This is a genomic window from Vibrio kyushuensis (genome assembly GCF_050337325.1).
Taxonomy (GTDB): Bacteria; Pseudomonadota; Gammaproteobacteria; order Enterobacterales; family Vibrionaceae; genus Vibrio; species Vibrio kyushuensis.
The window spans coordinates 403700-461370 of sequence record NZ_JAKJSV010000003.1; the positions used below are offsets into that span (position 1 = coordinate 403700).

42 protein-coding genes and 2 tRNA genes (2 of these 44 running past the window's edge) are annotated in these 57671 nt (G+C 43.2%); 22 read left to right on the forward strand and 22 right to left on the reverse strand.

Annotated features, from left to right (window positions below):
- From infB to rlmE, 10 genes are all read right to left on the reverse strand, one after another.
- On the reverse strand, window positions 1-2249 hold the 5' portion of the coding sequence (gene infB / locus L4D20_RS08265) for a translation initiation factor IF-2 (RefSeq protein ID WP_428801104.1). The gene continues 451 nt to the left of window position 1, outside the view; only the first 2249 of its 2700 coding nucleotides appear in the window; it begins with the start codon at window positions 2247-2249; its stop codon lies off the left edge, out of view.
- Window positions 2250-2270: 21 nt separating this feature from the next.
- Complete coding sequence (gene nusA, locus L4D20_RS08270) at window positions 2271-3758, reverse strand: transcription termination factor NusA (RefSeq protein WP_428801105.1); 1488 nt, start codon at window positions 3756-3758, stop codon at window positions 2271-2273.
- A 38-nt stretch (window positions 3759-3796) separates the two neighbouring features.
- Window positions 3797-4252 carry a ribosome maturation factor RimP gene (gene rimP, locus L4D20_RS08275; protein WP_428801106.1) on the reverse strand — a complete coding sequence of 152 codons (456 nt, stop codon included), beginning with the start codon at window positions 4250-4252 and terminating at the stop codon, window positions 3797-3799.
- Window positions 4253-4469: 217 nt separating this feature from the next.
- A tRNA-Met gene (locus L4D20_RS08280) sits at window positions 4470-4546 on the reverse strand.
- A gap of 54 nt (window positions 4547-4600) precedes the next feature.
- A tRNA-Leu gene (locus L4D20_RS08285) sits at window positions 4601-4685 on the reverse strand.
- 20 nt (window positions 4686-4705) lie between these two features.
- Window positions 4706-5041, reverse strand: a complete 336-nt coding sequence (gene secG, locus L4D20_RS08290) for a preprotein translocase subunit SecG (RefSeq protein ID WP_428801107.1) — start codon at window positions 5039-5041, stop codon at window positions 4706-4708.
- A gap of 254 nt (window positions 5042-5295) precedes the next feature.
- Window positions 5296-6636: a phosphoglucosamine mutase gene (gene glmM / locus L4D20_RS08295; RefSeq protein ID WP_428801108.1), complete on the reverse strand. Its 1341-nt coding sequence runs from the start codon at window positions 6634-6636 to the stop codon at window positions 5296-5298.
- Window positions 6637-6711: 75 nt separating this feature from the next.
- Window positions 6712-7542 (reverse strand): dihydropteroate synthase, encoded by an 831-nt coding sequence (gene folP / locus L4D20_RS08300; protein WP_428801109.1) that lies wholly within the window; start codon window positions 7540-7542, stop codon window positions 6712-6714.
- 71 nt (window positions 7543-7613) lie between these two features.
- Window positions 7614-9587 (reverse strand): ATP-dependent zinc metalloprotease FtsH, encoded by a 1974-nt coding sequence (ftsH, locus tag L4D20_RS08305; RefSeq protein WP_428801110.1) that lies wholly within the window; start codon window positions 9585-9587, stop codon window positions 7614-7616.
- A gap of 108 nt (window positions 9588-9695) precedes the next feature.
- The gene (gene rlmE / locus L4D20_RS08310) at window positions 9696-10325 is read right to left on the reverse strand and encodes a 23S rRNA (uridine(2552)-2'-O)-methyltransferase RlmE (RefSeq protein WP_428801111.1); all 630 of its coding nucleotides are present in this window, start codon (window positions 10323-10325) and stop codon (window positions 9696-9698) included.
- A 127-nt stretch (window positions 10326-10452) separates the two neighbouring features.
- Here rlmE and yhbY point away from each other — a divergent pair, with 127 nt between their 5' ends.
- Window positions 10453-10749, forward strand: coding sequence for a ribosome assembly RNA-binding protein YhbY (gene yhbY, locus L4D20_RS08315; RefSeq protein ID WP_428801112.1), 297 nt, complete (start codon window positions 10453-10455; stop codon window positions 10747-10749).
- A 97-nt stretch (window positions 10750-10846) separates the two neighbouring features.
- Here the strand turns inward: yhbY and greA are convergent, their stop codons facing one another.
- Entirely contained in the window at window positions 10847-11320 is a 474-nt protein-coding gene (greA, locus tag L4D20_RS08320; protein ID WP_428801113.1) for a transcription elongation factor GreA, read from the reverse strand.
- A gap of 556 nt (window positions 11321-11876) precedes the next feature.
- Here greA and L4D20_RS08325 point away from each other — a divergent pair.
- The 3 genes from L4D20_RS08325 (at window position 11877) to dacB (ending at window position 16041) form a co-directional block, all read left to right on the forward strand.
- The gene (locus L4D20_RS08325) at window positions 11877-12929 is read left to right on the forward strand and encodes a porin (protein ID WP_428801114.1); all 1053 of its coding nucleotides are present in this window, start codon (window positions 11877-11879) and stop codon (window positions 12927-12929) included.
- A gap of 528 nt (window positions 12930-13457) precedes the next feature.
- Entirely contained in the window at window positions 13458-14447 is a 990-nt protein-coding gene (locus L4D20_RS08330) for a porin (protein ID WP_428801115.1), read from the forward strand.
- Window positions 14448-14577: 130 nt separating this feature from the next.
- The gene (gene dacB, locus L4D20_RS08335) at window positions 14578-16041 is read left to right on the forward strand and encodes a serine-type D-Ala-D-Ala carboxypeptidase (RefSeq protein ID WP_428801116.1); all 1464 of its coding nucleotides are present in this window, start codon (window positions 14578-14580) and stop codon (window positions 16039-16041) included.
- Between the two features lie 47 nt (window positions 16042-16088).
- Here the strand turns inward: dacB and L4D20_RS08340 are convergent, their stop codons facing one another.
- Window positions 16089-16934: a magnesium transporter gene (locus tag L4D20_RS08340; RefSeq protein ID WP_428801117.1), complete on the reverse strand. Its 846-nt coding sequence runs from the start codon at window positions 16932-16934 to the stop codon at window positions 16089-16091.
- A 431-nt stretch (window positions 16935-17365) separates the two neighbouring features.
- Here L4D20_RS08340 and L4D20_RS08345 point away from each other — a divergent pair, with 431 nt between their 5' ends.
- Window positions 17366-17782: a YbaN family protein gene (locus L4D20_RS08345; protein ID WP_428801118.1), complete on the forward strand. Its 417-nt coding sequence runs from the start codon at window positions 17366-17368 to the stop codon at window positions 17780-17782.
- Between the two features lie 83 nt (window positions 17783-17865).
- On the opposite strand, the gene tyrS is transcribed toward L4D20_RS08345, so the two are convergent.
- Window positions 17866-19053: a tyrosine--tRNA ligase gene (gene tyrS / locus L4D20_RS08350; protein WP_428801119.1), complete on the reverse strand. Its 1188-nt coding sequence runs from the start codon at window positions 19051-19053 to the stop codon at window positions 17866-17868.
- Window positions 19054-19182: 129 nt separating this feature from the next.
- Between tyrS and shyC the strand changes: the two genes are divergently transcribed.
- A complete protein-coding gene (shyC, locus tag L4D20_RS08355; protein ID WP_428801120.1) occupies window positions 19183-20475 on the forward strand; it encodes a peptidoglycan DD-endopeptidase ShyC in 1293 nt (430 codons plus the stop codon).
- A gap of 116 nt (window positions 20476-20591) precedes the next feature.
- On the opposite strand, the gene L4D20_RS08360 is transcribed toward shyC, so the two are convergent.
- The 3 genes from L4D20_RS08360 to erpA all read right to left on the reverse strand — a co-directional run bounded on the left by L4D20_RS08360 (window position 20592) and on the right by erpA (window position 25266).
- The gene (locus tag L4D20_RS08360) at window positions 20592-23720 is read right to left on the reverse strand and encodes an efflux RND transporter permease subunit (RefSeq protein ID WP_428801121.1); all 3129 of its coding nucleotides are present in this window, start codon (window positions 23718-23720) and stop codon (window positions 20592-20594) included.
- Window positions 23721-23728: 8 nt separating this feature from the next.
- Complete coding sequence (locus L4D20_RS08365; RefSeq protein WP_428801122.1) at window positions 23729-24826, reverse strand: efflux RND transporter periplasmic adaptor subunit; 1098 nt, start codon at window positions 24824-24826, stop codon at window positions 23729-23731.
- Window positions 24827-24924: 98 nt separating this feature from the next.
- Window positions 24925-25266, reverse strand: a complete 342-nt coding sequence (gene erpA / locus L4D20_RS08370; protein WP_248007507.1) for an iron-sulfur cluster insertion protein ErpA — start codon at window positions 25264-25266, stop codon at window positions 24925-24927.
- Window positions 25267-25545: 279 nt separating this feature from the next.
- Between erpA and hemL the strand changes: the two genes are divergently transcribed.
- From hemL to L4D20_RS08450, 16 genes are all read left to right on the forward strand, one after another.
- The gene (gene hemL, locus L4D20_RS08375) at window positions 25546-26838 is read left to right on the forward strand and encodes a glutamate-1-semialdehyde 2,1-aminomutase (RefSeq protein ID WP_428801123.1); all 1293 of its coding nucleotides are present in this window, start codon (window positions 25546-25548) and stop codon (window positions 26836-26838) included.
- A 323-nt stretch (window positions 26839-27161) separates the two neighbouring features.
- Window positions 27162-28247, forward strand: a complete 1086-nt coding sequence (locus L4D20_RS08380; protein WP_428801124.1) for an AI-2E family transporter — start codon at window positions 27162-27164, stop codon at window positions 28245-28247.
- 98 nt (window positions 28248-28345) lie between these two features.
- Complete coding sequence (gene rsmC / locus L4D20_RS08385; protein ID WP_428801125.1) at window positions 28346-29371, forward strand: 16S rRNA (guanine(1207)-N(2))-methyltransferase RsmC; 1026 nt, start codon at window positions 28346-28348, stop codon at window positions 29369-29371.
- A gap of 212 nt (window positions 29372-29583) precedes the next feature.
- The gene (locus L4D20_RS08390) at window positions 29584-32970 is read left to right on the forward strand and encodes a response regulator (protein ID WP_428801126.1); all 3387 of its coding nucleotides are present in this window, start codon (window positions 29584-29586) and stop codon (window positions 32968-32970) included.
- A 929-nt stretch (window positions 32971-33899) separates the two neighbouring features.
- Window positions 33900-35582 carry an ABC transporter substrate-binding protein gene (locus L4D20_RS08395; RefSeq protein ID WP_428801127.1) on the forward strand — a complete coding sequence of 561 codons (1683 nt, stop codon included), beginning with the start codon at window positions 33900-33902 and terminating at the stop codon, window positions 35580-35582.
- A gap of 169 nt (window positions 35583-35751) precedes the next feature.
- Window positions 35752-36738, forward strand: coding sequence for an ABC transporter permease (locus L4D20_RS08400; RefSeq protein ID WP_428801128.1), 987 nt, complete (start codon window positions 35752-35754; stop codon window positions 36736-36738).
- Window positions 36739-36740: 2 nt separating this feature from the next.
- On the forward strand, window positions 36741-37766 hold the full coding sequence (locus L4D20_RS08405) for an ABC transporter permease (RefSeq protein WP_428801129.1): 1026 nt from the start codon (window positions 36741-36743) through the stop codon (window positions 37764-37766).
- 1 nt (window position 37767) lies between these two features.
- Window positions 37768-38751 carry an ABC transporter ATP-binding protein gene (locus tag L4D20_RS08410; RefSeq protein WP_428801130.1) on the forward strand — a complete coding sequence of 328 codons (984 nt, stop codon included), beginning with the start codon at window positions 37768-37770 and terminating at the stop codon, window positions 38749-38751.
- 42 nt (window positions 38752-38793) lie between these two features.
- Complete coding sequence (locus tag L4D20_RS08415) at window positions 38794-39789, forward strand: ABC transporter ATP-binding protein (protein WP_428801131.1); 996 nt, start codon at window positions 38794-38796, stop codon at window positions 39787-39789.
- A gap of 112 nt (window positions 39790-39901) precedes the next feature.
- Window positions 39902-41626, forward strand: a complete 1725-nt coding sequence (locus L4D20_RS08420) for a glycoside hydrolase family 9 protein (RefSeq protein WP_428801132.1) — start codon at window positions 39902-39904, stop codon at window positions 41624-41626.
- Between the two features lie 2 nt (window positions 41627-41628).
- Entirely contained in the window at window positions 41629-42504 is an 876-nt protein-coding gene (locus L4D20_RS08425) for a glucosamine kinase nucleotide-binding domain-containing protein (protein ID WP_428801133.1), read from the forward strand.
- A 10-nt stretch (window positions 42505-42514) separates the two neighbouring features.
- Window positions 42515-44428: a beta-N-acetylhexosaminidase gene (locus L4D20_RS08430; RefSeq protein ID WP_428801134.1), complete on the forward strand. Its 1914-nt coding sequence runs from the start codon at window positions 42515-42517 to the stop codon at window positions 44426-44428.
- A gap of 92 nt (window positions 44429-44520) precedes the next feature.
- Entirely contained in the window at window positions 44521-46926 is a 2406-nt protein-coding gene (locus L4D20_RS08435; RefSeq protein ID WP_428801135.1) for a glycoside hydrolase family 94 protein, read from the forward strand.
- An 87-nt stretch (window positions 46927-47013) separates the two neighbouring features.
- Complete coding sequence (locus L4D20_RS08440; RefSeq protein WP_428801136.1) at window positions 47014-48426, forward strand: phosphoglucomutase/phosphomannomutase family protein; 1413 nt, start codon at window positions 47014-47016, stop codon at window positions 48424-48426.
- Window positions 48427-48655: 229 nt separating this feature from the next.
- Window positions 48656-49216, forward strand: coding sequence for a DJ-1/PfpI family protein (locus tag L4D20_RS08445; RefSeq protein ID WP_428801137.1), 561 nt, complete (start codon window positions 48656-48658; stop codon window positions 49214-49216).
- A gap of 70 nt (window positions 49217-49286) precedes the next feature.
- Window positions 49287-49562, forward strand: a complete 276-nt coding sequence (locus L4D20_RS08450) for a ribbon-helix-helix domain-containing protein (RefSeq protein WP_428801138.1) — start codon at window positions 49287-49289, stop codon at window positions 49560-49562.
- A gap of 38 nt (window positions 49563-49600) precedes the next feature.
- On the opposite strand, the gene L4D20_RS08455 is transcribed toward L4D20_RS08450, so the two are convergent.
- From L4D20_RS08455 to L4D20_RS08480, 6 genes are all read right to left on the reverse strand, one after another.
- Window positions 49601-50629 (reverse strand): ABC transporter ATP-binding protein, encoded by a 1029-nt coding sequence (locus L4D20_RS08455; protein ID WP_428801139.1) that lies wholly within the window; start codon window positions 50627-50629, stop codon window positions 49601-49603.
- A complete protein-coding gene (locus tag L4D20_RS08460; protein ID WP_428801140.1) occupies window positions 50629-52254 on the reverse strand; it encodes an ABC transporter permease in 1626 nt (541 codons plus the stop codon). Before L4D20_RS08460 ends, L4D20_RS08455 begins: the two co-directional genes overlap by 1 nt.
- A gap of 98 nt (window positions 52255-52352) precedes the next feature.
- Window positions 52353-53369, reverse strand: coding sequence for a Fe(3+) ABC transporter substrate-binding protein (locus tag L4D20_RS08465; RefSeq protein ID WP_428801141.1), 1017 nt, complete (start codon window positions 53367-53369; stop codon window positions 52353-52355).
- A 284-nt stretch (window positions 53370-53653) separates the two neighbouring features.
- A complete protein-coding gene (locus L4D20_RS08470) occupies window positions 53654-54883 on the reverse strand; it encodes an ammonium transporter (protein ID WP_428801142.1) in 1230 nt (409 codons plus the stop codon).
- Window positions 54884-54910: 27 nt separating this feature from the next.
- Window positions 54911-55249, reverse strand: coding sequence for a P-II family nitrogen regulator (locus tag L4D20_RS08475; protein WP_428801143.1), 339 nt, complete (start codon window positions 55247-55249; stop codon window positions 54911-54913).
- A 229-nt stretch (window positions 55250-55478) separates the two neighbouring features.
- On the reverse strand, window positions 55479-57671 hold the 3' portion of the coding sequence (locus L4D20_RS08480; protein ID WP_428801144.1) for a TRAP transporter permease. It continues 411 nt past the right edge of the window; only the last 2193 of its 2604 coding nucleotides appear in the window; its start codon lies off the right edge, out of view; it ends in the stop codon at window positions 55479-55481.

The following is a 57671-nucleotide window of genomic DNA, read 5'->3' on the forward strand; positions in this document are numbered from 1 at the left end:
GCGTTTGAAGCTGCTGCAAGTGTTGCATCAGTCTCAGTAATACCACCAACACCAGAACCTACGATGTTCACTTTAACTTCGTCAGTAGACAGTTTAAGTAGTGAATCAGAAATCGCTTCAACCGAACCTTGAACGTCACCTTTCAGTACAACGTTAAGTTCTGCAACTTCACCAGCTTCCATGTTAGAGAACATGTTTTCTAGTTTAGATTTCTGTTGACGAGCAAGTTTCACATCACGGAATTTACCTTGACGGTAGTTTGCTACTTCACGAGCTTTACGCTCATCACGTACAACTGTCGCTTCGTCACCAGATGATGGAACACCAGATAGACCGATGATTTCAACAGGGATAGAAGGACCAGCTTCAAGGATCTCTTTACCATTCTCATCGCGCATTGCACGAACACGGCCGTATTCTTGACCACAAAGAAGGATGTCACCTTTGTTAAGCGTACCAGATTGAACAAGTACAGTTGCAACAGGACCGCGACCTTTATCAAGACGAGATTCAACTACAACACCAGACGCCATGCCTTCTCTAACAGCAGTAAGTTCAAGAACTTCAGACTGTAGAAGTATAGTTTCTAGTAGACCATCGATGTTAGTACCTTGCTTAGCAGAGATGTGAACGAACATGTTCTCACCGCCCCACTCTTCAGGGATAACGTCGTATTGAGCTAGCTCATTCTTAACGTTGTCTGGGTTAGCATCTTCTTTATCGATTTTGTTAACTGCGATAATTAGAGGTACGCCAGCTGCTTTTGCGTGTTGAATCGCTTCAACTGTCTGTGGCATAACACCATCATCTGCAGCTACAACTAGAACAACGATATCTGTCGCTTGAGCACCACGAGCACGCATAGCAGTAAACGCCGCGTGTCCAGGAGTATCAAGGAAAGTGATCATACCGTTGTCAGTTTCAACGTGGTATGCACCGATGTGTTGTGTAATGCCACCCGCTTCTGCGTCAGCAACGTGTGCTTTACGGATGTAATCCAGTGTAGATGTTTTACCGTGGTCAACGTGACCCATGATAGTAACAACTGGAGCACGACCTTCTACTGCTGCATCGTTATCACGATCAGATAGTACGGCTTCTTCAAGTTCATTCTCTTTACGTAGAATAACCTTGTGACCCATTTCTTCAGCAACAAGTGCTGCAGTTTCTTGGTCAATAACTTGGTTAATGGTCGCCATAGCGCCCATTTTCATCATCACTTTGATGACTTCTGTGCCTTTCACTGACATTTTGCTTGCCAGTTCAGATACTACGATAGTCTCGCCGATAGCAACGTCAGATTTAGCAACTGTTGCTGTCTTATCAAAGCCATGTTGCATTGAAGTTGGTTTAGCCAGCTTACCTTTATTACGACCACCGCGGCCGCCACGTTGGTTACGACCACCGTTGCGATCTTGAGTAGCAGCTGGTTTTTTCTTCTTCTTGCGACGGTTTGTACCAGCACCTTCTTCTTTACGGTCCGCAGCGTCTTCAGCTTCACGAGCGTAAGTAGAAGTAGTGATATGGTAATCAGCCGTTTTCTCTTGTTCTTTCTTCTTCTTCTCTTCTTCAGTCCAGCGGTCTTGGTTCTCTTCCGCTAGCTTACGAGCTTCTTCAACAAGCTTGGCAGCTTCTTGCTCAGCTTTACGTTGAGCTTCTTGCTCTTGACGAAGTTTCAGTTCATCAGATTCTTTCTTAGCTTGCGTATTAACGTCAGCATTTTTTGCATTCATGTCTTTTTTAGCCTTTTCAGCTTGTACACGCTGAGCCTTTTCTTCTGCACCACGTTTTGCATCCGCTTCACGTTTTGCTTTATCTTCGGCTTCGCGTTTTGCTTTATCTGCAGCATCACGTTTTGCTAGTTCATCCGCTTCGCGTTTCGCTAGCTCTTCCGCTTCACGTTTTGCTGCTTCCTCAGCCTCACGTTTCGCTTCGTCATCTACTGTGCTGCGCTTCACATAAGTACGCTTCTTACGCACTTCTACTTGAACATCTTTACTCTTACCACCACTTGCTGAAACACTTAGTGTACTGCGAGTTTTTCTCTGTAGTGTTAAGCGAGTAGGCTCAGTTTCGCCTGATGTATCACCGTGTTCTTTTTTCAGGTGAACAAGAAGCTTCTGCTTTTCGTCATCTGATACTTGATCGCCGCTTGCTTTAGTCATGCCTGCGTCAGCAAGTTGTTCAACTAAGCGGTCAACTGGCGTACCAATCTCTTCACTTAATGCTTTTACTGTTAGTTGCGTCATTCCGCTACCTCCTTGCTGAAATTAATCTTCGTCGCCGAACCAACAAATATTACGTGCAGCCATGATTAGCTCACCTGCGCGTTCTTCTGTTAATCCTTCAATATCTTCTAGCTCATCAGTACCTTGATCAGCTAAGTCTTCAAGTGTTACAACACCTTTTGCAGCCAGCTTGAATGCTAGTTCGCGTTCTAGCCCCTCTAGAGCAAGCAAATCTTCTGCAGGTTCAACACCGTCGAGTGTCTCTTCTTGAGCAAGAGCAAGAGTAGTCAGTGCGTCTTTTGCACGGCTACGTAACTCTTCAACCATGTCTTCGTCTAGGCCATCAACTTCTAACAGTTCATGAACTGGAACGTAAGCAATCTCTTCTAGCGTTGAGAAACCTTCTTCAGTCAGCATCTCGGCAAAATCTTGCTCGATATCTAAGTGCTTCATGAAGCTCTCAACAGCAGCTTGAGACTCTTCTTGGTGCTTCTTCTGTAGGTCTTCAACTGTCATTACGTTAAGTTCCCAACCCGTAAGTTGAGAAGCAAGGCGAACGTTTTGACCATTACGACCGATAGCTTGCGCTAAGTTGTCTGGTTCAACAGCGATGTCCATTGAGTGTGCATCTTCATCAACAATGATAGAAGCAACATCAGCAGGAGCCATTGCATTAATAGCAAACTGAGCAGGATTGTCGTCCCAAAGAACGATATCGATACGCTCACCGCCAAGTTCGCCAGAAACAGCTTGTACACGTGCGCCACGCATACCAACACACGCACCAACAGGGTCGATACGACGGTCGTTAGTCTTCACAGCAATTTTTGCACGTGAACCTGGATCGCGAGCACCCGCTTTCAGTTCAATTAGCTCTTCGCCAATTTCTGGCACTTCCACACGGAAAAGCTCAGCAAGCATTTCAGGCTTAGAACGAGTAATGAACAGTTGGAAACCACGTGCTTCAGGTTTAACTGCGTACAGCAAACCACGAACACGGTCGCCTGGGCGGAAGTTTTCACGAGGAAGTTGATCATCACGAAGAATAACCGCTTCAGCGTTGCTACCTAGATCTAGAATTACCGTTTCACGATTTACTTTTTTAACAACACCGGTAACTAGCTCACCTTCGTTATCAATAAACTGCTCTACGATTTGAGCGCGCTCAGCTTCACGTACTTTTTGTACGATAACTTGCTTCGCTGTTTGCGTAGTAATACGGTCAAACGTTACTGATGGAATATCGTCTTCAACGAAATCACCAATAACCATTGTTTCATCTTCGTATTGCGCTGCTTCTAAAGAGATCTCTTTAGTTGGGCTTTCGACTTCTTCAACCACTTCCCAGCGACGGAAAGTATCGAATTCACCTGTTTTACGATCAATTTCAACACGAACTTCAATTTCTAATGCGTGTTTTTTCTTAGTTGACGTAGCAAGCGCAGTTTCTAGCGCTTCAAAAATACGTTCACGAGGTACGGCTTTTTCATTCGAAACAGCCTCTACTACCGCTAAAATTTCTTTACTCATTCTATCTAGCCTCTTAAGCTCAAATTTTTCTAGGAGAACTAAAATTTAGGTATCAGGTTAGCTTTAGAAATATTGCTTAATGCAAAACTTTCTTGCTGACCTTCAACAACGACTGAAATAGTCTCACCATCGACAGAGTGAATATCACCCTTCCATTTACGACGGTTTCCTACGGCCATTTTCAAGACGATGTTGACCTCGTGACCAATAAACTGTTTGTAGTGTGCTGCTGTGAAAAGTGGTCGTTCTAGACCAGGAGAAGACACTTCTAGGTTATAAGCCACTGAAATTGGATCTTCTACATCTAAAACAGCACTAACTTGACGGCTCACTTCTGAGCAATCGTCAACAAATATGCCATTTTCATGATCGATATAGATACGTAGCGTTGAATGCTCGCCTGCACGAATAAATTCTAATCCAACTAACTCATAGCCTAACGCAGATACTGCACTGTCAAGCATTTCAGTAAGTTGTCTCTCTAAACCAGTCATTTAAACCACTCCAGAAACAAAAAAAGGGCAAAGAGCCCAATTTAAATCCCAAGCAACAACCTAGCTAAAATTAAAAAGCTAGATAACAAAAAACCCCGAAATAGTCGGGGTTTTTTATTGCTGGACCCTTGATTCGTTAGATACAAATTGTATCCAACTCACAATCACTTTAGCAAAAGCAACTGCGCAAACTTGTCCACGAATCCTAAAAAGGATTTGGTTGCGGGAGCCGGATTTGAACCGACGACCTTCGGGTTATGAGCCCGACGAGCTACCAAACTGCTCCATCCCGCGTCCGACTTGCTGTGCATTATACGCTCAACAAGGTGATTTACAAGTTTGTAAATATGGTGCCGAGAGAGGGACTTGAACCCTCACACCCTAAGGCACTAGCACCTCATGCTAGCGTGTCTACCAATTTCACCATCTCGGCAGCTAAATCATTGAATTAGCTTATTGAGGAATCTCGTCGCCAGTTTCGGCTGGAAGTTCACTCACTACATCTTCAGCTTGTTGGATAACTTGACCTTGAGTTGGGTCAAGCCATTGTGACTCAGTCGTACTAGTCGACATGTTGCCAAGCACTAAGCTAAGGATGAAAAATACTGTTGCAAAAATTGCAGTCATTCGGGTTAGGAAATTCCCTGAGCCACCAGCACCAAACACTGTGTTTGAAGCACCGGCACCGAATGAAGCTCCCATATCTGCGCCTTTACCTTGTTGAATCAACACAAGGCCAATTACACCGAGCGCTGCCAACAGGTAAGTCACAAGTAGAACTGAATACATGGTGTCCACCTATGTTCAAAATTGTCGAGCCAGCGCCGTCTAAAATTCGTTATGAAACAAGATTTTTAGAACAAAGCTAGCGACCTCCTAACTGAAGGCCGAGCAATACTAGCGAAAGCCGAGTACGCTGACAAGAAGATTTTAAGAAAAACTCCTTTAAGGAGCATCAATCGGTTAAAAAAAGGGCAAAAGCAAAGTTAAGCGAATTTACAGCTCATGAATAGGGGCTAATTTGCCCCTAAACGATCTTAGGATTAGCAGTTAGCTTTTACCGCATCCGCGATTTTAAGCGCTGAACGTTGTACCAGTTCTGCATCTTCACCTTCAACCATGACACGTAGTAAAGGCTCGGTTCCCGATTTACGTAGCAGCACTCTTCCTTTCTCACCCAATTCAGCTTCAACCTCTTGTACAGAATCTTTTACAGCTTGAGCATCCAATGGATTCGAATCACCACTAAATCGTACATTCTCGAGAACTTGAGGGTATAAGGTCATTCCTTGAGACAGCTCGTTCAACGTCATTTCGCTACCAACAATAGATGCAATCACCTGAAGTGCAGCAACAATCGCATCACCCGTTGTCACTTTATCCAGTAGGATAACGTGTCCAGAGTTTTCAGCACCAATTTTCCAATTGCGTTCAAGCAGCTTTTCCATCACATAACGGTCTCCAACTGAAGCACGAACAAATGGTATACCCAGCTGTTTCAATCCGTTTTCCATACCAAGGTTTGTCATTAATGTACCAACAACACCACCTTTTAATTCACCACGGCGAAGCGCATCACGAGCAATAATATAAGCAATTTGATCGCCATCGACCTTATTTCCAAATTCATCAACCATGATGATTCGGTCACCATCGCCGTCAAAAGCAACACCTAAATGCGCTTTCTCTTCAACAACTCGTTTTTGAAGTGCTCGAACATCCGTTGCACCCACTTCATGGTTGATGTTAGTACCGTTTGGCTCGACACCAATCGTCACAATCTCAGCACCTAATTCAGTGAAGACACTTGGCGCGATATGGTATGTCGCACCATGCGCACAATCGATAACAATTTTTAAACCCGCTAGGCTAAGCTCTGAAGGGAATGTGCTTTTACAAAATTCAATATAACGGCCAGCGGCGTCGTTTAGGCGCATCGCTTTACCAAGGTTTGCCGACTCAACACACTCGATATCTTTATCCATCTCAGCTTCAATCGCCAGTTCGATTTCATCTGAAAGCTTGGTTCCCTCTGACGAGAAGAACTTAATACCGTTATCGTAATACGGGTTATGAGAAGCAGAGATTACAATGCCCGCTTCAGCGCGAAACGTTTGTGTAAGATAAGCAACAGCAGGCGTTGGCATAGGGCCTGTTAATGTCGCTTTTAGGCCTGCAGCAGCAAGACCAGCCTCTAAAGCAGACTCCAGCATGTAACCTGAAATACGAGTATCTTTGCCGATGATCACTTTCTTAGTACCCTGCTTGGCAAGTACTCGGCCAGCAGCCCAACCTAGCTTTAATACAAAATCTGGAGTGATCGGGTATTGGCCTACTTTCCCTCGTACACCGTCAGTGCCGAAGTAACGTCTTTTATCTGACATTTTTATTCCTTGGTTTCTTATTTTTCGTTATACAGTTTTTGCGCTATACGTTTTCAGTTCTAAACCTAATTAGGACTATTTATTGCTGTTCATCGTGGTAATGATCTTCATTGCTTCCAATGTTTCATCGACATCATGAACTCGTATGATTTGTGCACCTTTTAATGCAGCAATTGTTGCACAGGTGACACTTGCCACCATGCATTCTGAAGGTTTTTTATCTATTAATTTAAATATCATCGACTTACGAGACATACCCGCTAATATTGGCATGCCTAATTGATGAAATTTATCTAAATGCGCAAGCAGATGGTAATTATGCTCTAAAGTTTTGCCAAAGCCAAAACCGGGATCAAGAATCAACTGAGATGAATCAATTCCAACGGATTTACACGCTTTAACACGCTCGGCGAGAAACAGACTGATATCTTCGATAATATCTTTGTAGTGCGGTTTATGCTGCATGGTGCGAGGTTGACCTTGCATGTGCATTAGACAAATAGGCACTTGCTCTTTTGCGGCGACTTCCAATGCACCGGGCTCTTGCAACGCTCGAACGTCATTGATGATATCAGCACCGGCTTCTATCGCCTTTTCCATCACTTTCGCTTTGCTAGTATCGATGGATATCCAGACATCATGTTTCTCACGGATCGCTTTAATCACTGGGATTACTCGATTCAACTCATCTTCTAGAGAGACATCTGGCGCACCCGGCCTCGTTGATTCGCCACCGATATCAATGATGCTGACACCCGCTGCTATCATTTTCTCAGCTTGCTCTAAAGCTGTCGCTAATGAAGAAAACTGGCCACCATCTGAAAATGAGTCAGGAGTGACATTAAGAATACCCATAACTTGTGGGGTCGATAAATCTAACTGCTTATTGTTTGCTGTAATTTTCATAGATCTAATATCTAGATAGCCTAAAACACAAAAACCCCGAGAGAGCTCGGGGTTTTATTAAAGGACAGTCGTTACTCTGCGTCTTTTTTATCTGCTTTTTCTGCAGATTCTACAGATGGCTCTTCAGCGCTATTACTTTCAGATGATGCTGCTTCTGCTTTATCTTCTGACGTTTTTTTAGCTGATTCTTTATCGCTATCCGTTTGAGGCTTGTCTTGATCATCACCCCAACCAGCTGGCTCACGAATTTCTGATTTGCGCTCCATTAGATCATCAATCTGTCCTGCATCAATGGTTTCGTACTTAACAAGTGCGTCTTTCATTGAGTGCATTAGATCCATGTTATCTTCTAGAATCTGCTTAGCGCGAGCATAGTTGCGATCGATAATCACACGAACTTCATCATCGATAAGCTTCGCAGTATCATTCGATACATGCTTAGTTTGCGTTACCGAACGCCCTAAGAACACTTCGCCTTCATCTTCTGCATACAGAAGAGGACCAAGTTTTTCAGAGAAGCCCCACTGTGTCACCATCTTACGAGCAATATCAGTTGCACGTTCGATATCGTTTGATGCACCAGTAGATACTTTATCCATACCGTAGATTAGCTCTTCAGCTAGACGACCACCGTACAGACTAGAGATCATAGATTCTAAATGCTGACGGTTCATACTTACGCGATCTTGCTCTGGTAAGTACATAGTGACACCAAGTGCTCGTCCACGTGGGATGATAGACACTTTGTATACCGGATCGTGCTCAGGAACCAAGCGACCAACAATAGCGTGACCCGCTTCGTGGTATGCCGTTGACTCTTTCGTCTCTTCAGATAGAACCATAGAACGGCGCTCTGCACCCATCATGATTTTATCTTTCGCTAATTCAAACTCAACCATAGTTACGCTACGTTTATTACCACGTGCAGCGAATAGAGCCGCTTCGTTAACTAGGTTAGCTAGGTCAGCACCAGAGAAACCAGGCGTACCACGAGCAATCAATGATGGTTCAACATCGCCACTTAGAGGTACTTTACGCATGTGAACTTTAAGAATCTGCTCACGACCACGGACATCTGGTAGACCAACGACTACTTGACGGTCAAAACGACCAGGACGAAGCAGTGCTGGATCCAATACGTCAGGACGGTTGGTTGCAGCGATAACGATGATACCTTCATTACCTTCAAAGCCATCCATCTCAACCAGCATTTGGTTTAGTGTTTGCTCACGCTCATCGTGACCACCACCAACACCTGCGCCACGTTGACGACCTACAGCATCGATTTCATCGATAAAGATAATACAAGGTGCTGCTTTCTTCGCTTGTTCGAACATGTCACGAACACGTGATGCACCAACACCAACGAACATTTCTACAAAATCTGAACCAGATATAGTGAAGAAAGGAACTTTAGCTTCGCCAGCGATAGCTTTAGCAAGAAGTGTTTTACCCGTACCAGGAGGACCAACCAACAAGATACCTGTTGGAATTTTACCGCCTAGTTTTTGGAATCGGCTTGGATCACGAAGGTAATCAACCAGCTCTTTCACATCTTCTTTAGCTTCATCACAACCTGCGACATCGCCGAACGTTGTTTTGATTTGTTCTTCGCTCATCATACGAGCTTTACTCTTACCAAACGACATAGCACCTTTGCCACCGCCGCCTTGCATTTGACGCATGAAGAATATCCATACACCAATGAGTAAGATCATAGGGAACCAAGAAATAAAGATAGTCCCTAGAAGGCTTTGCTCTTCTGGAGGTGTACCTTGAACTTTCACATTTTGGTTAATGAGGTCATCTAGAAGCTTTTGATCATATACCGGCATGTATGTGACAAAACGAGAGCCACCTCCACGACGAGTAAAGGCAATTTCTTGACCTTTAAATGTTGCTTCTTGAATCTGGCCTTGGCCAACTTCCTGTACAAACGTGGTGTAATCTACTGATCTACTGTTGCTTTCACCAGGGCCAAAGCTCTGGAACACAGACATCAATACGACAGCGATAACTAGCCACAGAATTAAATTTTTTGCCATGTCACTCAAGGTGCAAGCCTCTCGATAACTAATTGTAATTAAAGGTAGGGTACTACAGTTTGAAACCTGTAGCTATAGTGTTAACTTTCGCCTTTAGTGGCTAAATAGTTAACCTTTGTAACCAGTGGCTACAATGAATACTTCACGAGAACGAGCTCTAGAAGAATCAGGTTTTCTCACTTTGACGGTTTTGAACATTTCACGAACGTCTTTCACGTATTGATCAAAGCCTTCGCCTTGGAAAACTTTAACAACAAAGCTACCATTTGTGGCTAGAACTTGTCGACACATATCCAACGCTAATTCTACTAAATACATTGCTCTAGGTTGATCAACTGAATTATTGCCAGCGATATTGGGTGCCATATCTGACATCACAACATCAACCATATTCGGTTGAATTCTTTCAAGCAATGCTTCTAGAACTGACTCTTCACGAAAATCGCCCTGTAAAAAGCTTACGCCCGCAATTGGATCCATAGGCAATAAATCACAAGCAATTATTTGCCCATTGTCACCTACTATTTTAGCAGCATATTGAGACCACCCACCAGGAGCTGCGCCTAAATCGACGACGGTCATACCAGGTGTGAACAACTTATCTTTAAGATGGATCTCTTCCATTTTAAAGTAAGCACGAGAACGGTAGCCTTTCTTTCTAGCTTCGTTTGCATACTTATCGTCGAAGTGTTCCTTCAACCAACGACCAGAGCTGGCCGAATGTTTCTGTTTACTCATTAGATACCTAATTTAGTGGGTAAAACCCAATTGCTATATACATAAGACTAATAAATTATAGTCTTCAGCATTAGATGGCGTTAAAATGGTTTTTTTCAACCCTAATAGAAAATAAATTGGCCGCGAAATGAACCTAAGCAACAAACAAAAGCAGCATCTTAAAGGCCTAGCGCACAGTCTAAAACCTGTCGTGCTTATGGGCGCGAATGGACTCACCGAAGCTGTTCTAGCAGAAATCGAAATTGCACTTGATCACCATGAACTGATCAAAATTAAAGTCGCTTCTGAAGATCGTGATACTAAGCAACTGATTATTGATGCAATTATTCGTGAGACTAAAGCAGAGAAAGTACAAACCATTGGTAAAGTACTAGTACTGTTTCGTCCATCAGAGCAACGTAAAATCGAAATCCCACGCAAGTAATTACACTTTAGATTACTGCAGTGAGAAAAAAGGTCGCATGTGCGACCTTTTTTTTATCTTTAACATTTCAACCGACAAGAGCCAGCCTTTCTACTAGTTAAATATATTCTACTTTATCAATTTCGAAATCTTTGTCGCCGCCTGGAGTCGAGATCATCACCTCATCACCTTCAAGCTTACCAATCAGACCACGTGCAATCGGTGATTTCACTGAGATACGACCAGATTTAATATTCGCTTCATCTTCTGAAACGATTTGATACTTAACTTCTTCGTCAGTATCAACGTCGATCAATGTAACAGTAGTACCGAAAATAACTTTTCCAGTATTTTCCATCTGCGTCACATCAATAATTTGAGCAACAGAAAGCTTGTATTCGATATCGCGGATTTGAGCTTCGCAGATGCCCTGCTCTTCACGAGCGGCGTGATATTCTGCATTCTCTTTCAAATCGCCTAGCTCACGAGCTTCGCCAATCGCAGCTGAAATAATCGGGCGCTGCTTAAGTAGTTTTTCTAAGTCGTCACGTAGCTTTTTTTCGCCACGTACAGTCATTGGAACCTTTTCCATATATACCTCTATGCCAAAGGGGACTTTGGACAAAACAAAACTACCTGATCCAAACGGCCAGGTAGTTAATTTGTGCATTGATTTCTTTTAGTTTAAACAAACTTGGCAGGTAAATCATTAAAATTCCCCTGAGATAAATCCCAAAAAAGAAAATCCTCACAATTTTTACGCTAGCCAAACAATCCTAGCGAGTCTAAATAACCAACAGAAATAAAGAAAACTTATCAATATATGTAAACTCGCTCCATCAAGTAGACTCACCAACAAATACGCCACTATTAAAAAAACAACAACAAAACCAACCACTTAAAATCAACACCACTCCCCGCGTCTATTTTTTATAGTTAAAGTTCATTTTATATCACTAACGTTTTCAACCACTTAACGGTTAAAACGTAGTTGCGTCTGACTTCTTGCTTCATTTAGTAATAACAACTTCGTCTTAATCCATATATACGAAAAGTTAAAGCGAGAAGTCAGGCCAACACAATATAGTGTGAAGGCAACTTGCCTTTACTCATAAACACTATTTATGGACATAAAATAGGACAACAAAATGAACAAAACTCTGATCGCTTTAGCTGTATCAGCTGCTGCAGTGGCTACTGGCGTAAACGCAAACACAGTTCAATCTGACAACGTTGAAGGCTCTTCTGTATACAGCAGCAATGGTCAATCTCTAGAGATCGGTGGCCGTGCTGAAGCTCGTCTATCTATGAAAGATGGTAACGCTGCAGACGCTAGCCGCGCACGTTTAAACTTCCTAGGTAAAACTGAGATCACAGATGGCCTATATGGTAAAGGCTTCTGGGAAACTGAACTAACTACAGACGGTACAGAAACTCGTTACGTGTACGCTGCTATCGGCGGTCAATACGGTGAAGTTGCTTATGGTAAAACTGATGGCGCACTTGGCGTAATCACAGACTTCACTGACATCATGTCTTACCACGGCGCTACTGGTCTTTACAAACTAGACGTTGCTGACCGTGACTCACACATGATCGCATACAAAGGTTCATTTGCTGATCTAGATCTTAAAGCAAGCTACCGCTTTGCTGATCGCGTAAATACTGATGAAGACGGAACCATCAATAAAGAAGGTGACTTCTACTCAAACGATAGCACTGACGGTTACTCATTATCTGCTGTTTACACAATCGCAGACACTGGTGTAACTATCGGTGGCGGTTATGCTGATCAAAGTGGCGAGCGTAAAGTAGATGGCGAAACTATTTTTGCAGATAGCACTCAATTTGTTCTAGGTGCATCTTACAACACTGACAGCTACTACTTCGGTGCAGCCTTTGTTGATGGCCAAGATAAAGAACTATCAACTGGTGAAAAAATAGACATTACCGGTTACGAGTTCGCAGCGGCTTACAAGTTAAACAACATGGCATTCACCACAACTTACAGCTTCCAAGAAGACAAAATTGACGGTGATAAGCTAGACCTTGCAGACAATATTGCTATTGATGCAACATACTACTTTGCTAACAACGTACGTACTTACATCTCTTACAACTTTAACCTACTTGATTCAGACAAAGTTGGTAAAGCTGCAGCTGAAGACGAGCTAGCACTAGGTCTACGTTACGACTTCTAATTTTTCATTATTTGAATGAAAACATCTTTAAGCCTGCTTTGATAGCGGGCTTTTTTACCCTTAGCTCTTAAGCTTTTGGTTTCACTCGTTACTTTCTATCTACCATCTAAACTCTCACTCCACTGTATTAATAGTCATTCTCATCGCCATTTCTTCGCTGCATAAAATATCTTTATATGTTTCTGATGACATATAAATTCTTAAAATATATAAAAAACCATATAAACCTCACCACTCCATAGTTCGTTGAAAAACGCCTAATAAACAACAATTTAACCCAAACCCTATCGCAATAAAACACTATACGATTAATTCGTTCAGATCATTTTACTAACGCTGAAGGGAACTTTAGGAGTAAAACGTAATAACACCTTATGCAGTTGAAATACTTATCAATGTCATTATTGACATAAATCTTACATATGAAACTTGATTAAAGCTGGTGTAGGGTCGACGATACTAGCGTGAAGGTTTTATTTACCTCGCAAAATAATAACTATTTATGGACAATAAAATAGGACTAATAAAATGAAAAAGACTCTAATTGCTCTAGCGGTGGTAGCTGCAGCAGTATCAACAGGCGCAAGTGCAGCTAACGTATACAGTGAAGATGGTACTGATCTGAATGTTGGCGGTCGTGCTGAATTTCGTGGTGATTTCATTGGTAATGGCGGTGAAAAGATTGAAGGCACAATGGCAAATCAAAGTCGTTTCCGCTTAAATGTTGGCGGTACAACTCAGATTTCAGACACACTAAGCGGCTTTGGTTTCTACGAAGGTGAGCAAGGCTTGGAATCAAGCTCAGATAGTAGCCGTAATTCGAAATTTAAAGAGCGTTACATGTATGCGGGACTAAAAGGCAACTTTGGTGCAGTATCATTTGGTCGTCAAGATACTGCTGCTGTTCAAATATCTCAAATGTCAGACGTAACTACGTTCACTGGCGCTCAAAAAGAGTTCATCGATGCTAGTAACGAGCAGATCAACAACACCATCGCTTATGCAGGTAACTTTGATGCGCTTAGCCTAAAAGCAAGTTACGTTGCAGGTGAAGCAAAAGATACTGATGGCTACGGTATTTCTGCAATCTATACACTACCAATGGGCTTAGGCTTTGGCCTTGGTTATTCTGGTGGTGATAATGGTGACGGTGCAGGTTCTAGTGACGCTATCATTGCAGGCGTTAATTACACACTAGACTCTCTATACCTAGCTGGTACTTATACTACTGGTGATATCGATGATAAAACCAAAGAAGAGTTTGATGGTGTGGAACTTGCGGCAGTATACGGCTTCGGTAATGGTTTTGCTCTGAAAGGTGCATACCAGAAAACAGATACTAAACTTGCTAGCGTGAAAACTAAAGAAAGTGATTTCTTTGAAATCACTGGTGACTATGCATTCAACAAAAGCATCAATGCCTACGTTGCTTATCAGCTTAACAACTTAAGTGAAAGCGATGTTGGTACGGATATGGCTGAAGATACACTACGTCTAGGCCTGAAATACTCTTTCTAATTTCAAGCAACTGACAATCAAAGGTCTGGCTAATGCCGGACCTTTTTCATATCTAAGAGATAGTTATCTTTGCCTTATTCCATCCCCTCTTTATACTCAAACCATGCAATTTTATAGGACCGCCTCAGCGATGACTTTCTCTTCTCTTTTTCAACACAGAAAACTCTTGCTACACACACTATTAATTACTTTATTGGGTACTAGTTTTTCTACACTTAGTTATGAACACACATCAATACTCCCTGACGGCAGCCGAAACAGCTTAGTACTTGAAAGTCTAGAAAGCCCACGTGCGACTTCTCTGTCTGAAAACACTCAGCAGTTTTTTCCACCCGCGAGTACCTTAAAACTCGTCACAGCACTTGCTGCTAAGCTAGAGCTTGGCGATGAGTTTCACTATCAAACCTCACTGTTTCAGCACAGCGATGACCTTGTGATTGAATTCACCGGTGACCCAACCATCACCACTCAAAACCTAAAGAGCTTACTAAAAACCGCCAAAAACAAGGGTATCACAACGATCAAAGGCGATATCTGGTTAGATGACTCTAGCTTTACTGGCTACGAGCGAGCGGTAGGTTGGCCGTGGGATATTCTAGGTGTTTGCTACAGTGCGCCGGCAAGTGCCATCACACTGGATGAAAACTGCGTTCAAGCCAGTATCTATACGTTAGACAATGGGAAAACTCGTGTCTACGTGCCTGAACAATTCCCTATTCATGTATCCACCAAAGCTCAAACGGTCAGTAAAATAGAGCAAGAGAGCAGCCAGTGCGACCTTGAACTGACGACAGAGAACAACAACCAGTATCAACTTAATGGTTGCTTAGTTGAGCGAAGTAAACCTCTTCCGCTTAAGTTTGCCGTGCAAAATCCTACGCAATACACCACTCGTATGGTTTACACGCTGTTAAATCAGCTTGGCATTGATCTTCATGGTTCGGTTAAGGTCGGTCAGCCTAACTCTTCGTTTGATAGCTCAACGGCAATGCTTATCGCCAAGCATAACTCGCCAAAGCTACCTGAACTGCTCGATACTATGCTCAAAAAATCAGATAACCTCATTGCAGACAACTTAACCAAAACCATTGGCAGTACCTTCTACCTACAGCCGGGAAGTTTTAAAAACGGCACGTTAGCGATTAAACAGATCATCATAGCAAAGACAGGAATTGATCTTGAAAAGGCACAGCTTGTCGATGGTTCAGGTCTTTCGAGAAACAACCGAATAACCAGCCAAGATATGGCTGATGTATTGCGTTATATTTGGGATCACGAATCAGATCTTAAACTGATTTCGGTCATGCCAACCTCAGGCGAGACAGGCACGCTGCAATATCGAAGAAGTATGCGAAAAGCGCCAATTAAAGGCCAATTGATTGCTAAAAGTGGTTCTCTATACGGTAGTTATAATATGGCAGGGTATGGGCTTGATTCACAAGGTCAACCTACCTCGTTATTTGTTCAGTTCGTTTCAGATTACCACCCAATAAAAAGGAGCAACGACAAACCTGTCATTGCTCCTATTACTCACTTCGAAACACTCTTTTATCAAGATATCGTTTCATTTAGTCAGACTGTTTCTACTCAATAGCCAACGTTGCTCAATAACGATGGTTCTGCTTCCTACTACTCTGCTATTTAGCCGATGCCTAGGAAGTAGTTCACTACCGTGAAATAGATCCATATCCCTGAAATATCAACAATAGAAGCTAGAACCGGGCTAACAAGTACTGCTGGGTCTAGTTTCACCGCTCTTGCAATAATAGGTAAAATTCCGCCTAGCGTGGTTGAAATGGTTACCTGAATAAACAGAGCGATGGCGATTGCTAACGCTATGATATTAATATCAAAGCCGCCAGTGGATACGGAATCACTAAATAGCAAAATTCGCCCAATCATCACAATGGATATTGCCAAAGCAAGACAAACCGCTACTCGGCTCTCCTTCCATAAAACGGCTAACCACTGCCTCTTTTTCAGCTCACCAGTTGCTAACGCACGTATAACCAAAGTCGCCGCTTGTGTTCCCGTGTTACCACCAGCTGCCGCAATCACTGGCATATAAATAGCCAGTAAAATCAGCTGACTTAATGTATCTTCATACTGCGCAATAATAAGGCCTGAAACGATGCCTAATAGTGCAAGTGCGATGATCCAACCTATGCGCTGCTTTACGTGCTCAAGAACACTGGTTGTTAAGTAGCCCTCGGCTGTCTCAACTTCCGAGTGAATAATGCCTAGTTGGTGCGCATAGTGTCTGGCTCTTTTATCGTGCCCTTCCGCTTCTAACAAACTGATAAGTTGCTGAACATAACCGACAGAACAGTGGTGTAAAATCGCCACGGCTTCTTCAATTGGCATTACTGTTAATAGGTGTAATTGCTTCTCTTGGTCATATTGCAAAAAAGCGTTGCGCGCTGCACCGATCTCTTCTTGTGAAAAGTTTGGTGTGTTTTCAATGTAAGTATTGCTCATTACCGTCATGGCGAATCTCCCGATTGGCAAAGGTAACGACCATCACGCATAAGTGTTTTAAGTGGTTAAAGAATAGTGACTCAGAGAATCGTTATTAATTTAAACTCATAACAAACCCTACAACAATATTTCGTCGCAAGCTTATGGTGTCTAGAGGGAAATGGAGAAAAATAGAGGGGAATATGAAACATGCCCTACCGCAAGGCAGGCGCGAAGATCGACAATACCGAAGCGGTTACTTTTCTCCCTTCATACTAGGAGGATGGTCGGTATTGTTCATAGTTATCTCCGAATGAACTGCTGTAATAGCAGCGCGCGCATAATATCAAATCTCAAAGATCAGATCAGCTAAATATCGACTATTTTTGTTAATAATTTGCCAATTCAATTCAACTCAACCAATACTCTTATATAACAACAACAAACTAGCTAGGTGATGAATGAGTGATGGAAAAAATAACCGTCCACTTTCCAAAGAATACGTAAAACGTAAAGGGTATATGTGCGTGGGTTGGACCTGCGTGATTCTTGGCTCCATAGGTATCACCGTTCCTCTTCTACCAACGGTCCCATTTATCTTATTAGCACTCTACTGTTTTGGCTCAGCCTCTCCAAAATTCCAACAATGGTTACTCGATCACCCACGTCTTGGACCTCTCGCTCGGCGATTAAAAGAAAATCAAGGTTTAACCCCTATGGAGAAAACGCAGTCTCTAGTATTGATTTGGCTCTCTATGGGCAGCGTTTTGTACTTCATTGCCTACGGAACTCATTGGCAGTATGCCATTGCCGCTCTACTTATATTTGAAACATGGTTTATCCTGCGCTTTAAAACATGCATAAAAAAAGCGCCCTAAGGCGCTTTCTTGTGATTACATGTTTACCATCGAACTTAAGCTAATTCGTTCTTAAACAATTCAGCGTTAAAGTAAGTCAGTTCTTAAGCAATCGTAATACGTGCAAATTTACGTTTACCAACTTGGAATACGTAAGTACCCGCTTCTGGTGTGAATTTCGCGTCTGCTACTTTCTCACCTTCAATCTTAGCTGCGCCTTGCTTAACCATACGCATAGCGTCAGAAGTTGAACCACAAAGGCCTGCTTCTTTTAAGATGTTTGCAACAGGTAAACCGGCTTCAAAGGTAAACTCAGGCATCTCATCAGGAATTTGGTTTTTAGCAAAACGGTTAACGAATTCTTGCTCAGCTGCATCTGCATCTGCATCTGAGTGGAAACGCGCAATGATCTCTTTCGCTAGAAGCACTTTCACATCACGAGGGTTTTTACCCGCTTCAACGCCAGCTTTGAATTGTTCGATCTCTTCTAATGGGCGGAAAGATAGTAGCTCGTAATAGCTCCACATCAATACGTCAGAGATAGACATGATCTTACCAAACATATCGCTTGGTGCATCGCTAACACCAATGTAGTTGTGCGCAGACTTAGACATCTTCTTCACGCCATCAAGGCCAACTAGAAGAGGCATCGTCAATACAACTTGTGGTTTCTGACCGTGGCCTTTTTGCAGTTCACGCCCCATCAGAAGGTTAAACTTCTGATCAGTACCACCAAGCTCAACATCTGTTTCCATGGCTACAGAGTCATAACCTTGCAGTAGCGGGTACATAAACTCGTGAATCGCAATTGGCTGACCACCAGCATAACGCTTTTTAAAGTCATCACGCTCAAGCATACGTGCAACCGTTAGGTTTGAAGCCAGACGAATCATGCCTTCAGCACCTAATTCAGACAACCATTCAGAGTTAAACTGAATTTTAGTTTTCGCCGGGTCTAGGATCTTGAAAACTTGCTCTTTATAGGTTTCTGCATTGCGAAGTACATCTTCGCGAGTCAATGGTGGGCGAGTCGTATTCTTACCCGTTGGGTCGCCAACCATGCCAGTGAAGTCACCAATCAAAAAGGTAACGTCATGGCCTAGCTCTTGGAACGCTCGCAGTTTATTTAAAATAACTGTGTGGCCCAAGTGGATATCTGGCGCCGTTGGATCGGCACCTAATTTAATTCTTAGTGGACGGTTCTCTTTTAACTTCGCAATTAACTCTTCTTCTGGAATTAATTCGTCAACACCACGTTTTATTTCTGCCAATGCAGCTTCGATACTCGCCATTCTTGTTCACTCCCACAGATTTGGCAAAAATTTTATAGTTTGCCATCTTACTCGAATAGCGATGTGTTTTGAAACCAGTTAGACTAAACGGCTAGCTATTTTATTAACTTTTATAGAACGAACGCTAAAATGCTGTCTATTTTTAATCGTCTTCCATGGGTTCACCGTGCACTTATTGCCTTTTTTAGTGCGGTGATCACTATTGCTCTCTTCTTTCTTCCTGATCCAAAAGATTTACGACAGGAAAAAAGCACCTATGAAATAGGTCGTCATTACCCACTCACCATTAATGCCGAAGCTCTTTCACCGGGTACATCCATTTCACCTTTGGCTGGTTTACGTTGGGAAAAGCATAAGATTGGCTCTGGAGAAAGTGCCGCTATTCTGTTTCAACGGTTGGGGCTATCCTCTCGCCTGCTATATAACTTGACCACCACCAACGATGATATTAAGAATCAGCTGACTCGAATTAAACCCGGTGATGTTTTTCAATTTGGTTTTAATGAAAACAATGAGTTGATTCAACTGAAACGAAAACTGAGTGCTTACGAGACTTTCGTTGTATCTAAAACAGCAGATGGTTTTGATTCAACCTTTGATAAAAAAGAGCTTCAGTACCAATACAACTACGCTGAAGCGGATATCACCTCTAACTTCTGGAATGCAGGCGTCAATGCAGGTTTAACCGCAAACCAAATTATGGAGCTTGCAGGGATTTTTGGCTGGGATATCGATTTTGCTCTCGACATACGCAGTGGAGACCAATTTAAGATGCTCTATCAAGAACAGGTCGTAGAAGGTGAAGTCATTGGCCGAGGTAAAATTATCGCCGCCATATTCAGTAACCAAGGGGATACCTTCACGGCTGTTCTCGACGACAACACAGGTAACTACTACGATGAGAATGGTCGAGCAATGAAGAAAGCTTTCCTTCGCTCCCCCGTTGATTTTCGTCGTGTGACGTCAAACTTTAACCCAACTCGTCGACACCCTGTGACAGGTAAGGTTCGCGCGCACAGAGGCACCGATTACGCGGCACCTGTTGGTACGCCTATTTGGGCTGCGGGTGATGGTATTGTACAGAAATCGAGTTACAACCAATTCAATGGTAATTACGTCTTCATTCGCCACAGCAGCACTTATATCACTAAATACCTTCACCTAAGCAAACGACGAGTCAAAACCGGTGAACGCGTTAAACAAGGACAGACCATCGGTACACTTGGTGGGACGGGTCGTGTGACTGGTCCTCATTTGCACTATGAGTTCCTTGTTAATGGCGTACACAAGAATGCTAGAACAGTGAAGCTACCAGAGTCTAAGTCTCTAACAGGAAAAGCAAAAGCGACCTTTATTGCCAATTCTGAAATTCGTTTAGCGAGACTAGACCGTTACAGTGAGCTCTTGTATGCCAATAACTAGTCGCAGTATTAATTAGTAACGACTCAGCCGTGCGGAAAGTTAAATTACAGCGCGTTATCGATACAAAAATGCCCATCACGTGATGGGCATTTTTATCGCTAAATATGCTCTAAGCATTAGTTGCTAGCTTCAGTTACCTCAATCGGTTTTTGGTCATTTCCCTCAAGCTTATGCTTTTTACTTAACATCAATAGACAAGGTGTTAATACCAAGGTCAGTACCGTTGCAAATGCGAGTCCGCCCGCTATTGCTGTCGCCAGCTGTGACCACCATTGAGTACTTGGTGCACCAAACTCTACCTTCTGATTAATCAAGTCGACATTCATCTCTAAGACCATCGGCATCAGACCTAAGATCGTTGTTACCGTTGTCAGCATAACTGGACGTAGACGTTGTACACCCGTTCTTAGAATCGCTTCTTGACGGCTTAAACCGCGTCGAACAAGTTGATTAAAGGTGTCAATTAGTACGATGTTGTTGTTCACAACAATACCGGCAAGCGCAATCACACCAATTCCCGACATCACAATACCAAATGGTTTTTGGAAGATTAGCAGACCAGCAAAAACACCCACTGTTGAAAACAGCACGGCACTTAAGATTAAAAACGCTTGGTAAAAGCTATTAAACTGAGTCACTAAAATTAGCGCCATAACAGCTAATGCAACAAGAAAAGCATTTTGTAAGAATGCCGAGGAGTTCTCTTGCTCTTCATTCTGTCCGCGAATCTTAAACTCAACCCCACTTGGTAGCCCAAGTTCATTGATTGCCTGTTGGATTTTTGGCAACTCAAGCGCAAGGTTATATCCTTCACCAATGTCCGCCATTATGTTGATAACACGATTACCATCAATACGACGAATTGTATCTTGCTTATGGTCCGGAACAATTTGAGCAAAGTTAGTGATGGGAACAAGCCCAGCCGCTGTCTTAACCCGCAACTGATCGAATCGCCCAATATCACGTTTCTCTTCAGGATATCGAACCAGAATATCTACTTCTTCGTTTGCGTCATCCGGTAAGTAATCACCAATTTTAAGACCATTTGTCACAAACTGAACCGTATTACCGACTAATGTCGCGTCTGCCGCAAAGCGAGACGCATCATCACGTCTGATATCAATTCGCCAATCGATACCCTCTTTACTTGAGGTATCACTAATATTGGTAAAGGCTGGATTATTATCAGCCCAGTGACGAACAATTTTAGCGGCGTCATCAAGTTGATCCGGAATTCTAGCCGACATCTCTATTACTAGATCATGTGCTACGGGCGGCCCTGCGTCTGGGAATTTATATTCAATCTCAACACCTGCAAACTTATCAGTGGTGAGTTTGAGATCTTCAATAATATCTTTGACGCGGCGACGGTGCTGCCACTCAACAGGGGTAATTTGAATCTGACCAATCTCTTCTGTACCGCCTGTCTTGGTGTAGACACTTTCGAACTCATCATGACCCAGCATAACGGTTTCGATTTCACGCATGATGACATCTTTTTCATTAATCGAGAGATCACCAAATGAACGTACTTTTACAGTAAAGAATGGAGGATCAACTTCAGGGAAGAATTCAGCCCCTAGTCCAGCTTTAGAGTAAGTGAAGCCAACACTGATGGATAAAATAATCGCACCAAACAAGATTTTAAGTGGATGCTTTATCGCGATAGCTAATGTGTTGTAATAAAGCTTGGTAAACCCTTCGGCTTTATCAAAGTCACCATCATGCAGTGCCACCATTCGGCTACGGCTTGCCGTTGTGACATTTTGTGGCTTACCAATCAATCCACCAAGTACTGGTACAAACAGAAGCGCCATTACCAGTGAAGCAGATAATGTAGCGATTAGAGTTAGTGGAAGGTACTTCATAAACTCGCCTGTAATATCAGGCCAGAATAGTAGTGGTGCGAACGCGGCGAGTGTTGTGGCTGTCGATGCAATAATCGGCCATGACATTCGTTTTGCAGCGTCTCGGTAGGCTTGCCTTCTTGGTGTTCCCTCTTGCATTCGCCTATCAGCAAACTCGGTCACGACAATCGCGCCGTCCACCAGCATACCTACCGCCATGATCAACGAGAACAGCACAACAATGTTGATAGTTAACCCGAAGAGCGACAGAACCAACAAGCCAGTAAGGAATGAACCCGGGATGGATATACCCACCAATAAGGCGGTACGAACACCTAAAATTGCGATGATGACGATAACAACCAAGATGATGGCAGAAAGAATATTATTTTGCAGATCATTAAGCATCAACTTAACGTCTTTAGACTGATCCCAAGTGTATTTCACCAAGAGATTATTTGGCCACTCAGGACGTTTTTGCGCTTCAGCTAAGACCGTTTTTACTAATTCAACGGTATCAATAATGTTTTCACCAGCGCGCTTTTTAACGTCCATGACAACCGCTGATTTACCATCCAAACGGGCGTAGCTTTCTGGATCTCTAAACGCTCGTCTAACTGTCGCTACATCACCAAAGGTAATGACTTGTTTGCCATCTACTTTAACCGGTAGCTCTAGCACATCTTTCAGCGAATCAAAAACGGAAGGCACTTTGACCGAGAAACGGCCATAGCCAGTATCAACAAAGCCAGCCGCAACCACCTTATTATTCAAGGCAATCAGGTTATAGATATCACCTTGGTCAAGGCCATAGCTCTCCATTAGCAGTGGATCGACAATAATCTCGACAATGTCATCACGATCACCCGCGATATCAACTTCTAATACCTGTCGGTAGCTTTCGAGTTTGTCTCGTATCTGACGGCTAATTTGTACAATAGTGCGCTCAGGTACAGTGCCATAAAGCACCACAGACAGCGCAGGCTCTTCTGACGCCAAAGTCACCTCGTTGACCGTTGGCTCATCACTCTCAGCAGGTAACTTAGGCTTGGCAAGATCGACCGCATCACGAACGTCCGCCATTGCTTTGGTTAGATCAGCGCCAACATTAAACTCTAGAGTGACCGAACCGTGACCTTCAGAGGCAGTCGAGGTCATCTCTTTTACGCCTTCAATAGCACGTAGTTCTTGCTCAACAGGTCGAACTAATAGACGCTCAGCATCTGACGGAGAGATACCTTGGTGACCAATCGAAACATAGATAATCGGGATGGTAATATCAGGGCTCGACTCTTTAGGAATCGTAATGTAAGTACCAGCCCCGGCGATCAAAATGAGGATCAGCAAGCTGATCATTGTCCGTGTACGAGACAATGCAGCATCAATTAATGAGTACATAATCGCTCCTAAAGCTGCTGTTCTGTCGGTAAGAACTCGACAGCTTCAACTGAGTCACCATCTCGAACAAAGCCTTGTCCAACAGTAATGATCTTCACTTCATCACCAAGGCCAGATAGCCAAACCCCATCTTGCTCTGCTTTCACTAACTGAATCGGAACAAATTGAACAATGTCGTTAGCCAACGTTTTAACACCAAGGTTGCCAACTTCATCGAGTGCTAACATTGCTGGTGTCACTTTTATCGCTAGTTGCTCATCAAGTGTCAGCTCTACTTCAGCGCTAATACCTGCTGGGATTTTTTGATTAGGGTTAGCAATTTCAATTTCAATGGGAAAGGTGTTAGTCGACGTTGACGATACACGAGAGATATATCGAAGCTGACCTTCAACCGTTGCGCCATTGATAAAACGAATCTGAGCTGTCTGTTTCGCAATGAGTTTTTGAATATGACGCTCACTTACATCAGCTTCAATAACCAGACGATTAAGGTCGATAACTTTGGCAACAGGATCGCCAATTCCTACAAAGTCACCTTTTTCAATGAAGAGGTGCTCAACAATGCCAGAAAACGGCGCGGTAACCTGAGTATTATCAAGCGCCACTTTGACGTTACTAACCATTGCTTTCGCTTCAACTAAAGAGGCTTCGGCTGTCGCATAAGCAACCTCGCCTTGTAGACCTTTCTTTTTCAAAGACTGAGCAGCATCAAACTCTTTCTTACGTACTTTTAGCATCGCTTGAGCACGTTGAAGTTGAATGGCTAAGTCGCCTTTATCGATGGATGCGATTACCTGCCCTTTTTTAACGGAGCTGCCTTTGCGTACCACTAACTTGTCTATTTTTCCCGCTATCTCTGCACCAATTTGGGCTTGTTTATCCGGCGCAGTTCGACCGTAAAGATCAATTCTTCTTGGAGTTTGTTCGGCAATAAAGGTTTGATAGACCACTTTAGCTAAGGGAATAGCAGGCTTTGAATCAGTGGGTTTACTCTCTTCTGCGTTGAGAGAACCTAAACCAAGCCAAGTCGTTAATAGTAGAACTAGAATTAAAGATACGAGCCATGGGCGCTGCGAAAAGAATCGAGCGATGGGAAAGCTGGGCATATAACATCCTTTTTGTATTACCCGCAATACATCCTCATTCGCGGGTTGCAGTTAGATCAAATACCTAACTGCATCATCATGTTTTATTACGTAAATATCTAAACGCTAAACGATGCTCCACAACCACACGTTGTTGTTGCGTTCGGATTATCGATAAAGAAGCGAGCACCTTCTAGCCCCTCTGTATAATCCACAACACCACCAACTAAGTACTGTAAGCTCATAGGGTCAACCACCAAAGTTACACCACTATTTACAATCGTTGTATCACCATCATTTACATTTTCATCAAACGTAAAGCCATATTGGAAACCACTACAACCACCGCCGGTAATATAAACGCGCAGTTTAAGTGCTGGATTTTCTTCTTCTGAAATCAATGTCTGTACACGCGTTGCTGCTGCATCAGAAAAAGACAATGGTACATTTACTTCGCTCACGACGACCTCTCTTACTTCGTGTAATCCCCGCTCGCATCATTATGTGTTAATCAAATAACGAATGGGTGTATCTTTTTTAATAATGACTCGATTATCTAATACCTGACTTTTTCGTTCAAGTATTCCTAGCCTTGAATCGACTTTTCCATAAATTTATACCCGTAATTAACGATGAAGATGTGAAAAAGAGCAGAAAACGCAGCAAAAGATTTCTAGTTCCTAATCGGATCGGTACAATGCGAAGCAACTTGGTCCTAATAATCAAACGAGGATGTACCGATGACCAAATCAGCAGAACTCTATCAAAAAGCCCAGAAAACTATCCCAGGAGGAGTTAACTCTCCTGTTCGCGCTTTCAACGGTGTTGGTGGCTCTCCAATTTTTGTAGAAAGAGCAGATGGTCCTTTGATTTTTGATGCTGATGGCAAAGCGTACATTGATTATGTTGGCTCTTGGGGACCAATGATTCTAGGCCACAATCACGGCGTTATTCGTGAAGCAGTAATCGATGCAGCTCAACGCGGTTTAAGCTTTGGCGCACCAACTGAAACAGAAATCAACATGGCAGAGCTCGTCTCTGAGCTTGTCCCTTCAATGGAACAACTTCGCATGGTGAGCTCTGGTACTGAAGCAACCATGAGTGCAATTCGTCTTGCTCGTGGTTATACCAATCGAGATAAAATCCTTAAGTTTGAAGGCTGTTACCACGGCCACGCAGACAGCCTATTAGTTAAAGCAGGCTCTGGCGCTCTAACGCTTGGTCAACCAAGCTCTCCGGGTGTTCCTGAAGATTTTGCTAAGCACACGCTAACAGCAACCTTTAATAACCTTGAATCAGTCCGTGAACTGTTTGCAGCCAATAAAGGTGAGATCGCATGTATCATCGTTGAGCCTGTCGCTGGCAACATGAACTGTATTCCACCGATTGAAGGCTTTCACGAAGGTCTACGTGAGATTTGTGATCAAGAAGGCGCACTGCTTATTTTTGATGAAGTCATGACAGGATTTCGCGTCGCTTTAGGTGGTGCTCAAGCGCACTACAACATCAAACCAGATCTAACGACTCTTGGTAAAGTTATCGGTGGCGGAATGCCAGTCGGTGCTTTTGGTGGTTCTAAAGAAGTGATGCAACACATTGCTCCTACTGGTCCAGTGTATCAAGCAGGCACTCTATCAGGTAACCCAGTAGCAATGGCTGCAGGTCTTGCGTGTCTTAACTTGCTAAAAGAAGAAGGCAACGAAAAGCGTCTTGCAAACAAAACAAAATACATTGCGGATGGTTTCAAATCTTTGGCTGACAAACACGGCATTCCACTGGTGGTTAACCAAGTCGGCGGCATGTTTGGCTTCTTCTTTACAGAGCAAGAGACAGTAACTTGCTATGAAGATGTGACTAAGTGCGATGTAGAACGCTTTAAACGCTTCTTCCACCTGATGATTCAGCACGGTGTTTACCTTGCACCTTCAGCTTTTGAAGCTAGCTTTCTTTCATTGGCTCATGGCTCAAAAGAGCTTGAAGCAACACTAGAAGCAGCGGATCGCTGTTTTGCACTGATTGCTCAAGAAGCATAAATAGATAGCGTTATCGCCCATTCTAATATGGGTTGATACCTGTAGTTAAAGCGAGCTGAAATAGGCCCGCTTTTTTATTGCCAATTTACAACGACTAGCACGAGCAATATAAATAGTGTCAGTTTAAACCAGCTAATGGGAAGTCTCTTTTTCAGCGCTGATTTATGCTGGCCACATTGACCACTCTCATCTTTATTGCAGCATCCCATTAGTTTTTCCTCATTAATGACAGATGGCTTTGTAATATCTTACTTCGCTTCCGTTGATAACATTTTGTTTTACGGTCATTATGTTTCTATACACATATAGAGATAGGCTACCCTGTGAACGATAAAATCAAAATAAACTCCAGTCATTGGGTGTTAATCGCCGCGTTAATCGCATCCGCTTATGCCTGCTATTTACTTATTGAACCTTATGTTAACTCAATTGTAATGGCGTTTATTATTTCACTACTGATGTTTCCCATTCATGAGTGGCTTGAAAAGAAACTCCCTAAGCACAGAAATACCGTATCTCTGCTCTCTTGTGTCATCTTAACCTTTATTATTGTGCTGCCCCTGCTTGTCGTCTTTGCGGCTATTGTTCAGCAAGGATCGACTTTTTCCCAAAGTACTTATCAGTGGGTCACTCATGGCGGTATCAATACTTTACTTGAACATCCACTCGTTGTTAAAGCACTGGCGTTCGCTAATACCTACTTACCATTTGACGAAATAAAGCCTCAAGAGATTGCTTCTAAGGTCGGCCAACTTGCCACGTCTCTTGGCTCAAACCTTGTTGCGATTAGTGCCAAGATCTTAGGCGATGCTACGCATTTCTTAATGGATTTCTTCTTAATGCTGTTTGTGCTGTTCTTTTTGCTTCGTGACCACGACAAGATCATTGGCGCTGTTCGCCATATATTGCCACTCTCTCGTAGCCAAGAAGATCGCCTGTTAACTGAGATTGAGCAAGTATCAAAATCGGCAGTGATGGGGTCATTTCTTACGGCCATCGCACAAGGTTTTGCCGGTGGTATCGGTATGTGGTTAGCAGGATTCCCAGGTCTATTCTGGGGAACGATGATGGGGTTCGCTTCATTTATCCCTGTCGTCGGCACCGCATTAATCTGGATACCTGCCACAATCTACCTTTATTTAGTCGGTGAAGTGAACTGGGCGATCTTCCTAGCGATTTGGAGCATTGCTGTTGTAGGGTCAATTGACAATATTTTGCGACCACTATTAATGCAAGGTAGCGCGGGGATGAATACCTTAATGATCTTCTTCTCACTGCTAGGTGGTATTCAACTGTTTGGTTTAATTGGTCTTATTTACGGTCCACTTATATTCGCTATCACCATCGTTTTATTTACTATCTATGAAGAAGATTTTAAAGGCTTTCTGACCAAACAAGATAATAGTTAGTCGTAACACTAAATAGCGACGACACAGGATAAACACTTCTAGCTGAGGGCAGATTATGAGAAAATCAGCCCTCACTTGACCTACTACTGAATTCAACCATGTCTGCTTATACTGCCCCTAGTCAAATTGCCCAACGTCAACTCGCCTACTTTGAAGGAAAGCACGTTCTTGTTGCTGGTGAAGCTGAGGATCTTTTTCCTCTTGAATTGGTTGAACATTGTGAATCAGTATCGATTTACACCACTAACTATGGCTATTACAGACAAGTAAAACCTCATGCTCAAGTGAATTGCTATTTCGGTGCTGAGCTAACAGAGCAAACTCAAGCAGATATGATTTTGCTTTACTGGCCTAAAGCGAAAGCCGAAGCTGATTACCTACTTTCAATGCTCATGAGCAAGTTAGGTAAAGAGACAGAGATCATCGTGGTAGGTGAAAATCGTTCCGGGGTTAGAAGCATCGAAAAGATGTTTAAGCCTTACGGTCCAATCACTAAATTTGACTCAGCAAGACGCTGCTCTTTTTACTGGGGCCAATGCGTTGAGCAACCAGCACCGTTTGTCTTAAATGAATGGTTCAAAACTTACCAAGTCAGTTATAACGATCAAGACCTTATCATTAAGAGCCTACCCGGCGTGTTCAGTCATGGTGAGTTTGATATTGGCAGTAAGTTGTTGCTAGACACGTTGCCAACACTTAGAGGAAAAGTACTCGATTTTGGCTGCGGGGCTGGAGTTCTTGGCGCTGTAATGGCAAGCCTAAATCCTGATATTAATCTTGAGATGTGCGATATCAGCGCCTTAGCTGTTGCATCCACTCAGCAAACGCTCATTGCAAACGGGCTTTCGGGCCATGTGTTTGCGACCGATGTCTATTCTGACTGCGCCAACGATTATCAGTTTATTATCAGCAACCCTCCTTTTCACTCAGGGTTAGATACTAGCTATAGCGCGACAGAGACCTTACTCGCTGATGCACCAAAGAAGCTTAAACCTCGAGGACAACTGTTTATCGTTGCCAATAGTTTTCTCAAATATATCCCGATTATTCAGCAAGCATTTAGTAATTGCGAGACGCTAAATAAGACCAGCAAGTTCGCTATCTATTCAGCACATAAAGCATAGCTTTCGTTAAAACCGACAAAGCTCAGCCTGCAAACGGTTAAAACAACCTCAACTCAACGCATATTGGCGCTTTTATGCGCCTTTGAACACGAATTAGTAGTGACTTACTTGTCAAAGTAAAAAAACTCGTTAATTTTGTCATTTTAACGGTTTTACTTTGCTCGATGATTATTAGAATCATCACTCTGCCTCAGGGAAAGTCACCTTTTATTATGTTCAGGTTTTATCGTAAACAGAAATTCAAACGCCTACAGAATACGTTAATGTTGGCGTTTCTAGTCTTGAGTATTACTCCCTTAACAGTCGTTGCGCTGTTTTTTCTCCATTCCCACAGTAAAGACTTACAAGAACAGAGCACCTCTCACGTTACTTCTGTTCGTGATACAAAGCAGCAACAAGTTATCGACTATCTATACGCGAAAGAGTCTGAAGTTATGGGCTTTGTTCGTTCAGAGCTTGCCTACGCCAGTGGCGGCCGCTTTTATGGTCTGGTCAATGCATTCCAAAATTTAGGTCTCGATATAGAACAAGCCCGCGCACATGCCCAGCAACGTTACATTGAAGGATCTGGTGATCAGATTCGAACCTCCATTCTTCCTCAATCAAGCGCATATATTGGTAGCGAACGATATCGATTACTCCACAAGCGGTATCACTGGGCCTATCAAGAGCTATTAAAACGTTCCGACTTTGACGATATTTTATTAGTCGATAGAACCGGCAACGTAACCTATTCAATTTATAAAAATGATTACTACGGGACTAACTTGGTCAGTGGTAAATACAAAGATAAAAACTTAGGTGAGAGCTTTCAAAAGCTCAAAAGCCTTGTAAAAGAGAAACACTCAAAAAATCCAGATTTTACTCCGGTCATTATTTCCGATTTTTCTTCATCTGATGGAAAACCAGTTGCATGGCTAGGTGCTCCCATTATTCAGCAAGGCTATCTACATAGTTATGCGATGTTCCGCCTACCAAACAATGGCATCACAAAACTCATCGCTGATATCAATAAAACCTCTTCAATGAGAACACTGTTGGTCGGTGAAGATCATCAAAGTCGTTCAATGGCCTTTCAACAAGAAGAGATCGACACCAGCATTGAAGTCATTGATCTCGCGCTTAAAGGGCTTAGTGCTGTCGGTACCTATACCAACACTGAAGATGAGCAAAATATCGCCGCGTATGCACCTATTTCATTTAAGGGCATAAATTGGGCTATGGTTGTAGAGGTTCCAGAAAAAGAAGCCTTTGCACGTGTAAGACAGTTAGAGAAACTGTTTGTAATAGCTATGTTTACCGCGCTAGTTCTGGTTGTAATCGCCTCTCACTACTTGTCCAACTTCATCACGTCCCCTTTGTTAAAACTGACTTGGGCGGCTGAAAAGGTTTCTGCGGGAGATCTTGATGAGACGATGATCAATACCGAACGTAAGGATGAAATTGGGCGGTTGGCGGTCAGTTTTGAGCGAATGCAGCGTTCTATTCGTGAGAAAATGAAACTGATCAAGTCGCAGAATAAAGAGCTTGAAAGCAACCTGAATTTAATCCAGAAACAAAACGAAGAGCTTCACTTAGCCAATAAACTCAAAGATGAATTCCTAGCAACAACCTCTCACGAGCTTAGAACGCCATTGCACGGTATGGTCGGCATTGCTGAGTCTTTGGTCTCCGGTGCAAACGGCCCGATCACGGCCGATCATAAATATCAGTTAAATATCATTATTAGTAGTGGTCAGCGTCTTGCTACCTTGGTTGATGACTTACTTGACTACCATAAGATGCGTTACGGCAACCTTGATATTCAATGCTGCGCTGTCGACTTATCAAGCGCAACACGTTTAGTTCTAGAACTGTCTAATCACCTTCTTGGTAACAAGCCGATTCGGATCATTAATCAAGTCCCTGACGAAATGCTATGGGTATCAGCGGATCCTCAACGTTTAGAGCAGGTACTTTACAACCTTATTGGTAATGCAATTAAGTACACCTCAGAAGGCAAGATCGTTATTTCTGCCAATGTGGTCGATGACAACCTTCGCGTACAAGTGGTTGATACTGGCCAAGGGATCCCCGCCGATCAACTTGAACATATATTTGAACCACTCATTCAAGCAGGTAGTGACTCTAGTCGTTATCGTCAAGGTACAGGGCTTGGGTTATCAATTAGTCGCCAGCTGATAGAACTTATGCATGGTTCTCTATACGTAAGCAGCCAGCCAATGGTAGGAACAACCTTTAGCTTTACGCTTCCACTTGCCTTAGACAGTGAGATTGAGGCCGCCGGTTTTGGAGAGACAAACCACTTCCATGCACCTGATCTCAACGAAGTAGTACTTCCAGATCAAAGTAGTTTGCCAGAGAACCCACAAGGTCCGTTACTTCTTGTTGCTGACGATGAACCCGTTAATTTACGTATTCTCGACAGTTTCTTGCGTATGGAAGGCTACCGCGTAAGAACAGCTAAAGATGGTAATGATACTCTCGAGCAAGTAGAAAAAGAGAAACCGGAACTTCTACTTCTCGATATTATGATGCCCGGGCTTTCAGGCTACAGCGTTTGTGAAAAATTGCGCGAACAGTACGACCATTCAGCTCTGCCTATCATCATGTTAACTGCACTTAACCAAACAGATGACCGAGTTCGAGGCTTTGATGCTGGGGCAAATGACTACCTATCAAAACCATTCAACAAACAAGAGTTAGCCGCTCGAATTACCGCACACTTATCAGCAAGCCAAGCGGAAAAGCGTCGCATAGAGAACTCTCAACTTCAGATAGAGTTGAAACGACGCGCAATGGTCGAAGCCAGCTTACTTGAAACACAAGGGCGTTTGCTAGAGCAACTAGAATCAGCTCCTGAAGCAATCGTGTGTGTGCGTGATGATAATAAAGTCCGCTTTGCCAATGAAGCGGCATCAAAGCTATTTAGACGCAGCCCTGAACAGTTAAAGCGTTCTAATGCCGATGAGATGATTGCGCCAAAATACCTCACGGTAGAACTCGAACATTACTGCGGTAACATTGATATCTACGTTGAAGATATTCGCCAAAACATTTCAACAGACATCCTTAAATTACCTGAAGAATCAGGGCTAAAAGCGATGTACATCTTTAACGTAGGAGGAAGCGTCAACGCTGCTAGAATTGGCAACCTTGAAACAGCGATTGAAGCACTGTCTAGCTATGCGTTTGAAGGTGATAAGGAAAAACTTCAACAGCTAAAAGAGTTAGGTGGCGAATTTACCAGAATTGCCGACCGTGTTGGTGGCGAAAATAAATCGAAGCAAGAAGTAATGAGAGAAGTCTTAGTCGAAACGATGACCAATGCCATTGATTATTGGGAGCGAGTGACAGGACAAAGTAAGTTCGCATTTGCAGAGCAAAGTGGTTTGTGGCGTGTTTATCTCGACAGAAGTACCCTACAGACAAGAACTTTGGACAAATACCTGCGTAAAGAGACACTGCCTAAAACACCGAGGTGGCGAACTGTATTGAGTTCCATTGAATACATCCTTGAACACTGTCAAGAGCAAGGCCCTGAGCGAACTCACATCATCGCATTAAGAGATAAGCTTCAGCATCTACTTACAAGCTAATCACTAATCACCCAATGACTCTATCTAGGCCTGCATCTTTGCAGGTCTTTTTTTGAGTGTAAGAGCGCCGTGACTTCGATTTGGTCTCGATACCTACCCAGCGGCCTTTTCAAAGTCATCTAGGGTTATAAGCCCGCACAGAGAGTCGTTCTCCTACTACTAACAAGGTTTGTCTATTTGGCTTTTGGCTGGATTAATTGATATCTCAAACTAGTGGCAAATGGCTTACCCGTTTTAAGTAATGCAACGAAGCGCTAAGGCGATTTAATGAGGAGTAAAATTGGAACCATGATCATTTAATCTTTCATACCTCGTGACAAGCAACGCTCTTTCACTAGGCAGAAATCATACGCTCGCTATCGTTCTTTTACTGCATAAATTAAGCCACATATGCGAGGTAAATATCACCTACATCCACACGAAAACTTGTACAAATCCATGAAACTTTCACGCCAAAATTCAAATATCAATTCAGTTTGCGAACTTTATCACAACAAATCGTCAGAATAATTTTGCACGGAAAATTTGACGTGACAACACACTAGTGAACTTGATCTCACTATACCTTCAAAACCCCACAGGCCATAAAAATAGAAGACTACCAAGTTAGCAAACACTTACGAAAGACTAAGAACCACGTTAAAATGAGACATGACGCACTGAGCAAAAAACATGCTGTTATTGTTTTATTAGCACGCTTTTGACGTTTATAACGAGAACATAGGTGGTTTTAACGTTTTTGACGGGAATCGTAATTGCTAATTTTGTCGTTACGGTGTTTTCTTAGTGTGCCTAAGGCCTACAGGCCACTCCTATTTATTGATTCCTCCGATTAATAAATGATGAAAAGAGGTAGGTCTTAGAGAGTGTTAATCAATTGATAACATTCCTTCCATAAGTGAAACGAAAGCAAATAGTAAGGAACAGCTATGCTTGCCAATATAAAAAAAACAGTACTAGCAACTGCAATTATTGCAACTGCGACAACGGGTTTTGCATCAGTAGCAACTGCTGCTGAGCGTAGTGAACTAACAGTTCACCCAAAAGAGTTTACGACGTTTGTACGTAACTTTAACCCATACTTAGGTGCGACTAACCTACATACAACTACAGACTTCATGTACGAACCACTAGTTGTATTTAACGAAATGCACGGTAACACTCCTGTATTCCGTTTAGCGACAGGCTTTGAAATGTCTGACGACCTAATGAGCGTTACTTTTGACATCCGTAAAGGTGTTAAATGGTCTGATGGCGAAGCATTCAGCGCAGATGACGTTGTTTTCTCATTCAACCTAGTTAAAGAGAAACCTGAGCTTGACCAAAGTGGTATCAACGCTTGGATTACTGGTGTAGAAAAACTTTCTGACCATAAAGTTAAATTCCGTTTAAGCGAAGCGAACTCAAACGTACCTTACGAAATCGTTAAGGTTCCAGTTGTTCCTGAGCACGTATGGAAAGATGTTAAAGAGCCATCAACGTTCACTAACGAAAACCCTGTAGGTTCTGGTCCATTTACTGTTGTAGATACCTTTACTCCACAACTATACGTTCAGTGTGCAAACCCGAACTACTGGGATGCTGATAACCTAGATGTTGACTGTCTACGTGTTCCACAAATTGCGAATAACGACCAATTCCTTGGTAAAGTTATCAATAGTGAAATGGACTGGAGTTCATCATTCATTCCTGATATTGACCGCACATACGCAGCAGCAAGCGAAGAGCACCACTACTGGTACCCGCCAGCAGGTACTCAAGCGTTTGTAGTTAACTTTAAGAACCCAGATGCAGCGAAAAACGAAGCTCTAAACAACGTTGAGTTCCGTCGCGCATTCTCTATGGCACTTGACCGTCAAACAATCATTGATATCGCATTCTACGGCGGCGGTACTGTGAATGATTTCGCATCGGGTATGGGTTATACGTTCGAAGCTTGGTCTGATGAAAAGACACACAAAAAATACCAAGGTTTCAATACATACAACGCTGAAGGTGCTAAAGAGCTTCTAGCTAAAGCTGGCTTTAAAGATGTAAACAATGATGGTTTTGTTGACACTCCATCAGGTAAAAGCTTTGAGCTATCTATCCAATCGCCAAACGGTTGGACCGATTTTAACAACACAGTTCAACTTGCAGTAGAGCAGTTAACAGAAGTTGGTATCAAAGCACGTGCTCGTACACCTGATTTCTCAGTGTACAACCAAGCTATGCTTGAAGGTACTTACGATGTAGCTTACACAAACTACTTCCACGGTGCTGATCCATACCTGTACTGGAACAGTGCGTACAACTCAGCGTTGCAAGACGGTGAAGGTATGCCACGTTTCGCGATGCACTACTACAAAAACACTGAGCTAGATAACCTACTAAACAGCTTCTACAAAACAGCTGATAAGAACGAGCAGCTAGCTATCGCTCACGGTATCCAGCAAATCATTGCTGCTGACCAAGTAACGATTCCTGTACTGTCTGGTGCTTACATGTACCAATACAATACAACTCGCTTTACTGGCTGGTGGAACGAAGAAAACTCGAAAGGTCGTCCAAACATTTGGGCTGGCATCCCTGAGCGTCTACTACACGTACTGGACCTAAAACCAGTTAAGTAATAGAAGTTCATTTCTAGCGACGTACATCCAGTGCGTCGCCTATTAAAATCCCCACTCTGTATTAAACAGTATGGCGCTAGTCGTCAGGGGATTTTTCGCTCTAAATTTTCGCTAGGAGCGACCTGAATCCAGAAACAGGGAAACAATCTGGGTGAGTAAGGTGTGAGTTATGGGTTATTTTTTTAGACGTTTGTCATTTTATTTTATTGCGCTGTTAGTTGCAGCTACACTTAATTTCATCATCCCCCGCGCTATGCCGGGTGATCCCGTTACCATGATGTTCGCTAACGCTTCGGTTCAAGTAACACCAGAGCGTATTGAAGCGATGAAACAGCTATTAGGTTTTGTAGATGGTCCTATTTGGATGCAGTACTTTGCCTACATGAAAAACATTCTTAGCTGGGAACTTGGTACTTCAATTCAGTTCTACCCGTTATCAGTAAATACACTTCTAGGTGGTGCATTTGGTTGGTCACTGTTCCTAGCTGGTACTGCGGTTGTTTTATCTTTCTCATTAGGTTCAATTCTAGGCATCTTTGCAGCCTGGAAGCGTGGTAGTAAATACGACGCTTTTGTAACCCCGGGAATGCTAATTCTTCAAGCTGTTCCTCAGGTTGTTATTGCGATGATTGCACTGTTTACTTTCGCAATTGGACTCAAATGGTTCCCGACAGGCTACGCTTACACAGCAGGGACTCTTCCTGACTGGACAAGCTGGACCTTTATTAAAGATGTCGCTTATCACGCATTCTTGCCTCTACTTTGTGCCTCTGTCGTTCAAATTGGTGGCTTCCTTGTCAACATGCGTAACAACATGATCAACCTTCTTGCCGAAGACTACATCACCATGGCAAAAGGTAAGGGCCTAACCGAAAACCGCGTTGTCTTTAACTACGCAGCACGTAATGCACTACTACCAAGTGTCACGGCATTATCGATGTCTCTTGGTATGGCAATCGGTGGTCAGCTCATTATCGAAATCATATTCAACTATCCAGGCCTTGGTAGCGTGCTATTTAACGCAATTAACGCTCGTGACTACCAAGTACTTCAAGGTCAACTACTTATCATGACGCTATTTATGCTGTTCTTTAACTTAGTGGCCGACATGCTATACGTTGTTCTAGACCCTCGCCTACGTAAGGGTGGTAAATAATCATGAAAGAATTTGCAAAACTAATTTGGCGCAACCCAATGGCGCTAACAGGGGTCATTATCCTAAGTGTGTTTATATTCATCGCACTAGCGGCTCCTCTTATTACTAAGCATGCTCCAGATAAGCGTACTGGTAATCCACATGAATACCCTAGCTTTGTTGTAAAAGCTGCAAAAGCGAGCCCTGATGGTTGGGTTGCAGAAAACTTGGCAACAGACCGTCGTACCTTAATTATGTCGAAGAAAGCCGACCACGTATTAGGTACTTCACGCATGGGCCGTGATGTTTGGTCTCAAGTTGTATACGGAGCACGTGTTTCTCTAGCGGTAGGTTTTGGCGCGGGTATCACTGTATGTTTCTTAGCAACGGTTATCGGTGTTTCAGCCGGTTACTTTGGTGGACGGGTTGATGACATTCTGACCGCTGCCATGAACATCATGCTGGTTATTCCACAATACCCACTGCTCTTTGTAGTTGCGGCCTTTATCGGTGAAGCAGGACCATTAACCATAACCCTGGTAATCGGCTTTATGTCCTGGGCTTGGGGCGCAAGGGTTGTTCGCTCCCAAACATTAGCACTACGTGAAAAAGAGTTCGTCAAAGCGGCTGAAGTTTTAGGTGAGTCATCTTTCCGAATCATCTTTGTAGAGATTCTACCTAACCTAGTTTCAATTGTAGGTGCAAGCTTCATAGGCTCAGTTATGTACGCCATCATGATGGAAGCAACACTGTCATTCCTAGGTCTTGGCGATTCAAACACTATCAGCTGGGGCATCATGCTCTACAACGTTCAAACGTCATCATCAATGCTAATCGGCGCATGGTGGGAACTACTTGCTCCATGTATCGCGATAACGCTACTGGTAACAGGTCTGGCACTACTGAACTTCGCTGTTGATGAAATTGCTAACCCTCAGTTACGTTCACACAAAGGCATGAAGCGTTGGAAAAAACTTGCTAAGCAAGACCAAGAAGAGCGTAAACCAGAACTTCCACCACAAAACGCACTTTGGAGCGGAGATAAATAATATGACTGAACCACTAATTTCGGTCCGCAACCTTTGCGTAGACTACATTACAGAAGCCGGTGATGTCCGTGCTTGTAACAATGTTAGCTTTGACTTAGCGCCTGGAGAAGTCTTCGGTTTAGCAGGTGAATCTGGTTGTGGTAAATCAACCGTTGCATTCTCATTGATGCGCCTGCATAAGCCGCCAGCATTCATCACCGGTGGTGAAGTTATCTTCAACGGTGAAGACATCCTGAAATACAGCGATGAGCAAATGCAATCATTCCGTTGGAGCCAGATGTCGATGGTGTTCCAAAGTGCAATGAACGCGCTTAACCCTGTACTAACAATGGAAGAGCAGTTTTGCGATGTGATCATGCGTCATACCAATATGACTCGTGAACAAGCAAAGCTACGCGCTGAAGGTTTACTAGAAATCGTTGATATTCACCCAAGTCGTCTGAATGACTACCCTCACCAATTCTCTGGTGGCATGCGTCAACGTTTAGTTATTGCGATTGCACTAGCACTAAACCCGAAGATGATCATCATGGATGAACCAACAACGGCACTTGATGTTGTTGTTCAACGTGAAATTCTACAAAAGATTTATGCACTAAAAGATGAGTTTGGTTTCTCTATTTTGTTCATTACTCATGATATCTCGTTAATGGTCGAGTTCTCAGACCGTATCGGAATCATGTATTCAGGTGAACTTATTGAAGTTGCTCCTTCAAAAGAGATACTGACCAGCCCTTACCATCCTTACACTAAGGGGTTGTCTAGCTCGTTCCCTCCATTAATCGGCCCTAAAACAAAATTGACAGGTATTCCTGGTAGCCCATTGAACCTACTAGAAATCCCACAAGGTTGTCGCTTCCAAGCACGTTGTGACCGTGTCCATGAGGCATGCACGAAGATACCGACAACTTTACGTCAAATAGAGCCTAATCGTTTATCAAATTGTCACCTATACGGTGAGCCTATTGCTCAAGCCAAAGCTTAAGTAGTTAGAGATAAAACAATAAAAAAGATTCTGGAGACAATTATGAGCAAACAATACGGTGAATTACTAATTGAAGGGAAGAACGTCGTAAAAGACTTCCCTCTAAACAGTAACTCCATAAAACAGTCAAAGATGCGTGCGATTAACGACGTTTCTTTCAAAATGTACAAAGGTCGTGGATTGGCAGTTGTTGGTGAATCAGGTTCTGGTAAATCAACTACCGCAAAGATGATCGCAAAAATGTATGCACCGACAGATGGTGTGATCGAATACAAAGGTCGCGACATTCAAGATATCTCGTCTAGAAAAGATCTTATGCACTACCGCGAAGGTGTGCAGATGGTTTGGCAAGACCCGTTCGGTTCGTTAAATCCAACACACAATATTTTCCATCATATTGCTCGCCCGCTGCTTATCCATAAAAAAGTAACGCCGGGTAACAAGAAAGAGCTCGAAGAGCGAGTTCACAGCCTTCTTGAACAGGTAGGTTTGATTCCACCAAAAGAGACTGCAGCTAAATTCCCACATCAGCTTTCTGGTGGCCAGCGTCAGCGTGTCAACCTTGCACGTAATATCGCTGTAGGTGCTGAAGTTGTTCTAGCCGATGAGCCAACATCAATGCTTGATGTTTCTATTCGTGCTGGTGTTTTAAACCTTATGGAAGAGATGAAGTTTGAAAAGCAGATGTCACTTCTTTACATCACTCACGATATCGCAACAGCACGTTACATCGCTGAAGATATCTCCGTGATGTATGTCGGTCACATGGTTGAATGGGGCGACACAGATGAAGTCATCGCTAACCCACAGCACCCATACACTAAACTGCTTATTTCAGCTGTACCCGATCCAAGTAAGTCGATCCATACCAAGCTAGACGGCAACAAAGGCGAGATTCCATTATGGACTCCAGCTTCTGTTGGTTGTCCATTTTCAGGCCGCTGTACTCACGCGACATCAAAATGTACTGAGCGTCTACCGGATGTTACACAGCTTTCTGACAATCACTTTGTACGCTGTTACCTATTTGAATCGTAATCATTGAATCCTAGCTATTGATTGGATTTATAACGCACAACCTAGAGCCTAATGAGTTCATTGGGCTCTAATTTAAACCCCATAATAATCATAATTAATTCGGAGATTTTTGATGCAATTACTCACTAACCATATCGGTTATGAAGTACAGGGTGCTAAACAAGCAATCATCATGACGAAGGCTGAAACGCTCTCTTCGATGAGTGCCACTCTTGTACGTGCAGGTGATCATCAAGTTGTTCTATCTCTTACCGTAAGTGAAGGGCAAAGCTGTGCACAGTGGCATCAAGGCCATTTTTATACTGTCGACTTTTCTCAATTAGTTACTTCCGGGCACTACTACATTCAATTTGAAGATATCCGTTCTGAGACATTTGAAGTCTCTGAAGGTCTACTCATGCAGCGTACGTTCTCTGACGTATTGCATTACTTCAAATCTCAGCGTTGTGGTGGAATTTATGATCAACAAGACAAGCAAGTACCGCTGCTAGGCACAAATGTCACTGCCGACGTGCATGGCGGCTGGTACGATGCTTCTGGAGACGTAAGTAAATACTTAAGTCACCTCTCATATGCCAATTACTTAAACCCTCAACAGATACCGATGGTGGTATGGAACATGTTGAAAGGGTTAACACTTTTAGAGAATCACTCAGGTTTTGCTCCATTTTCTCGCACTCGCCTTAAGGAAGAGGCTTTGTTTGGTGCTGACTTTTTAGTTCGGATGCAAAACTCTGAGGGATTTTTTTACATGACGGTCTTTGACAAGTGGAGCAAAGACATCAAGCAGCGTGATATTTGTGCCTACGAAACTCAAGACGGGCACAAAAGTGAAGACTATCAGGCAGGCTTTCGCCAAGGCGGCGGAGTTTCAATTGCAGCACTGGCCTCTGCTGCTCGCTTAGAAGAGCATGGTGAATACACTCAAGCGGATTACCTAAAAGCAGCAGAAACAGGCTACTGGCATCTAAATGAATTGAATACTCAATACCTCAATGATGGTGAAGAGAATATTATTGATGAGTACTGCGCTCTGCTTGCCGCAATTGAGCTTTTCCGTACAACCAACAGTGAAAAGTATTTAATTGAGTCAAGAGTTTGGGCAAAACGCCTAATTGCTAGACAGCACTCAGACAACAACAATGAACACTTCTGGTCAGCAAATTCAGACGCATCAAGACCTTACTTTCACGCAGCAGAAGCCGGATTACCCGTTATTGCTTTGTGTGAGCATTTGCAAATCGAAACAGATAAAGATGTCATCAATCAGGTCAAACAAGTAATTGAAGCAGCTTGTCAGTTTGAGCTTTCAATTAGTACAAAAGTAGCCAACCCATTTGGCTATCCTCGCCAGTACGTTAAGTCTGTTGATGGTGATAAACGCGACGCCTTCTTCGTTGCTCAGAACAATGAATCTGGCTACTGGTGGCAGGGTGAGAATGCTCGATTAGGCTCACTCGCGAGCATGGCATTTATCGCTCAAGAACACCTTGACGATAGCGCTCTTAAACAACAACTTAATCACTATGCACAGAATTCTATTAACTGGATCTTAGGCCTGAATCCATACGACATGTGCATGCTTGATGGCCACGGCTACAACAACCCGGATTACCTGCCTAATCTAGGCTTTTTCAATGCCAAAGGGGGTGTCTGTAACGGCATTACCGCTGGCTTTGATAACGAACAAGACATCGCCTTCAACCCTGACGGCCAAAAGGATGACATGCTACAGAACTGGCGTTGGGGTGAACAATGGATCCCACACGGTGCGTGGTACTTGCTCGCCATCATTAACCAATACAAGCACTTTGTTTCGAACGCGGGAGAGAAATAATTATGACGCTTTATTACGTTGGTATTGATGGTGGTGGCACTTCGTGCAGAGCACGTATTCGCACTAAAGACGGCCAGTTTATTGGTGAAGCCAAAAGTGGTAGTGCCAATATCCTGTTAGGGGTTGATGTTGCGATGTCCTCTATTATGAACGCTATTGACTCGGCCGCTCAACAAGGAGGGCTAAGCAGCAGCGATTACACGTCAATGCATGTAGGGCTTGCTCTTGCAGGGGCTGAGCAAAAATCGGCATGGGTAGACTTCATGGCCCAGCCTCATCCATTTGCAAGCATGACACTCAATACCGACGCTTATGGCGCATGTGTGGGGGCTCATAATGGCAAAGACGGCGCAATCATGATCGGCGGAACCGGATCTTGCGGTATTTTGCTAAAAAACGGACAGCAGCATGTGGTTGGCGGCCGTGAATTCCCAATTTCAGATCAAGGTGGTGGCGCAGTCATGGGCTTAAGGCTCATTCAACAAGTGCTACTCACTCAAGATGGCATTCGCCCTGACTCTGCCTTATCTAAGCATGTTATGGAACACTTCAACAACGATGTCGATCAAATTGTTGAATGGTCTAAAACTGCTATTCCAAAAGATTATGGTCAATTTTCTCCGACCATCTTCCAGCTGGCCAATGAAGGTGACGATCTTGCTATTGAAATGCTCAAGCAGACTGCTGCCGATATAGAGATGTTTTTAGTTGCGTTGAATAAGAAAGGAGCAGACCGAATTTGCCTAATGGGCAGCATTGCACAACGTATCACCGCTTGGTTGTCTCCCCCTGTTCAACAGTGGATTGTCGAGCCTCAATTTGATGCGATTGAAGGCGCATTAATGTTTGCTGGCGACACCAAGCAAAATTTGTACTGAGGAATCTTAAATGAGCTATCGAGTAGATTTAGCAGTACTTTCCGAGCAAAAACAGTTTTGCCGATTTGGACTGACGTTACATAACCTAAGTGATCAAGACATCAATAATTGGTCATTTAATTTTATTATGGATCGGTTTATTCAGCCCGATAGCCTATCTAATGCTGTATTGCATCAAACGGGCAGTTACTGCGTTTTAACCTCTAATAACCAAACACTTAAAGCAAATGCACACTTTTACTGTGAATTTAGCATTAACACCGCGCCATTACGCTTCTACACCGATGGATTAAAAGATGCAGTTCTCATTAATACTACGACGGATCAACACCATACTGTTGCCATCACTCCGATAGCTCTTGCCTCGCCTCATCGACATAGAACAGAGCTTCCTGTGGTTGAAGCGGCTGATATCGCAATTATTCCTAAGCCTTTAAAGCTAGAGACTTCGCCTGGTTATTACGTATTGAGTGATAAAAGCCAAATAACACTGCAATCAAACCGTGCTGAAGGTGCAGCTAATTGGTTACAGTTAGAGCTCAATACCCTATTTAATATTGAGATGCACTCCATTGGCAAAGGGGACATTCGTTATCGTACTAGTCCAATACTCGATGAAAGTGAGTATCAACTAACCATTGATCAAAATGGTGTCTGCCTAGAAGCTAATTCCGCATCAGGTTTTGTCCACGCTAGTGCCTCTTTTATTCAACTTCTAAAACAGAGTGAAGATAAAAATCAGCTCAGAGCACCTTTTGTAAAAATTTCAGATGCGCCACGATATAAGTACCGCGGCATGATGCTTGACTGTTCGCGTCACTTTCACCCAGTGGAACGAGTTAAACGTCTGATCAATCAACTTGCTTACTACAAGTTCAATACCTTCCACTGGCATCTTACCGATGATGAAGGGTGGCGTATTGAAATTAAGGCATTCCCACAACTGACAACCGTTGGCTCTCATCGATCTATCGAATCAACTTTAGCACCACAATTTAGCCATATTGATCAACCCTATTCTGGTTTTTACAGCCAAGATGAGATCAAAGAGATCGTTGCATTTGCTGATCAACGTGGCATCACCATCATTCCAGAGATCGACGTTCCCGGTCACTGCAGAGCAGCAATTAAAGCTCTACCAGAATTACTGGTTGATCCTAACGATCACTCTGAGTATCGCAGTATTCAGAACTATACCGACAACGTGCTATCCCCTGCGTTAGAAGGCACTTATGAGTTTTTAGGCAAAGTGCTTGAAGAAGTTGCACAGCTATTCCCTGCTCCATGGGTTCATATTGGAGCCGATGAAGTCCCTAATGGCGTATGGGAAAAAAGCGCCAAATGCCAAGCGTTAATGAAAGAGCAAGGTTATAGCGATACTAAAGAGCTTCAGGGCCACCTACTTCGCTTTGCTGAGAAGAAGCTTCGCACTCTAGGAAAACGCATGGTGGGATGGGAAGAAGCTCAGCATGGTGACAAAGTCAGTAAAGATACCGTTATTTACTCGTGGCTTAGTGAAGATGCCGCACTGAAATGTGCTAAGCAGGGCTTTGATGTCATTTTACAACCCGGTCAATACACCTATCTGGACATGGCACAAGATTATGCTCCCGAAGAACCAGGCGTCGACTGGGCCAACGTACTGCCATTAGAGCAAGCATATCGCTATGAACCTCTAGCCGATATCTCTGATGGCGACCCGATAAAGAAACGAATTCTTGGTGTTCAATGTGCTTTATGGTGCGAAATTATTACCCATCAAGAGCGCATGGACTACATGGTTTTCCCTCGTATCACAGCGATGGCAGAAGCGTGTTGGACCAACAAACCCCAACGAGATTGGACAGACTATTTAACACGATTGAAAGGTCATTTACCCCTGCTAGATAAGCAGGATATTCAATACCGTTCACCGTGGAAATAAGACTAAAGCTAAGTGTTGCAGTAGCACTTAGCTAATTTCACTAGCATTAAGTTTAGCTGTTGAATTAGCAGCTTATATAAAAGGATAGAACCATGAAATACGGCTATTTCGATAATGAGAATCGTGAATACGTCATTACTCGCCCTGACGTTCCAGCACCTTGGACTAACTACCTAGGTACTGAAAAATTCTGTACAGTAATCTCCCATAATGCCGGTGGTTACTCATTCTACAACTCACCAGAATATAATCGCGTCACTAAATTCAGACCAAATGCATCGTTTGATCGCCCAGGACACTACGTTTATCTACGCGATGATGAGACGGGCGATTATTGGTCAATTTCATGGCAGCCAGTTGCTAAGAGCTTAGATGAAGCAAACTACGAAGTTCGACACGGTCTTTCTTACTCTAAGTTCAAGTGTGAATACAACGGTATTACTGCTGAAAAAACTCTGTTTGTTCCAAAAGGCGAAGATGCAGAAGTTTGGGATGTAGTCATTAAGAACACATCAGATAAACCACGTACTATCAGTGCCTTCTCATTTGTTGAGTTCTCTTTCAGCCATATTCAATCAGATAACCAAAACCACCAGATGTCACTTTACTCTGCTGGTACTGAGTACAAAGATGGCGTTCTTGAATACGACCTTTATTACAACACTGACGACTTTGAAGGCTTCTACTACCTAGCCTCTACGTTCGACCCAGATTCATATGATGGTCAACGTGACAGCTTCTTAGGTCTATACCGTGATGAAGCAAACCCGATTGCCGTTGAGAAAGGGCAATGTTCAAACAGCGCACAAACTTGTTATAACCACTGTGGTTCGCTGCATAAGCAATTTACTATTCAGCCAGGTGAAGAAGTTCGTTTTGCTTACATCTTAGGTATTGGTAAAGGCAACGGCGACCGTCTACGTACCAAGTACCAAGACTTAGCCAATGTTGATGCTGCATTTGCTGGCATTAAAGATCACTGGAATGAGCGTTGTGACAAATTCCAAGTTAAATCACCAAATGAAGGTCTAGATACCATGATCAATGCTTGGACTCTATACCAAGCAGAAACCTGTGTTGTCTGGTCGCGCTTTGCATCCTTCATTGAAGTGGGCGGTCGTACTGGCCTTGGCTACCGAGATACTGCGCAAGATGCGATCTCAGTACCGCATGCAAACCCAGAAATGACGCGCAAACGTCTTGTTGATCTTCTACGTGGTCAAGTAAAAGCGGGCTACGGTTTACACCTATTTGATCCTGATTGGTTTGATCCAGAAAAAGCGGATGTCGTGCCATCTAAATCTCCAACTGTCGTTCCGACTCCATCTGATGATGACAAGATCCACGGTATTGATGATACCTGTTCTGACGATCACCTTTGGATTGTCCCTACCATCTGTAAATATGTGATGGAAACTGGCGAGCACAGCTTCTTTGATGAAGTGATCCCATACGCAGATGGCGGCGAAGCAAGTGTTTACGAACACATGAAAGCTGCCCTAGATTTCTCTGCAGAATATGTTGGTCAAACGGGTATCTGTAAAGGTCTACGTGCCGATTGGAACGACTGTCTAAATCTGGGCGGTGGCGAATCATCAATGGTTTCATTCCTGCACTTCTGGGCACTTCAAGAGTTCCTTGATCTAGCCAAGTACCGCGGTAACGACGCTGATATTGCAAAATATACCGAAATGGCAGCTAACGTTCGTGAAGCGTGTGAAACACACCTTTGGGATGATGAAGGTGGTTGGTACATCCGTGGTCTAACTAAAGACGGCGACAAAATTGGTACGGCACAACAAACTGAAGGTCGTATCCACCTTGAATCAAACACATTGGCTGTTCTATCTGGCGCTGTATCTCAAGAGCGCGGTGAAAAAGCGATGGATGCGGTTGATGAAAACCTTTACTCAGAATATGGCTTGCACCTAAATGCACCGTCATTTGCAACGCCAAATGATGACATTGGTTTTGTAACACGCGTATATCAAGGCGTTAAAGAAAACGGCGCGATCTTCTCTCACCCTAACCCTTGGGCGTGGGTTGCAGAAGCAAAACTTGGCCGTGGTGACCGTGCAATGAAATTCTACGATGCACTTAACCCATACAACCAGAACGACATGATTGATAAGCGTATTGCTGAACCATACTCTTACGTTCAATTCATCATGGGTCGTGATCACCAAGATCATGGTCGTGCAAACCACCCTTGGTTAACAGGGACATCAGGTTGGGCTTACTTTGCGGTAACGAACTTTATTCTTGGCGTTCGAGTGGGTTATGAAGGTTTAACGGTTGATCCATGTATTCCAACTGACTGGCCTGGCTTTGAAGTGACGCGTCAATGGCGTGGTGCGACATACAACATTAAAGTTGAGAACCCAAGCTCTGTGAGCAAAGGGGTGAAGTCTATGACACTGAACGGCCAGCCTATTGAAGGTGCTCTTCCAATACAACAAAACGGCAGCGTTAACGAAGTTATTGTCACTCTAGGTTAATCAACAGACCAACTCTAGTTGCTACTTAAAGTCAGCCTCTAAACTCATTTAGGGGCTGATAGATCAAGTGGCTAAAAGGATTTAATTATGATCAAATTTGGTACCGGTGGCTGGCGCGCTTTTATTGGCGAAGAGTTTACCAAAGACAACGTTCGTCTTGTCGCTCAAGCACTTTCCAACATCATCAATAACGAAAACGTTGCTGAGAAAGGATTCATTGTCGGTTATGACCGCCGCTTTCTCTCTGATAAAGCGAGCCGTTGGTTTGCTGAAGTTTTAGCGGCCAACAATATTCCTGTTAGCTTTATCGATAAGTTTGTTCCTACCCCTATCGTTATGTTCCAAGCAAAAGAGATGGGATGTGCTTATTCAGCCTGTATTACTGCTTCTCATAACCCAGCAGATTACAACGGTATCAAGATCTTTATCGAAGGTGGTCGCGATGCAGATGAAGTCATTACTGAAAAAGTGGAAGTACAAATCAATCAGCTGACAGCTTCTGATGTTAAATCGGTTGATTTTGAACAAGCTCTTAATGATAAATCGGTTGTCATCATTAACCCAATGAACGCCTTTGTTGATTCAATCATTAACTTTATCGATATCGAAGCAATTAAAAAAGCCAACCTTAGAGTGTTGATTGACCCGATGTTTGGCGTGGCTAAAAACGCTCTGCAAACAGTACTGATCAATGGTCGCTGTGATGTTGATGTAATTAATGATGGAAAAAACCCTGACTTTGGCGGATTGATGCCATCACCGAATGCATCAACCCTATACCGTTTAAAGCACTTAGTTGCCGCGGAAGGTTATGACATCGGTATTGGCACCGATGGTGATGCAGATAGACTCGGCATCATCGATGAAAAAGGTAACTTCATACATCCAAATGAAGTGCTTATCCTGCTTTACTACTACTTGCTTGAGTACAAGGGCTGGAAAGGCTCTGTTGTTCGTAATATCGCAACCACACATATTCTTGATAAAGTCGCTGCCGACCATGGTGAAAAGAGCTTTGAGGTTCCTGTAGGCTTTAAGCATATTAGCTCACAAATGGAAGCGGATGATTCGCTTATCGGTGGCGAAAGCTCCGGAGGCCTAACCATTCGCGGTCATATTCTAGGTAAAGATGGCGTATTTGCATCTAGCTTACTGGTTGAAATGATCTCAGTAACAGGCAAGAAGCTGTCCGAGATGCTTGATGAGATTTACGGAAAGTATGGCTACGCTTATACCGCTGAAGGTGACTGTACCTTCAAACCTGCTGAGAAAGAGGCGCTTTACAACAAGATATACGTAGAAAAGCAGCTGCCAGAATTTGAATATGAGATTGAAAAAGTTAGCTACGACGATGGAGCTAAAGTGTACTTTAAGAATGGCGGCTGGGTGATAGCTCGCTTCTCAGGTACTGAGCCTCTATTAAGAATTTTTGCAGAGATGCAAGACAAAGACACTGCCGAACGTGTTCTTCAACAGGTAAAAAGCTTCTTGTCTCTTTAAGTCTTAAAAGATATAGCTCTTTAAAGATCAAGCAAGACAGTGATTACCGAACTTCACGCTCACTTTGAGCACCCTATAGGTGGAGAACACTTGCCCGGCGAAAGCCGGGCTTTTTTGTGCCCACGAATAAAACCTAATTGATACGCAGGCTGTAGTAACCGACTACTACCACTAGATGTAAACGAATTGTTAACTTAGTTTCTCACTTACCCTAAATGGAAATTAAAATATGGCACGTATACTCATTCTTGCTGGTGATTTTGTCGAAGATTACGAATTGATGGTTCCTTTCCAAGCGCTCGGTATGGTTGGACACAGCGTCAGTGTCGTGTGCCCCGAGAAGCAAAAGGGCGACACCATAAAAACCGCGATTCATGATTTCGAAGGCGATCAAACATACACAGAAAAGCCCGGTCACCTGTTTACTCTCAATGCAAACTTCTCTGATGTATCATCGGCTGAGTATGACGCACTAGTCATTCCAGGAGGAAGAGCCCCTGAATACTTAAGATTAAATTCTCAGGTCATATCACTGGTACAAGCCTTTGCTGTGCAGAAGAAACCAATAGCCGCTGTTTGCCATGGGGCACAATTGCTCGCGGCTGCCAATATTATTGAAGGACATTCTATTTCGGCCTACCCCGCTTGTGCGCCGGAGATTAAGTTAGCGGGTGCTCGCTACGCTGAATTACCAATGGATGAGGCCATCACTGATGGAATTTTTATTACAGCACCCGCATGGCCAGCTCATCCGAGTTGGTTAGCACAATTAAACCAATCACTGCTTTAGACTAAAGACGTAGTGAGTTATTAGAAAAAAGCACTAAGCTGACGTCATAAGGTTGTCAATGGAGTGAACCATGTGTGAGATATATTCGGGTGCAGAAGATAAACTTTTTGAACTGAAAACACGTTCAGTACGAATCGATGGGGTTGTCACCAGTATCCGGCTTGAAGCGGTATTTTGGAAAATTATTGAAGATATTTCAGCTGAGTCTCATATCTCCGTTGCAGAGTTTCTAACTCGCATCTACAACGAAGTCATTCAACGAAGAGGTGAACTAGGTAACTTCACCTCTTTGTTGCGTGTTGCCTGTACCACTTACTTAAATGGAGGTAAGAGAATTAATGTGTAAGTGAGGACTCGTTTTTGTATCCTGTATAAGCCAATTCGTTAAAACGCCAAGATACCTTGTTCGTCAACGTTAACCCTGACGGTTTGCCCAATAGATAAAGCTTGAGATGAGCTCGCAGTTAATTTATTGCCATTCACCTTAATAACGTAACGACAATGGTCCCCCATAAAATGCTGCTCTTGTATGCGGGTATCACTCTCTTGAGCCGCTTCAATTTGTATATGTTGCGGACGAAGCAATAACTCACAATCTTGATTCACTTCGATAGCATTTTTGGCAATTGCTTCGACTGTGCCTAGCACTGTTTCAAACTTATACTCAGAAACACGAGTCGCAGGTAAGTAACTTCCGCCACCTAAGAAATCAGCAACGAACTTACTTGATGGATGATAGTAAAGCTCAGATGCCGTCCCATATTGCTCAATAACACCATGATTCATTACGGCCATTTTGTCTGAAAAGGCAAACGCCTCTTCTCGGCTGTGAGTAACAAAGATAGCAGTAACACCTTGAGATTTGAAAATCCGTCTGATCTCAGCAATCAATTCATGACGTACTTGAGTATCAATATTTGAAAACGGTTCATCGAGCAGCAATAAATCAGGCTTATAAGCCAATGTACGAGCAATAGCGACACGTTGCTGCTGCCCACCAGAGAGTTGATGAGGAAACCTGTCACCATAGTCAGAGAGATGAACAAGTTCCAACATCTCTTGGACCTTGCTTTCTTTTTCTTCTTTGCTCGCCTTTCTTAAGCCAAATGCAATATTCTCTTTCACAGTTAAGTGAGGAAACAAGGCGTAATCTTGAAAGATCATACCAATATTACGCTGCTCTGGTGGCAACCAGTTCTCACCATCATCGATGGTCATGCAATTAAGGCTCATTACACCTGAACTCAATGGCAATAATCCTGCAACGGCTTTTAGTAACGTCGTTTTTCCGCAACCACTGGCTCCTAGCAAGCACACAATCTCGCCGTGGTTTACTTCCAAAGATAACTGTTCGAGCACCGTTTGAGTTTCGTACTTACACGTTAAGTTTTGAATAGAAAGAGCACAACTCATCAGTGGGTTTTCTCCAAAGAACGGTTAACAATAATAAGCGGAATTAATCCCACTAAAACTAATAATACAGCAGGCATAGCTGCTAATTCCAAATGCTCATCTGATGCAAAATTAAAAACATACGTTGCTAAAGTTTCAAAGTTAAACGGTCTTAATAATAGTGCAGCGTTAAGCTCTTTCATCGATTCGATAAACACCAATAAACCAGCAATCAATGAACCACGACGGATCAATGGGAAATGGACTCGCCAAAGCATTTTATTGGTATTGCACCCCATTGTTCGTGCTGCCATATCTAACGATGGCGGTATTTTACTTAGGCTACTTTCAATACTACCAATAGCAACTGCCGAGAAGCGGACAACTAGAGCAACAATAAGCGCAAACATTGAACCTGAGAAAACCAGTCCAGGGCGATTCCACTCCATAAACCTAGCAATGTCGTTGACAAAGTGATCCATAAAGATCACCGGAACTAACACACCAATCGCTAATACTGTTCCCGGTACAGCGTAGCCCATTGAAGAGAGTCTCATGTATGCCAAACTACGATGACTAGGGCTAACACGATGATTGAAGTTAACAACAAGCGCTATAAATACGCCGACAATAGCGGCGATCGTCGAGACCTGTAAACTGTTGATAGCATATTCTCTAAACTCTGCCGTCCAACTCTGTTCAAAGTACTTATAAGCATAAATACAGAGTTGCATTAAAGGCAAAATAAAGGCAATAGAAACAATTCCCCAACACCAAGTGAGTGCCGCCCACTTCTTCCAACCAGTTAAGCGGTAGCGAAAATCTTCACGGCTACTAAATTGATTTTGAAATAATTTTTGTTTTCGACGGCTATATCGTTCTGCACTGAGCAATAAGATAACGATCATCAACATCATGGCGGATATTTTGGCCGCCGCATTGAGGTTTGAGTAGCCCAGCCAAGTGTCATAGACGGCGGTTGTTAATGTGCTTACGGCGAAGTAACTCACTGTACCAAAGTCACCAATCGTTTCCATAGCCACAAGTGATAGGCCAACTGCCATAGAAGGACGCACAAGCGGTAAAGAGATACGTTTAAAACTCTCCCAAGGGGTACACTTTAAAAGTCTTGCTGACTGTAGCAGCGAGACGTTCTGCTCCATGAATGCAGCGCGGCAAAGAAGATAAACATAAGGATACAACACCAGCGACAAGACAATAGTCGCGCCGGTTAAGGTGCGAATATCAGGGAACCAGTATTCACCAGGCCCCCAACCTGTCATATCACGCAGAAGAATTTGAATTGGCCCTGCAAAATCGAACCAGTCAGTGAAGATATAGCCAATGATATAACCCGGCATTGCTAAGGGAAGCACCAATGCCCATTGAAGAATTTTTTCACTAGGCAGCCGGCACATTGCCATAAACCAAGCACTTGGGATACCAAGCACTAAAGAGAGAACCATAACACCAACCGTCAATACAACCGTATTGTAGACATACGTTGGCATAACGGTGGACATCAGATGTGAAAAAACCTCATCGGTGTCACCCATTGAGGTATAGAAGATAGCTAAGATCGGCAAAACCAGCAGCAAAGCTAGGCTTGCACTACTGGTTTTCCATATATAATTTTTTTCGTTCATCGCCTAACTACAATAAGGCTGTATGAAACATAAACGCGATTGCAAATACATCTCATATCCTTTTGAAAAACAGGGGTACTTTATACCCCTACTCCTCATCAAAGGTCAAATTTCACTTCATCAAGAAGTCGAATTGCCGCTGAGTGATAAGATGCAATATCGTCTAAAGAAACAGCATCTGATTTAAATTCACCCCAAGAGGCTACAAGCTCTGAAGGTTTAACTTCTGCTTTTACTGGGTACTCATAGTTTACTTCAGCATACATACCTTGCGCAGTATCATTACTTAAAAACTCCATCAACTTCTGAGCATTCTCTTTATTTGGAGAGTACTTAGCCATTGCCATACCAGAGATATTTACATGAGTACCTTCAGCATTTTGGTTCGGGAAGTTAATGTAAACCGCATCAGCCCAAGCTTTTTGCTCTTTATCGTTAACCATTTTACCAAGGTAGTAGCTGTTACCTAAAGCAACATCACATAGACCTTCTTTAATTGCTTTAACTTGCGCACGGTCATTACCTTGAGGCTTACGTGCTAGGTTTGATTTAACGCCTTCTAGCCACTCTTTCGTTTCTGCTTCACCGTGGTGAGCAATCATAGAAGAAACAAGAGAAACGTTGTAAGGGTGCTTACCACTACGAGTACAAATCTTGCCTTTAAACTCAGGCTTAGCTAGGTCTGCGTATGTAAAATCATCACCTAGACGACCAACACGGTCACGTGATGAATAAACAGAACGAGTACGAGTCGTCAGTGCAAACCACTCATTATCTGTATCTTGGTACTGAGCTGGAATATTTGATTCTAAAACTGGGCTATCAACTTCTTGTACTAAGTCTTTCTTGGTCAGTTCAGCAAGGCGGCTGATATCGACTGTTAAAATAACATCAGCAGGGCTTAAATCGCCTTCTCGAGCTAGAGTCTCTGCAAGACCTTTCTTAGCAAACTTCACATTTACTTTAATACCAGTCTCTTTAGTAAACTCATTAAACATTGGCTCAACCAAGAATGGTTGACGGTAAGAGTAGACGTTTACTTCTTCAGCAAAAGCCATTGCTGTTGGAACTAGAGCGCTGCATGCTAGTGCAGAAAGAGTTAGCAGTTTTTTCATCAGTTCAATCCTTTACATCGTAATGATAATGTTTATCAGTTGCATTATTATATTCATGAAACTTTTAATTACAATAATCTTAGTCAAAAAAAACCGACATTTTTGGGAAATTTCCCCCCATCACTTTGTAACAAAATATTATATGAATTAAGCAATTACCATAAACCTAGTGAATACCTGTTTTATTCCCAATAAAAAAACCTGCCAACAAGTGACAGGTTTTTCTAGTCAACCATCTCTATTTATCTAATGTTTTAACCATCTAGATAAACAGCTTGAGGTGCTTATTTTACCGTAACAAACTCAGGGTAAGCACCAACACCACAGTCGTGCATGTCCATACCTTCTTGCTCTTCGTCTTCAGTAACTCGAATACCCATTGTTGCTTTTATTACACCCCATACCACAAGGCTTGCACCAAATACCCAAGCGAAGATAACCGCTGCGCCAAGTAGTTGAGCACCAAACGTTGCATCACCATTACTTAGTGGCACAACCATTAGACCAAAGAAGCCACATACACCGTGTACTGAGATAGCACCTACTGGATCATCGATTTTCAGTTTATCTAGAGCGATGATACTAAACACAACTAGCGCACCAGATGCACAACCAATAGCTACAGAGTAAAGTGGTGACGGTGATAGAGGGTCCGCAGTGATTGCAACAAGACCAGCTAATGCACCGTTAAGAATCATCGTTAGGTCTGCTTTACCCCATGTTGTTTTACATACAAGTAGCGCAGCGATTGCACCAGCCGCAGCTGCAGCATTCGTGTTTAGGAAGATTTGACCTACCGCTGTTGCGTTTTCAAAATCAGAAAGCATTAGCTGTGAGCCGCCGTTAAAGCCGAACCAACCAAACCATAGAATAAATGTACCTAACGTTGCTAATGGTAAGTTAGAGCCTTGAATTGGGTAGATTTCGCCTTTCTTACCGTACTTACCTTTACGAGCACCAAGTAGTAATACACCTGCTAGAGCCGCTGCAGCACCTGCCATGTGAACGATACCAGAACCAGCAAAGTCACTAAATCCAGCTTCAGATAGGAAACCACCGCCCCAAGTCCAGTAGCCTTCCATTGGGTAGATAAACGCTGTTAGAACAACAGAGAACACTAGGAAAGACCAAAGTTTCATACGTTCAGCAACCGCGCCTGAAACTACTGACATTGCTGTAGCAACAAATACGACTTGGAAGAAGAAGTCAGACTCTAAAGAGTGATCCGCACCTTCGCCTTGTGTACCTATTAATGCGCCAAATGACGGTAAGTAGCCACCAGCGTTATTATCAACATACATGATGTTGTAGCCAACCAGTAGGAATGTTGTACAAGCAATCGCATACAAACAGATATTTTTAGTTAAGATTTCAGTGGTATTTTTTGAACGAACTAAACCAGCTTCTAGCATGGCAAATCCGGCTGCCATCCACATAACCAACGCACCTGAAATGAGGAAGAAAAAAGTGTCTAGTGCGTAACGTAGTTCCGTTACTGTTGTTAATAATTCCATAATATTACTCTCCAATCCTTTGAATCTTTAAAGTGCTTCAACGTCCATTTCACCAGTACGGATACGAACCGCTTGGCTAAGGTCATACACAAAAATCTTGCCGTCACCAATTTTTCCGGTTTGCGCAGCTTTGGTAATCGCTTCTACAACGCGATCTACATTTTCTGCTTGAGTTGCAATTTCAAGTTTTACTTTCGGTAGGAAATCAACTTGGTACTCTGCACCACGGTATAATTCGGTATGTCCTTTTTGACGACCAAAGCCTTTCACTTCAGATACTGTCATCCCTTCAATACCTGCATCAGCAAGTGCTTCACGTACGTCGTCGAGTTTAAATGGTTTGATTATGGCGTTAATTAGTTTCATCGTACCCTCTCTAGGTCATTAATCCTTTAACTGTTGCTTTCTATAATCCAAGGTACGTGCCAACTATTTAACTTATTGTATTTTAAGGAGTTACATTATTATCAACTTTATAAAACAAAAAAGGCGCACCAACTTGGTGCGCCTTTTTCACTATAACAATGCATTAACATCTCTCTTCACCATGACGGTGCAGACGATCCATTTTTAGCGCATTATTCTATATCGTTGATCATGCACCCGACTTTTCAGGCTCACTTTGAGTCAAGTCACGCGTACTGCTACGCTTTGTTTGCATTCGGTACACTAACAGAGCCAGTAGTAATGCCGGAATGTAGACCAATTGCTTAGCAAAACGTTGATTCGGTTCTTGAACAGCGAGGATAACCTCATCAAAGTCCAGTCCGGCTTTTTCTGCAATACTTCCCCATCCAACCATATCAATGACGGTTTGACCTTTGTCATTTTCCTTAAGCATTAAGCCAGTTCCATCAAGGCGTTGCATGCCTGTTCCTTCTGAAGGAATATCTAACACTACGACTCTCTGTTTCTCTTCACCTCTAAACGTGGTGGTACTAATGTGCAGTCTTAAACTCTGATTATCATCCAATCTCTCGATAACTTGAGCAATCTCGCTTGCAGGTTGATCGACAAACTCTGGCGCATAACGGTTTTGCCAGAAGTCAGGACGAGCTAAAGAGAATGCAGCAACGATAAGCAGTAAAGCTTCAACGCGAGTATTACGTGCGAAAAAGTAGCCTTGCATAGCTGCCGCAAAGAAGCACATGGCGATGAGCGTTGTTAAGAAGATGAACGCAGCGTGCCAGAAACTGTCTATTCCTACCAAAATAATATCGGTATTGAAAATAAACATGAAGGGCAGAACAGCGGTCAGCATCGCATACTTAAAGGCTTGAATACCTGTTTTGATCGGATCTGCTTTTGATATTGCAGAAGCAGCAAAGGCAGCTAGACCAACAGGTGGCGTAATATCGGCCATAATACCAAAGTAAAATACAAACAAGTGAACAGCAATCAACGGTACAATGACACCGTGCTGCGCGCCTAAGGTAATAACCACTGGCGCCATCAAGCTAGATACCACAATGTAGTTCGCGGTCGTCGGTAAGCCTAAACCTAGTATTAAACTGATCACTGCAATCAGAACCAGCATGACAACAAGACTTCCGCCCGAGAGTATTTCTACAAGTTCAGTCATCACAGGCCCAAGGCCTGTAAGCGTTACCGCCCCCACAACAATACCCGCAGCTGCCGTTGCAACACCTATACCGATCATGTTGCGAGCACCGGTTTCTAAACCACTTTTTAGATCGTGAGCACCTGCTTTAAAGGCATCAAAGTAGTCGTTACTCTTTCTGAAAAAAGAGAACAACGGCTTTTGCGTCAGCAAGATAAAGATCATAAATGCGGTCGCATAAAAGGCAGATAGACCAGGAGACAGTTGCTCTACCATCAAGCACCATACTAAGGTCACGACAGGTAGCAGAAAGTGCAAACCAGACTTAACTGTTGGGCCTAACTCCGGAAGTGATACTACGGGTTGACTCGGATCATCGACTTCCAAGTCTGGGTATTTCGCACTGTGAGCCACCAAGCCAATATAAGCGGCCAAAACTAAAATAGAGACAACAAATACCGCCATGCTTCCTAGCGCAGATTGAATAAATTGAAGACCAAAGTACACCACGCCAGCTAAAATGAGTAGGCTTGATAGCGTGATCCCTGAGCGTAGTAAACGTATCTTCCAAGGTGCAGGCTCTTTTGCTCGTTTAATGCCTTGTAGATTCGCTTTTAATGCCTCTAAGTGCATGATGTATAGGAACGTAAGGTAAGCAGCTATTGCTGGAACAAAGGCATGCTTAATTACTTCAACGTATGGAATCCCCACATACTCCACCATTAAGAAAGCGGCCGCTCCCATTATTGGTGGCATGATCTGCCCATAACAAGATGAAGCAACCTCAACCGCACCCGCTTTAGATGCTGGTAAGCCCATACGCTTCATTAGCGGAATAGTAAACGTACCCGTTGTAACAACGTTAGCAATGGATGAACCTGAAATAATACCGGTCATCCCTGATGCTAAAACCGCTGCTTTTGCTGGCCCGCCACGCATGTGACCTAGTAGCGCAAACGCCACCTTAATAAAGTAGTTACCCGCGCCCGCTTTTTCTAACAGAGCACCGAATAGAACAAATAGAAAGACAAAACTGGTAGATACGCCAAGCGCAATACCAAACACACCTTCGGAAGTGATCCATAAATGACTCGCGGCTTTAGCTAACGACGCGCCACGGTGTGAAATAACTTCTGGCATCATTGAGCCAGCAAAAATATAAAACAGAAAAACGCCCGCGACAATCATCAAAGGTGGACCTAAAGATCGGCGAGTCGCTTCTAGCAA

Coding starts and splice junctions, on each gene's coding strand:
- L4D20_RS08470 (WP_428801142.1), bottom strand. CDS start 54,883: ATGGAATTATTAACAACAGTAACGGAACTACGTTACGCACTAGACACT.
- L4D20_RS08365 (WP_428801122.1), bottom strand. CDS start 24,826: ATGCCCAGCTTTCCCATCGCTCGATTCTTTTCGCAGCGCCCATGGCTC.
- L4D20_RS08330 (WP_428801115.1), top strand. CDS start 13,458: ATGAAAAAGACTCTAATTGCTCTAGCGGTGGTAGCTGCAGCAGTATCA.
- L4D20_RS08425 (WP_428801133.1), top strand. CDS start 41,629: ATGACGCTTTATTACGTTGGTATTGATGGTGGTGGCACTTCGTGCAGA.
- L4D20_RS08440 (WP_428801136.1), top strand. CDS start 47,014: ATGATCAAATTTGGTACCGGTGGCTGGCGCGCTTTTATTGGCGAAGAG.
- L4D20_RS08340 (WP_428801117.1), bottom strand. CDS start 16,934: ATGACGGTAATGAGCAATACTTACATTGAAAACACACCAAACTTTTCA.
- folP (WP_428801109.1), bottom strand. CDS start 7,542: ATGAAAATTACAGCAAACAATAAGCAGTTAGATTTATCGACCCCACAA.
- L4D20_RS08345 (WP_428801118.1), top strand. CDS start 17,366: ATGAGTGATGGAAAAAATAACCGTCCACTTTCCAAAGAATACGTAAAA.
- hemL (WP_428801123.1), top strand. CDS start 25,546: ATGACCAAATCAGCAGAACTCTATCAAAAAGCCCAGAAAACTATCCCA.
- L4D20_RS08420 (WP_428801132.1), top strand. CDS start 39,902: ATGCAATTACTCACTAACCATATCGGTTATGAAGTACAGGGTGCTAAA.
- rimP (WP_428801106.1), bottom strand. CDS start 4,252: ATGACTGGTTTAGAGAGACAACTTACTGAAATGCTTGACAGTGCAGTA.
- L4D20_RS08475 (WP_428801143.1), bottom strand. CDS start 55,249: ATGAAACTAATTAACGCCATAATCAAACCATTTAAACTCGACGACGTA.
- L4D20_RS08360 (WP_428801121.1), bottom strand. CDS start 23,720: ATGTACTCATTAATTGATGCTGCATTGTCTCGTACACGGACAATGATC.
- tyrS (WP_428801119.1), bottom strand. CDS start 19,053: ATGGCGAGTATCGAAGCTGCATTGGCAGAAATAAAACGTGGTGTTGAC.
- nusA (WP_428801105.1), bottom strand. CDS start 3,758: ATGAGTAAAGAAATTTTAGCGGTAGTAGAGGCTGTTTCGAATGAAAAA.
- L4D20_RS08410 (WP_428801130.1), top strand. CDS start 37,768: ATGACTGAACCACTAATTTCGGTCCGCAACCTTTGCGTAGACTACATT.
- L4D20_RS08415 (WP_428801131.1), top strand. CDS start 38,794: ATGAGCAAACAATACGGTGAATTACTAATTGAAGGGAAGAACGTCGTA.
- L4D20_RS08455 (WP_428801139.1), bottom strand. CDS start 50,629: ATGAGTTGTGCTCTTTCTATTCAAAACTTAACGTGTAAGTACGAAACT.
- L4D20_RS08465 (WP_428801141.1), bottom strand. CDS start 53,369: ATGAAAAAACTGCTAACTCTTTCTGCACTAGCATGCAGCGCTCTAGTT.
- dacB (WP_428801116.1), top strand. CDS start 14,578: ATGACTTTCTCTTCTCTTTTTCAACACAGAAAACTCTTGCTACACACA.
- rsmC (WP_428801125.1), top strand. CDS start 28,346: ATGTCTGCTTATACTGCCCCTAGTCAAATTGCCCAACGTCAACTCGCC.
- L4D20_RS08460 (WP_428801140.1), bottom strand. CDS start 52,254: ATGAACGAAAAAAATTATATATGGAAAACCAGTAGTGCAAGCCTAGCT.
- L4D20_RS08430 (WP_428801134.1), top strand. CDS start 42,515: ATGAGCTATCGAGTAGATTTAGCAGTACTTTCCGAGCAAAAACAGTTT.
- L4D20_RS08390 (WP_428801126.1), top strand. CDS start 29,584: ATGTTCAGGTTTTATCGTAAACAGAAATTCAAACGCCTACAGAATACG.
- yhbY (WP_428801112.1), top strand. CDS start 10,453: ATGAACCTAAGCAACAAACAAAAGCAGCATCTTAAAGGCCTAGCGCAC.
- L4D20_RS08400 (WP_428801128.1), top strand. CDS start 35,752: ATGGGTTATTTTTTTAGACGTTTGTCATTTTATTTTATTGCGCTGTTA.
- shyC (WP_428801120.1), top strand. CDS start 19,183: ATGCTGTCTATTTTTAATCGTCTTCCATGGGTTCACCGTGCACTTATT.
- L4D20_RS08450 (WP_428801138.1), top strand. CDS start 49,287: ATGTGTGAGATATATTCGGGTGCAGAAGATAAACTTTTTGAACTGAAA.
- rlmE (WP_428801111.1), bottom strand. CDS start 10,325: ATGAGTAAACAGAAACATTCGGCCAGCTCTGGTCGTTGGTTGAAGGAA.
- L4D20_RS08325 (WP_428801114.1), top strand. CDS start 11,877: ATGAACAAAACTCTGATCGCTTTAGCTGTATCAGCTGCTGCAGTGGCT.
- secG (WP_428801107.1), bottom strand. CDS start 5,041: ATGTATTCAGTTCTACTTGTGACTTACCTGTTGGCAGCGCTCGGTGTA.
- L4D20_RS08445 (WP_428801137.1), top strand. CDS start 48,656: ATGGCACGTATACTCATTCTTGCTGGTGATTTTGTCGAAGATTACGAA.
- L4D20_RS08405 (WP_428801129.1), top strand. CDS start 36,741: ATGAAAGAATTTGCAAAACTAATTTGGCGCAACCCAATGGCGCTAACA.
- ftsH (WP_428801110.1), bottom strand. CDS start 9,587: ATGGCAAAAAATTTAATTCTGTGGCTAGTTATCGCTGTCGTATTGATG.
- L4D20_RS08395 (WP_428801127.1), top strand. CDS start 33,900: ATGCTTGCCAATATAAAAAAAACAGTACTAGCAACTGCAATTATTGCA.
- greA (WP_428801113.1), bottom strand. CDS start 11,320: ATGGAAAAGGTTCCAATGACTGTACGTGGCGAAAAAAAGCTACGTGAC.
- L4D20_RS08435 (WP_428801135.1), top strand. CDS start 44,521: ATGAAATACGGCTATTTCGATAATGAGAATCGTGAATACGTCATTACT.
- glmM (WP_428801108.1), bottom strand. CDS start 6,636: ATGTCAGATAAAAGACGTTACTTCGGCACTGACGGTGTACGAGGGAAA.